Annotated in this window: 47 protein-coding genes and 3 tRNA genes; 18 read left to right on the top strand and 32 right to left on the bottom strand. The window is 59.0% G+C overall.

Going from position 1 to position 55,148, the window contains the following annotated elements; translation table 11 throughout:
* Nucleotides 1-222: 222 nt before the first annotated feature.
* Entirely contained in the window at nucleotides 223-927 is a 705-nt protein-coding gene (locus DU29_RS0122670) for a YebC/PmpR family DNA-binding transcriptional regulator (protein ID WP_028623761.1), read from the bottom strand.
* Nucleotides 928-1,156: 229 nt separating this feature from the next.
* On the opposite strand from DU29_RS0122670, the gene DU29_RS0122665 reads away from it, so the two are divergent.
* Complete coding sequence (locus DU29_RS0122665) at nucleotides 1,157-2,473, top strand: type VI secretion system Vgr family protein (protein WP_028623760.1); 1,317 nt, start codon at nucleotides 1,157-1,159, stop codon at nucleotides 2,471-2,473.
* Here the strand turns inward: DU29_RS0122665 and DU29_RS0122660 are convergent.
* Nucleotides 2,470-3,861, bottom strand: a complete 1,392-nt coding sequence (locus tag DU29_RS0122660) for an FAD-dependent oxidoreductase (RefSeq protein ID WP_028623759.1) — start codon at nucleotides 3,859-3,861, stop codon at nucleotides 2,470-2,472. The two genes, DU29_RS0122665 and DU29_RS0122660, sit on opposite strands and share 4 nt — an antisense overlap.
* A gap of 10 nt (nucleotides 3,862-3,871) precedes the next feature.
* Nucleotides 3,872-5,197, bottom strand: coding sequence for an MFS transporter (locus tag DU29_RS0122655; protein WP_028623758.1), 1,326 nt, complete (start codon nucleotides 5,195-5,197; stop codon nucleotides 3,872-3,874).
* Nucleotides 5,198-5,466: 269 nt separating this feature from the next.
* Between DU29_RS0122655 and DU29_RS0122650 the strand changes: the two genes are divergently transcribed.
* Nucleotides 5,467-6,339, top strand: a complete 873-nt coding sequence (locus DU29_RS0122650; protein ID WP_028623757.1) for a LysR family transcriptional regulator — start codon at nucleotides 5,467-5,469, stop codon at nucleotides 6,337-6,339.
* 147 nt (nucleotides 6,340-6,486) lie between these two features.
* Here the strand turns inward: DU29_RS0122650 and DU29_RS0122645 are convergent, their stop codons facing one another.
* Nucleotides 6,487-7,350, bottom strand: coding sequence for a LysR substrate-binding domain-containing protein (locus tag DU29_RS0122645; RefSeq protein WP_028623756.1), 864 nt, complete (start codon nucleotides 7,348-7,350; stop codon nucleotides 6,487-6,489).
* Nucleotides 7,351-7,459: 109 nt separating this feature from the next.
* Here DU29_RS0122645 and DU29_RS0122640 point away from each other — a divergent pair, with 109 nt between their 5' ends.
* Nucleotides 7,460-8,569 (top strand): 2-aminoethylphosphonate--pyruvate transaminase, encoded by a 1,110-nt coding sequence (locus tag DU29_RS0122640; protein WP_028623755.1) that lies wholly within the window; start codon nucleotides 7,460-7,462, stop codon nucleotides 8,567-8,569.
* 199 nt (nucleotides 8,570-8,768) lie between these two features.
* The gene (gene phnX, locus DU29_RS0122635; protein ID WP_028623754.1) at nucleotides 8,769-9,596 is read left to right on the top strand and encodes a phosphonoacetaldehyde hydrolase; all 828 of its coding nucleotides are present in this window, start codon (nucleotides 8,769-8,771) and stop codon (nucleotides 9,594-9,596) included.
* 143 nt (nucleotides 9,597-9,739) lie between these two features.
* On the opposite strand, the gene DU29_RS0122630 is transcribed toward phnX, so the two are convergent.
* Together DU29_RS0122630 and DU29_RS0122625 are read right to left on the bottom strand one after the other, a co-directional pair.
* Nucleotides 9,740-10,663, bottom strand: a complete 924-nt coding sequence (locus DU29_RS0122630) for a 1-aminocyclopropane-1-carboxylate deaminase/D-cysteine desulfhydrase (RefSeq protein WP_081832531.1) — start codon at nucleotides 10,661-10,663, stop codon at nucleotides 9,740-9,742.
* 189 nt (nucleotides 10,664-10,852) lie between these two features.
* Nucleotides 10,853-12,892, bottom strand: a complete 2,040-nt coding sequence (locus DU29_RS0122625; protein ID WP_028623752.1) for an NADPH-dependent 2,4-dienoyl-CoA reductase — start codon at nucleotides 12,890-12,892, stop codon at nucleotides 10,853-10,855.
* A gap of 211 nt (nucleotides 12,893-13,103) precedes the next feature.
* Here DU29_RS0122625 and DU29_RS0122620 point away from each other — a divergent pair, with 211 nt between their 5' ends.
* Nucleotides 13,104-14,234, top strand: coding sequence for a carbon-nitrogen hydrolase family protein (locus DU29_RS0122620; RefSeq protein ID WP_028623751.1), 1,131 nt, complete (start codon nucleotides 13,104-13,106; stop codon nucleotides 14,232-14,234).
* 2 nt (nucleotides 14,235-14,236) lie between these two features.
* Nucleotides 14,237-15,277, top strand: a complete 1,041-nt coding sequence (locus DU29_RS0122615; RefSeq protein WP_028623750.1) for an AraC family transcriptional regulator — start codon at nucleotides 14,237-14,239, stop codon at nucleotides 15,275-15,277.
* 3 nt (nucleotides 15,278-15,280) lie between these two features.
* Here the strand turns inward: DU29_RS0122615 and DU29_RS1000000133030 are convergent, their stop codons facing one another.
* The 11 genes from DU29_RS1000000133030 to DU29_RS0122555 all read right to left on the bottom strand — a co-directional run bounded on the left by DU29_RS1000000133030 (nucleotide 15,281) and on the right by DU29_RS0122555 (nucleotide 26,002).
* Nucleotides 15,281-15,424: a hypothetical protein gene (locus DU29_RS1000000133030; protein WP_177326980.1), complete on the bottom strand. Its 144-nt coding sequence runs from the start codon at nucleotides 15,422-15,424 to the stop codon at nucleotides 15,281-15,283.
* Between the two features lie 193 nt (nucleotides 15,425-15,617).
* Nucleotides 15,618-16,499, bottom strand: a complete 882-nt coding sequence (locus tag DU29_RS0122605) for a DUF2242 domain-containing protein (RefSeq protein ID WP_028623749.1) — start codon at nucleotides 16,497-16,499, stop codon at nucleotides 15,618-15,620.
* 227 nt (nucleotides 16,500-16,726) lie between these two features.
* Nucleotides 16,727-18,598, bottom strand: a complete 1,872-nt coding sequence (locus DU29_RS0122600) for a SurA N-terminal domain-containing protein (RefSeq protein WP_028623748.1) — start codon at nucleotides 18,596-18,598, stop codon at nucleotides 16,727-16,729.
* A gap of 234 nt (nucleotides 18,599-18,832) precedes the next feature.
* Nucleotides 18,833-19,105, bottom strand: a complete 273-nt coding sequence (locus tag DU29_RS0122590) for an HU family DNA-binding protein (RefSeq protein WP_002552737.1) — start codon at nucleotides 19,103-19,105, stop codon at nucleotides 18,833-18,835.
* Nucleotides 19,106-19,253: 148 nt separating this feature from the next.
* Complete coding sequence (gene lon, locus DU29_RS0122585) at nucleotides 19,254-21,650, bottom strand: endopeptidase La (RefSeq protein WP_028623747.1); 2,397 nt, start codon at nucleotides 21,648-21,650, stop codon at nucleotides 19,254-19,256.
* Between the two features lie 162 nt (nucleotides 21,651-21,812).
* Nucleotides 21,813-23,096 carry an ATP-dependent Clp protease ATP-binding subunit ClpX gene (gene clpX / locus DU29_RS0122580; RefSeq protein WP_007946893.1) on the bottom strand — a complete coding sequence of 428 codons (1,284 nt, stop codon included), beginning with the start codon at nucleotides 23,094-23,096 and terminating at the stop codon, nucleotides 21,813-21,815.
* Between the two features lie 112 nt (nucleotides 23,097-23,208).
* Nucleotides 23,209-23,844, bottom strand: coding sequence for an ATP-dependent Clp endopeptidase proteolytic subunit ClpP (gene clpP / locus DU29_RS0122575; protein WP_028623746.1), 636 nt, complete (start codon nucleotides 23,842-23,844; stop codon nucleotides 23,209-23,211).
* A gap of 93 nt (nucleotides 23,845-23,937) precedes the next feature.
* Nucleotides 23,938-25,248 (bottom strand): trigger factor, encoded by a 1,311-nt coding sequence (tig, locus tag DU29_RS0122570; RefSeq protein ID WP_028623745.1) that lies wholly within the window; start codon nucleotides 25,246-25,248, stop codon nucleotides 23,938-23,940.
* Nucleotides 25,249-25,669: 421 nt separating this feature from the next.
* A tRNA-Leu gene (locus DU29_RS0122565) sits at nucleotides 25,670-25,754 on the bottom strand.
* 55 nt (nucleotides 25,755-25,809) lie between these two features.
* A tRNA-His gene (locus tag DU29_RS0122560) sits at nucleotides 25,810-25,885 on the bottom strand.
* A 40-nt stretch (nucleotides 25,886-25,925) separates the two neighbouring features.
* A tRNA-Arg gene (locus tag DU29_RS0122555) sits at nucleotides 25,926-26,002 on the bottom strand.
* 279 nt (nucleotides 26,003-26,281) lie between these two features.
* Here DU29_RS0122555 and folD point away from each other — a divergent pair.
* Entirely contained in the window at nucleotides 26,282-27,136 is an 855-nt protein-coding gene (folD, locus tag DU29_RS0122550) for a bifunctional methylenetetrahydrofolate dehydrogenase/methenyltetrahydrofolate cyclohydrolase FolD (protein ID WP_028623744.1), read from the top strand.
* A 233-nt stretch (nucleotides 27,137-27,369) separates the two neighbouring features.
* Complete coding sequence (gene pbpG / locus DU29_RS0122545) at nucleotides 27,370-28,308, top strand: D-alanyl-D-alanine endopeptidase (protein WP_028623743.1); 939 nt, start codon at nucleotides 27,370-27,372, stop codon at nucleotides 28,306-28,308.
* 53 nt (nucleotides 28,309-28,361) lie between these two features.
* Here pbpG and DU29_RS1000000131755 read toward each other — a convergent pair whose 3' ends face one another.
* The 3 genes from DU29_RS1000000131755 to DU29_RS0122535 form a co-directional block, all read right to left on the bottom strand.
* Nucleotides 28,362-28,577: a hypothetical protein gene (locus DU29_RS1000000131755; RefSeq protein WP_081832530.1), complete on the bottom strand. Its 216-nt coding sequence runs from the start codon at nucleotides 28,575-28,577 to the stop codon at nucleotides 28,362-28,364.
* A gap of 17 nt (nucleotides 28,578-28,594) precedes the next feature.
* Nucleotides 28,595-28,801: a DUF6021 family protein gene (locus DU29_RS0122540; protein WP_028623742.1), complete on the bottom strand. Its 207-nt coding sequence runs from the start codon at nucleotides 28,799-28,801 to the stop codon at nucleotides 28,595-28,597.
* A 92-nt stretch (nucleotides 28,802-28,893) separates the two neighbouring features.
* The gene (locus DU29_RS0122535; protein WP_033050796.1) at nucleotides 28,894-29,553 is read right to left on the bottom strand and encodes a peptidase C39 family protein; all 660 of its coding nucleotides are present in this window, start codon (nucleotides 29,551-29,553) and stop codon (nucleotides 28,894-28,896) included.
* A gap of 219 nt (nucleotides 29,554-29,772) precedes the next feature.
* Here DU29_RS0122535 and DU29_RS1000000131750 point away from each other — a divergent pair, with 219 nt between their 5' ends.
* Nucleotides 29,773-29,943 (top strand): hypothetical protein, encoded by a 171-nt coding sequence (locus tag DU29_RS1000000131750; protein WP_177326979.1) that lies wholly within the window; start codon nucleotides 29,773-29,775, stop codon nucleotides 29,941-29,943.
* Nucleotides 29,944-30,019: 76 nt separating this feature from the next.
* On the opposite strand, the gene DU29_RS0122525 is transcribed toward DU29_RS1000000131750, so the two are convergent.
* Together DU29_RS0122525 and DU29_RS0122520 are read right to left on the bottom strand one after the other, a co-directional pair.
* Entirely contained in the window at nucleotides 30,020-30,769 is a 750-nt protein-coding gene (locus DU29_RS0122525; RefSeq protein ID WP_028623740.1) for a TerC family protein, read from the bottom strand.
* A 28-nt stretch (nucleotides 30,770-30,797) separates the two neighbouring features.
* Nucleotides 30,798-31,040 (bottom strand): hypothetical protein, encoded by a 243-nt coding sequence (locus DU29_RS0122520; protein WP_028623739.1) that lies wholly within the window; start codon nucleotides 31,038-31,040, stop codon nucleotides 30,798-30,800.
* 316 nt (nucleotides 31,041-31,356) lie between these two features.
* On the opposite strand from DU29_RS0122520, the gene nhaR reads away from it, so the two are divergent.
* A complete protein-coding gene (nhaR, locus tag DU29_RS0122515; protein WP_028623738.1) occupies nucleotides 31,357-32,256 on the top strand; it encodes a transcriptional activator NhaR in 900 nt (299 codons plus the stop codon).
* Between the two features lie 4 nt (nucleotides 32,257-32,260).
* Here the strand turns inward: nhaR and DU29_RS0122510 are convergent, their stop codons facing one another.
* Nucleotides 32,261-33,415 carry an MFS transporter gene (locus tag DU29_RS0122510; RefSeq protein WP_028623737.1) on the bottom strand — a complete coding sequence of 385 codons (1,155 nt, stop codon included), beginning with the start codon at nucleotides 33,413-33,415 and terminating at the stop codon, nucleotides 32,261-32,263.
* 276 nt (nucleotides 33,416-33,691) lie between these two features.
* Here DU29_RS0122510 and sstT point away from each other — a divergent pair, with 276 nt between their 5' ends.
* On the top strand, nucleotides 33,692-34,924 hold the full coding sequence (gene sstT, locus DU29_RS0122505; RefSeq protein WP_028623736.1) for a serine/threonine transporter SstT: 1,233 nt from the start codon (nucleotides 33,692-33,694) through the stop codon (nucleotides 34,922-34,924).
* A 128-nt stretch (nucleotides 34,925-35,052) separates the two neighbouring features.
* Here the strand turns inward: sstT and DU29_RS0122500 are convergent, their stop codons facing one another.
* On the bottom strand, nucleotides 35,053-35,562 hold the full coding sequence (locus DU29_RS0122500; protein WP_028623735.1) for a DUF1993 domain-containing protein: 510 nt from the start codon (nucleotides 35,560-35,562) through the stop codon (nucleotides 35,053-35,055).
* A gap of 138 nt (nucleotides 35,563-35,700) precedes the next feature.
* On the opposite strand from DU29_RS0122500, the gene DU29_RS0122495 reads away from it, so the two are divergent.
* Entirely contained in the window at nucleotides 35,701-36,348 is a 648-nt protein-coding gene (locus DU29_RS0122495; protein WP_028623734.1) for a YceH family protein, read from the top strand.
* 185 nt (nucleotides 36,349-36,533) lie between these two features.
* On the opposite strand, the gene DU29_RS0122490 is transcribed toward DU29_RS0122495, so the two are convergent.
* Together DU29_RS0122490 and DU29_RS0122485 are read right to left on the bottom strand one after the other, a co-directional pair.
* Nucleotides 36,534-37,052, bottom strand: a complete 519-nt coding sequence (locus DU29_RS0122490) for a cupin domain-containing protein (protein ID WP_028623733.1) — start codon at nucleotides 37,050-37,052, stop codon at nucleotides 36,534-36,536.
* A gap of 237 nt (nucleotides 37,053-37,289) precedes the next feature.
* On the bottom strand, nucleotides 37,290-38,108 hold the full coding sequence (locus DU29_RS0122485) for a shikimate 5-dehydrogenase (protein ID WP_028623732.1): 819 nt from the start codon (nucleotides 38,106-38,108) through the stop codon (nucleotides 37,290-37,292).
* A gap of 245 nt (nucleotides 38,109-38,353) precedes the next feature.
* Between DU29_RS0122485 and DU29_RS0122480 the strand changes: the two genes are divergently transcribed.
* Entirely contained in the window at nucleotides 38,354-38,758 is a 405-nt protein-coding gene (locus tag DU29_RS0122480) for a hypothetical protein (RefSeq protein ID WP_028623731.1), read from the top strand.
* Nucleotides 38,759-38,772: 14 nt separating this feature from the next.
* On the opposite strand, the gene DU29_RS0122475 is transcribed toward DU29_RS0122480, so the two are convergent.
* The 5 genes from DU29_RS0122475 to DU29_RS0122455 form a co-directional block, all read right to left on the bottom strand.
* On the bottom strand, nucleotides 38,773-41,991 hold the full coding sequence (locus DU29_RS0122475) for a transporter substrate-binding domain-containing protein (protein WP_033050799.1): 3,219 nt from the start codon (nucleotides 41,989-41,991) through the stop codon (nucleotides 38,773-38,775).
* Between the two features lie 3 nt (nucleotides 41,992-41,994).
* Nucleotides 41,995-42,618 (bottom strand): response regulator transcription factor, encoded by a 624-nt coding sequence (locus DU29_RS0122470; protein WP_033050795.1) that lies wholly within the window; start codon nucleotides 42,616-42,618, stop codon nucleotides 41,995-41,997.
* A 69-nt stretch (nucleotides 42,619-42,687) separates the two neighbouring features.
* The gene (locus tag DU29_RS0122465) at nucleotides 42,688-43,101 is read right to left on the bottom strand and encodes a response regulator (protein ID WP_028623728.1); all 414 of its coding nucleotides are present in this window, start codon (nucleotides 43,099-43,101) and stop codon (nucleotides 42,688-42,690) included.
* Between the two features lie 180 nt (nucleotides 43,102-43,281).
* Nucleotides 43,282-44,619 (bottom strand): lysine N(6)-hydroxylase/L-ornithine N(5)-oxygenase family protein, encoded by a 1,338-nt coding sequence (locus DU29_RS0122460; RefSeq protein ID WP_028623727.1) that lies wholly within the window; start codon nucleotides 44,617-44,619, stop codon nucleotides 43,282-43,284.
* Between the two features lie 147 nt (nucleotides 44,620-44,766).
* A complete protein-coding gene (locus DU29_RS0122455; RefSeq protein ID WP_028623726.1) occupies nucleotides 44,767-45,249 on the bottom strand; it encodes a sigma-70 family RNA polymerase sigma factor in 483 nt (160 codons plus the stop codon).
* A gap of 347 nt (nucleotides 45,250-45,596) precedes the next feature.
* Between DU29_RS0122455 and DU29_RS0122450 the strand changes: the two genes are divergently transcribed.
* The 3 genes from DU29_RS0122450 to DU29_RS0122440 are packed head-to-tail and all read left to right on the top strand — an operon-like array spanning nucleotide 45,597 to nucleotide 50,145.
* Nucleotides 45,597-46,769, top strand: coding sequence for an efflux RND transporter periplasmic adaptor subunit (locus tag DU29_RS0122450; protein ID WP_028623725.1), 1,173 nt, complete (start codon nucleotides 45,597-45,599; stop codon nucleotides 46,767-46,769).
* Complete coding sequence (locus DU29_RS0122445; RefSeq protein ID WP_028623724.1) at nucleotides 46,770-48,743, top strand: MacB family efflux pump subunit; 1,974 nt, start codon at nucleotides 46,770-46,772, stop codon at nucleotides 48,741-48,743.
* A gap of 7 nt (nucleotides 48,744-48,750) precedes the next feature.
* Nucleotides 48,751-50,145: an efflux transporter outer membrane subunit gene (locus DU29_RS0122440; RefSeq protein WP_028623723.1), complete on the top strand. Its 1,395-nt coding sequence runs from the start codon at nucleotides 48,751-48,753 to the stop codon at nucleotides 50,143-50,145.
* Between the two features lie 187 nt (nucleotides 50,146-50,332).
* On the opposite strand, the gene pvdP is transcribed toward DU29_RS0122440, so the two are convergent.
* Entirely contained in the window at nucleotides 50,333-51,961 is a 1,629-nt protein-coding gene (gene pvdP, locus DU29_RS0122435) for a pyoverdine maturation tyrosinase PvdP (protein WP_028623722.1), read from the bottom strand.
* Between the two features lie 250 nt (nucleotides 51,962-52,211).
* Here pvdP and pvdM point away from each other — a divergent pair, with 250 nt between their 5' ends.
* Entirely contained in the window at nucleotides 52,212-53,561 is a 1,350-nt protein-coding gene (gene pvdM / locus DU29_RS0122430) for a pyoverdine-tailoring dipeptidase-like protein PvdM (protein WP_028623721.1), read from the top strand.
* A 27-nt stretch (nucleotides 53,562-53,588) separates the two neighbouring features.
* Nucleotides 53,589-54,869 (top strand): pyoverdine-tailoring periplasmic protein PvdN, encoded by a 1,281-nt coding sequence (pvdN, locus tag DU29_RS0122425; protein WP_028623720.1) that lies wholly within the window; start codon nucleotides 53,589-53,591, stop codon nucleotides 54,867-54,869.
* Nucleotides 54,870-55,148: the final 279 nt, after the last annotated feature.

Below are 55,148 nucleotides of genomic sequence, written 5' to 3'. Positions count from 1 at the left end.
TGGCTTGTGTGACAAAGCATCTATGGCAAGGCTGGCTCGTGTGGCGAGGGGATTTATCCCCGTTCGGCTGCGAAGCAGTCGTCGCTTTTGGAGGGGACGGCTTCGCCGTCCAACGGGGATAAATCCCCTCGCCACAAAAACCCCACTCACCACAAAAGCCCAACTCGCAGCACAAGCCACCCTTGGGACAAAAGGCCCACCTCGCCACAGACTCAGTGAGACTCAGCCAGCCAGGCCAACAAACATATCCTGCACGTCATCATGATTATCGAGGCCTTCAAGAAACGCCTCGACTTCAGCCATTTGCTCGTCACTCAAGCCGCTGACCGGGTTCTTCGGCTTGTAACCGAGCTTCGCCGACAGCACGGTGAAACCCTGCTCAGGCAAGGCTTTCTGCACGGCGTCGAGGTCAGCCGCTTCGGTGATGAACAGGGTCGCGCCATCTTCAGCCGGTTCGAAATCCTGCGCGCCCGCTTCGATCGCCGCCATTTCCGGATCTGCATCCGGGCTGTCCGGCGACGCTTCGATCATGCCGACATGGTCGAAGTCCCAGGCCACCGAACCGGAAGCGCCGAGTTGGCCCTTGCGGAATGCGACGCGGATTTCGGCAACGGTGCGGTTGATGTTGTCGGTCACGCATTCAACGATCAGCGGCACCTGATGCGGTGCAAAACCTTCATAGGTAACGCGGTGATATTGCACGGTTTCGCCGAGCTGGCCCGAGCCTTTCTTGATCGCACGTTCAAGGGTTTCACGCGGCATCGAAGCCTTTTTGGCCTGCTCGACCACCAGACGCAGGTGGGCGTTGGTGGCGGTGTCGGCACCGTTGCGCGCGGCGATGGTGAGTTCCTTCACCAGCTTGCCGAAGATTTTGCCTTTGGCGTTGGATGCCGCTTCTTTGTGTTTAACCTTCCACTGTGCGCCCATTACTCACTCTCTTGTCTGTGGCGCCGAGACATCTATTGGCCGACGCTTTGCGCAAGTTTATACGGCCTAAAGTTGGCAATCGACCAAAAATTCGAGTCGCTCACCGGCATTCCTGATCGACTTATTCACTCGAGCGTGTAGGGCGATTCTGAAATGTGCGTTCAAGGTGCCCCAAAACGCCTACGGTTTCGTACCCTCAGCGTCCGTCCCCATGGCAGAAGCGTGTTCCATGCACAATGACAAGGAAAGTTCCTACAGCCTGACCCTGCTGGACGCTGAGCTGAGCCTGCAAGTCCTGCAGTTCAGCGGCCAGGAAAGGCTCAACCAGCCTTATCGATTCGAGATTGAAGTGACCGGCCAGGCCTCGGCCCTGGACCTGGAGTGCTTGCTGCATCAACCGGCGTATCTGCGGCTGGAAGGTGAATCGATCATCCATGGGATCGTACAAAGCGCCACGCGCGAACATCGCCATCAGCAACCGCACAGCTACAACCTGGTGCTAGTGCCGCACCTGCAACACCTGGACGGGATGCGCAACCGCCGGGTCTTTCATCAACTCGATGTGCCAGCGATTCTGCTTCAATTGCTGCAGGAAAACGCCCTGCCCGCCAGTAGCTACCGCTTTGAGTTACCGGCAGCGCGCTATCCGCACCGGCCGTTTTGCATTCAGTTCGATGAAAGTGATCTGGCGTTTCTGCAACGGCTCTGCGAAGAAGAAGGCATCCACTATCATTTCGAGCACCAGCGTGACGGGCATGTGCTGGTCTTTGCCGATGACAGCCTGAGTTTTCCTCAGGAACCGCTGCTGATAGCGTTTTGCGCCGACGCGCCGCACCCGGCAAAAATCCCCGTGATCAGCGAACTGTTCCAGCGCCACACCGCTGCCCCCATCATGGCCCACCGCGCCGCTGATTATCTTGATCGAGCGCAGTTGAGCAGACGGGTCCTTGAGCGCCTGCGCTGCGTGCATCGGCAGATCCACGGACAAAGCGAGCACAGCGAAATGCGCAGCGGCCGCATCGTGCAGATATCTGAGCATCCGATGGCGAATTTCAATGATCAGTGGCTGCTGACTGAAGTTCAGCACCATCGGGAACCGCCAGCGTTGTTTGCCGAGAACAGCATCGTGGACGCCAGAGCTTACAAAAACAGTTTCACCGCCATTCCCTGGTCCACTGAGTTCCGACCACCGTTGACCCGGCAACGGCCCGCCATCCCGGGCTATCAGCCCGCGCGGGTGCTGGGCCCCATCGGCCAGCCTGCCTGTGTGGATGAGCAAGGACGGATCGCCGTCAGATTGTGGCCCGTCGGCGCCTGCGATGGGGATGAATCCTGCGGCGTGTGGCTGCCCGTCGTCCTGGCCGCGCAGATGGATGAAATCGATCCCGCCAGACTGCCTGTCGGTGGTACCGAGGTGCTCGTCAGTTTCCTCGACAGCGACCCCGACCGCCCGGTGTTATGCGCCATGGCAAGCGCGCCGCCGCCCACTGTACGGCGGGCGGGCGGTGATGACCGTCTGTTGCTCGACTGGCTGATCAACCGCTAGCCTTTGTCGGCCTTGCCCGCCGCCGCCGCGAATTTTGCCAGACGCACGTCGAGATGCCGCGGTCGGCGCCCGTGGTCTTCGGCGCGCTCCTTGCGGCGGATGGCGTTGCGCACCATCAGCGAGCCGAGGTAACGAATCGGCTCCGGCGGGAACAGGCCCAACGGCCCGTTGACCAGCGGCGAGCGCGTCCAGTCATTGTCCAGCCCCTGCACCATCGAGGCGAGAATCTGCCCGCCCATGTGACACGGCCCGACGCCGCTGCCGGAATAACCAAACCCATAGAACACGTTACCGCTGGCACTCATCTGGCCGAAAAACGGCAGCCCCGTCACCGATCGATCCGAAGGCCCGTTCCAGGTTGCCTCAACCTTGGCATCGGCAAAGGCCGGAAAGAAATCGCCAAGGCTGTGCTTCAGTAATCCCGCATACGGCGATGGCTGATCGAACACTGGCAGCATTCGTCCGCCGTAAGCGAAAGTATTGCCGCCCTTGCCAAGCATGATCCGGCCGTCCGGAGTGTTGTGGTAGTAGTGCACGAAAATCCGTGAATCGAGCACCGTGACGCCGCTGGTCAAACCGATTTCGTTGAGCAGGTCCGGCCGCGGCTCGGTGATCAGCATGTCGCTGGAAACAACCGCAACGCTGCGTTCGAACTGCGGGAAGGCGCGGGCCATCCACGCGTTCATCGCCAGCACGACGCGATCGGCGCGGATGACGCCGTGCAACGTATGAATCGCCGCCGGTTTACCCTCTTCCAGCCCGGTCATCGCTGTGTGCTCATGAATCTTCACGCCCAGCTGCAAGGCCACGCGACGCAGGCCGCGCACCAGTTTGCCCGGCTGCACGCTCGCGGCGGCTGGCGAAAACCAGCCTTCCAGATGCTTGTCGGACCCGGCCATGCGTTGCACATCCGCCAGCGGCCGCTGGGTGAACGAGTTGATGCCGTTGCGCTCGAGTGCGGCGATCACGGCGTCGGTCGAGCCGCATTGCGCACGGTTGGTCGCCGTGTACAGCGTGCCGTCGAGACGGTAATCGGCGTCGACGCCATACTGCTCGCAGAACGCGCCGATCGCATGAATGCTGCGTTCGGACTCCTTGACCAGACGCACCGCTTCCTCCACACCAAACAACCTTTCCAGAGTGAAGTATTTCGCCGACCACGACAGCGCACATCCGCCGTTGCGCCCGCTGGCCCCGGCACCGCAGATGTCCGCTTCGATCAGCAGCACATCCAGCTCCGGGTTCTGCTCCTTGAGCATGATCGCCGTCCACAAGCCGGTGTAGCCACCGCCGACGATGCAGACATCGGCGCGGGTATCACCACGCAGCGGCTCGCAAGGCGCGCAGGCCTCGACCGCCAGCGCCTGTTCCAGCCAGAAAGGTCTCATGGGGCATTCCTTATGTACGCAGGGTTTTCACGCTCATCGGCCGATTGGGCACGAACGCGGTTTCGGTGAGCAGGCCGACCGGGCGGCTGTTCCAGTGCGGGATCAACACCAGGGCCGAAAACATCGCGCAGCCGGCGAAGACGATGAACACGGTGACCGTATCGAAATAGCCGGGCAGCAAGCCGCCAAGAATCGCCCCGACCGAGCCACAGCCATTGACGAATCCAGCTGACGTGGCGCCGGCCTTGGCGGTGCCGAAATCGATGGCGGCCGCGCCGCTGATCATCGAGTCCGGGCCGTACAGGGTCAGGCCCATGACGAACAACAAAGCGACCACCAACAAAACGCTGCCAGTCTGCAAAGCGGCCATGAACAACGCCAGGGTCACGGTCAACGCCAACAGGCTGAGTACGCAGGCCGGCATGCGTCGAGCGCCGAACAGTTTGTCCGACGCCAGACCCAGCAGGATCGGCCCGAGCAGACCGGCCAGTTCAAACGCAGTCGGAATAATCGCCGCGCCAACCTTGCCCACGCTGGGCATCTGCTCGAAGACAATCACCGGGCCCCACAACAGAATCGCGTAGCGTGCCGGTTTCAACAGAAAGTACGCCAGGCCGAGCACCAGCACCGTGCGGTTACGAAGGATTTCCCGCAGCGGTGCCAGCACACTGATCTTGCTTCGGGCGTAGGTTTCTTCAGCCGTCAGTTCGGGCTCCGGCTCGACCGCAGGCAAGCCGACATCCTCCGGATTGTTACGCTGAAAGATGAAAAACAGCACGGCCACCAATGCGACCACCGCCGCGCTGGAAATAAATGCCGCGTGCCAGGTACCGACAAGTGTGTACGCCCACCAACCGGCAAACGGCGACGCGACCAGACCACCAAACGCATAGCAGGAACTCAACAACCCGAGCACTCGCCCGCGCTGTTCGGCGGGGAAAAAACTGCCAAGGTTCTTGCACAGTCCCGACCATCCCGTGGACTGCGCCAGGCCCTGGATCAACATGCACGTGGCGAAAATCGGCAAGGTGGCGAAACTGCCCATGATCAGCGCAGCTATGGCGGAAATGATCAGTCCGCCCAGCACCACGACCCGCGGGCCAAAACGGTCGGCCAGCATGCCCCAGGTGAATTGTCCGATGGCGTAAGCGGCGAGGTAGATGGCGTCGAGGTTGGCCATGGCCATTTTGTCGAGGGTGAAATCGGGGTCTTCGGCGATCCCCAGTTTGGCCACGGAAAACGCTTTGCGAGTGAAGTAGAAAGCGGCGTAGGCGAGCCAGGTGATCGCGAAGATCTGCACGCGCCAACGCTTGATGGTGCCGATGTAATTGTTCATTGTGGTTCTGACCTCAGGGTGTGAGTGTGCCGGCAGAAATTGAGAAATAACGCCTGTGTTTTTTATTGTTGAGCACTGCGATACCGCTGCTTCCCTGAGGCGATACCGGTCAGATGAGTCCTGCTGTTGCACGCACAGGCTCATGGCCACCGCTGCTGTTCGACCGAGCAGTCAGCGGGGCTGAGGCCGATAAAAACAATTACTGATTAATAAGTGAAATCGATTTATCGTATTTCCAATATAAGCTCAGCTTGTTACTGGAGGTTTCGATGTCGGTTTCCCACGCCCAACTCAAAGCCTTCCACGCCGTGGCCGTACACGGAAGCTTTACCAAAGCCGCCGAGCGACTTTTTCTCACCCAGCCGGCCATTTCCGACCAAGTGCGCAAGCTCGAAGAACGCTTTGGCGTGCTGCTGTTCCATCGCAATAAACGCTCGGTGCGTCTGACGGATCTGGGTGAACGTTTGCTCAGCATTACGCAGCGGTTATTCGTCATCGAAGCCGAGGCGCAGGATCTGCTGCAGGATTCGCAAGCGTTGCAGACCGGCAGCCTGATTCTGGCGGTGGATGCGCCGGTGCACGTGTTGCCGCAGATTGCGCGGTTCTGCGAGCGCTACCCGGGAATCAGCGTGAAAATCGAGACTGGCAACACCGATGAATCGCTGTTTCGACTGTTCAACTATCAGGCGGATCTGGCGTTGTTGGGGCGTGATGTCAGCGATGAACGCTTGATCTCTTTGCCGCTGCGCAATGACCCGATGGTGGCGTTCGTTTCGCGCAATCATCCCTGGGCGGATCGTGAATCGATCTGCCTGGCCGACCTGGATGACACGCCGCTGGTATTGCGCGAAATCGGCTCGGTCACGCGGCAGACGCTGGAAGAGGAAATGGCCCGGGCCGGATTTCGCATTCGCCCGGCGATCCAGGTCGAAGGCCGGGAAGCGGCGCGTGAGGCGGTGGTGGTGGGAATTGGAGTTGGCGTGGTCTCCGCCGCCGAATTCGGCGCCGATTCGCGGGTCTGCGCGTTACCAATCACCGACTGCACCCGGCGCCTGACCGAGACATTGGTGTGCTTGCGCGAACAGAGTTCGCGGCGGGTGGTGGCCACTTTTTTGCAGATGGTGCGCGAGAGCCTGGTGTAAACAGGTTCGGCCCCTTCGTCGGATCGCCGCTCGGGGCAAGCCACGCTCCCACAGATTCTATGCTGGTCTTCGATGCTGAGTACGACGCAAAACCTGTGGCAGCGTGGCTTGCCCCGGGCGGCGATCCGACGAAGGCCGCACCTCGGTCTACCTATCTGGCGCCAACCCAAAAAACGCCTGAATCAAACGCAAATCCCGCCGCCGTTCCATACACCCCATCATGTGCCGATTGACCAACCCGTCCCCAATAATCGGCACCGCCACCACCCGCGGGTCATGGCTGACCTCCACCGATGACACCACACCCACACCCAGTTCTGCGGCGACCGCTTCAGTCACCGCTTCGCGGCTGTCCAGTTCCAGCAGCACCCGCGGACTGACGGTGGCCTGCGCACACGCCTCATCGAAAGTGCGCCGGGTGATCGAACTCGGTTCGCGCAACACCATGATCACCTGGTCCAGTTCCTTGAGCTGCACGCCCTTCGATTTCTGCGCCCAGGCATGACCGTGCGGCACCAGCGCGCAAATCCGCGATTCGCTCAGCGCCTGCAAATGCAGGCCCTTGCGCGGCTCGACTTCAGTCAGCACCGCCACATCGGCATGCTCTGACAGCAACGCCGCCAGGGTTTCCTGAGCATTGCCCAGGCGCAGATTGACGGTGATTCCCGGATAACGCGCGCGCAAACTTGCCAGCATCGGCATGACCATGTGCGGACCGTCCGCCGCCACTTCCAGCCGACCGGTCAGCAACTGTCGATTCGCTTCGAGCATCACCTGCGCCTCTTCCGCCAGGCCGAACATCGCCCGGGTGATCGCAGCCAATTTGGTGCCCTCCTCCGTCAGCTCGACCCGACGCGCGGTGCGCCGCAGCAAAGTGATCTGGTAATGCTCCTCCAGCGCCTTGATGTGGCCGGTGACCGCCGGCTGACTGATGAACAGCCGCGCAGCCGCACGGGTAAAGCTGCCTTCTCGCGCCACGGCGTCGAAGGCGCGCAACTGGAACAAGTTCATGAATAACCCTCACTGATGGCTGGCATAACAACAAACAATTTGATTGATAGCTCGGCAAATTGCAATTTAAGCCCCGTAGCTTCATCCCATCGATTGCGAGGACAAGAGAATGAGTACCGCCGAACCGATCCTGCTCACCCCTGGCCCGTTGACCACATCGGCACGCACCCGGCAGGCGATGATGGTTGACTGGGGTTCATGGGATGACCGCTTCAATCAACTCACCGCCAGCCTTTGCGAGCAACTGCTGACGATCATCAACGGCGCCGCGAGTCACCACTGCGTGCCTTTGCAGGGCAGCGGCACCTTCGCGGTGGAAGCGGCAATCGGCACGTTGGTACCGCGCGACGGCAAAGTGCTCGTCCTGATTAATGGCGCTTACGGCAAACGTCTGGCGAAAATCTGCGAAGTGCTCGGCCGTCCTTTCAGCACTTTTGAAACCGCTGAGGACGAACCGACCACCGCCGCCGACGTCGACCGTTTGCTGCACGCCGATACGAGCATCACTCACGTCGCACTGATCCACTGCGAAACCAGCACCGGCATTCTCAACCCGCTGGCGGAGATCGCCGAAGTCATCGCGCAACACGGCAAACGCTTGATCATTGACGCGATGAGCTCCTTCGGTGCACTGCCAGTGGATGCGCAGAAAGTGCCATTCGATGCGCTGATCGCCGCTTCGGGCAAATGCCTGGAAGGCGTGCCGGGGATGGGTTTTGTCTTCGCTCGCAAGGAATCGCTGGCCAACGCCGCCGGCAACTCGCACTCGCTGGCGATGGACCTTTACGACCAGCACACCTACATGATGAAAACCGGGCAATGGCGCTTCACACCGCCCACTCATGTAGTCGCGGCGTTGCACGAAGCGCTGCTGCAATACAACGAAGAAGGTGGCTTGCCGGCGCGTCATCAGCGCTACGCCGCCAACTGCAAAGTGCTGCTCGATGACATGGCCCAGCTGGGTATTCGCAGCTTTCTGCCGGCTGCGATCCAGGCACCGATTATCGTCACCTTCCACGCACCAAAAGATCCGCGTTACCAGTTCAAGGAATTCTACGAACGCGTCAAGGCCAAGGGTTTCATTCTTTACCCCGGCAAATTGACCCAGGTTGAAACATTCCGCGTCGGCTGCATTGGTCACGTCAACCAGAACGAAATGCACGCAGCTGTGGCGGCGGTCGCCGAAGTGCTGCGCGAGATGGAAGTGCTGGACATTTGATTCACCGCAATCTGTAGCAGCTGCCGAGCCTGCGAGGCTGCGTCCGGCTCACGCCGCGATCGCGGTGAAGCAGTCGCCATGTGTTTTTCTGAAACACCTGAAGTGGATGGCTTTACAGCTGCTTCGCTGCCAGACGCAGCCTTGCAGGCTCGACAGCTGCTACAGAGACCCCATTGATCGATAGAGGAATTTTTCATCCATGAACTACGCAAACCCAACCAGACTCCAGGCCGCAATCCTCGACTGGGCCGGCACCGTGGTCGATTTCGGTTCTTTCGCCCCGACGCAGATTTTCGTCGAAGCCTTCGCCGAATTCGATGTCCAGGTCTCCATCGAAGAAGCCCGTGGGCCGATGGGCATGGGCAAGTGGGATCACATCCGCACGCTGTGCGACCAGCCGCAAGTCGCCGAACGCTATCGCAAGGCATTCGGCCGCACGCCGACCGACGATGACGTGACCGCCATTTATCAGCGTTTCATGCCGCTGCAGATCGAGAAGATTGCCGAGCACTCGGCGCTGATTCCGGGTGCGCTCGACGCTATCGCCAGTCTACGGGAGCAAGGCATCAAGATAGGCTCCTGCTCGGGCTACCCGAAACAGGTGATGGATAAAGTGGTGGAACTGGCTGCCACCAACGGTTACGTCGCCGACCACGTGGTCGCTACTGACGAAGTGCCCAATGGCCGCCCGTGGCCGGCTCAGGCGCTGGCCAATGTGATTGCTTTGGGCATCGACGATGTGGCGGCTTGCGTAAAAATCGATGACACCGTGCCTGGCATTCTCGAAGGTCGCCGCGCCGGCATGTGGACGGTGGCGCTGATCTGCTCGGGCAACGCGCTGGGCCTGGATTACGAAGGGTATCGCGCGCTTGGCGGCGACGAACTGGCCAGCGAGCGCAAACGCATTCACGCGATGTTCGAAGGTTCGCGTCCGCACTACATGATCGACACCATCACCGATCTGCCAGAAGTGATCGCCGATATCAATCAGCGACTGGCTAAAGGTGAGATGCCGCAAAGCAGCTGATCGACCGCCCGTTCGTGGTCAATGCCAGCCCCCTGTGGCGAGGGGGCTTGCCCCCCGTTGGACTGCGCAGCAGTCCCAAAATCGATAAATACCAAGTGCCTCTGTCGCCAAGTTCCAGATTGTGACAAAGGGCAATACGCCTTTCAAATCCGGGCGGTGAAACCTCGACGGCCCTGCAATCCACCGGTGTGAACAAAGATCAGGCGCGTACCCTGTCTGAATTTCCCTGTTTCAACCTGCTGCCTCAGCGCGAAAAGCGCTTTGCCTGTATACAACGGCTCAAGCTCAACACCACTGACCCGTTCAGCCTGCTCAATGAATCCGAGCAACAGCGGATCGACTTTGCCAAAGCCACCACGGCTAGCCTCAAGCAACTCATAGGCCGGTGTGTGCAACCCCGCTTCTTGCACAATGGCATCGACACACTGCCTAACACCATGATCCCCCGGCACCGCCAGCGCCCCATAAACCGGATGATCCCCCGCCTCCGCCAGTACCAATCCCGCCAATGTAGTGCCGGTGCCGCAGGCCAGCCACCAGCCGTCGTAATCGCTCCAGCCAAGATCCTTCAGCTGCTCGCCGACCATCGCCTTCAATGGCATACAACCCCGCGCGCCAGGCAAACCGCCGCCACCTTCGGGCACGGGATGAAGGTCGGGATATTGCGCCAGCCATGGCGTCCAGAAACCCGCTTCATGCCGCGCGCGATAACCGCCATAACCCAACCAGTGCAGTTGCATCCCGAACGCCTGCAAGTCCTCCACGGTGGGCGTTATCTGTGCATGTCCACGCAGCAGACCCACGGTGGTAAAACCCAAGCGCTCGCCCGCCGCCGCCAGTGCATGAAGGTGATTGGAATGCGCGCCGCCCAGGCTGATTATGCCTTTCGCTCCGGCCAGATCAGCAGCCTTGAGATGTTCAATGAGCTTGAACCATTTGTTGCCGCTGATCAGCGGGTCAATCTGGTCCAGGCGCAGGATGGCCACTTCGATGCCTGATCGGGTGAGCCAATCGAGGTGAAGCGGTTGGAGGGGGGCTTTCGGTAGCCAACCGGAGGAGAAAGGCATCAGCTCGGCGCATTCTGCAAAGAGCGAATTCTAACAGCCAGCACACCTTGTAGCAGCCGAAGCCTGCGCGCTTTTTGTAGCAGCTGGCGCAGCCTGCGTCCGGTTCGAGCCTGACGCAGCACTCGCAATTCATGCACCGGGCGCGGGCCGACGCAGGCTGCGCCAGCTGCTACAAGGGTTTGCGTGATGTCAGAGTTCTGCAGCCAATCGCGAGCCCTGGTTGATCGCGCGCTTCGCATCCAGCTCCGCCGCGACATCCGCGCCGCCGATCAAATGCACGTTCTGCCCCGCCGCGACGAGCCCGTCATGCAGCTCGCGCAGCGGATCCTGACCGGCGCAGATCACAATGTTGTCCACTGGCAACACTTGCGGCTCGCCGGTTTCGCCGATGCGGATGTGCAGGCCTTCGTCGTCGATTTTCAGGTATTCGACGCTGTTGAGCATCTGCACTTGCTTGTTCTTCAGTCCGGTGCGGTGAATCCAGCCGGTGGTTTTGCCGAGGCCGTCGCCGACCTTGGATTTCTTGCGCTGCAACAGGAACACTTCCCGCGCCGGCGCATGCGGCTCGGCCTTGATCCCGGCGACACCGCCACGGGCTTCAAGGTGCGTATCGATGCCCCATTCCTTCCAGAACGCTTCACGGTCCAGGCTGGTGGCCACGCCCTGGTGAACCAGATATTCAGACACATCGAAACCAATCCCGCCGGCACCGATCACCGCAACCCGTTTGCCCACCGGCTTACGCTCGAGGATCACGTCGAGGTAGCTCAGCACCTTGGCATGTTCAACGCCCGGAATGGCCGGAGTCCTCGGCGCGATGCCGGTGGCCAGAATGATTTCGTCATATCCGCCGTCGATCAATTGCGCCACGTCGACGCGGGTGTTCAGGCACACCTCGACGTGGGTGGTCTGTAGCTTGCGGTTGAAGTAACGCAAGGTTTCGAAAAACTCTTCCTTACCCGGCACGCGCTTGGCGATATTGAACTGGCCGCCGATCTCACTGGCAGAATCGAACAGGGTCACCTGATGGCCACGCTCGGCCGCCACGGTCGCTGCGGACAAACCGGCAGGACCGGCGCCAACCACGGCGATTTTCTTGATCTGCTGCACCGGCAGGTAATTGAGCTCGGTCTCATGACACGCGCGCGGGTTGACCAGACAGGTGGTCAGCTTGCCGCCGAACGTATGATCGAGGCACGCCTGATTGCAACCGATGCAGGTATTGATCTCATCGGCCCGACCGGCAGCGGCCTTATTGACGAAATCAGCGTCGGCGAGGAACGGTCGCGCCATGGAAACCATGTCGGCATCGCCCTCGGCAAGAATCTGCTCGGCGACTTCCGGGGTATTGATGCGGTTGGTGGTGATCAGCGGAATGCTCACCGAACCACGCAACTTGGCCGTCACTTTACTGAACGCGGCACGCGGCACTTTGGTGGCAATGGTCGGGATGCGCGCTTCGTGCCAGCCGATGCCGGTGTTGATAATCGTCGCGCCAGCCTGCTCGATGGCTTTCGCCAGCGTGACGATTTCATCCCAGGTGCTGCCGCCTTCGACCAGATCGAGCATCGACAAGCGGAAGATGATGATGAAGTTCGGGCCTACCGCTTCGCGCACGCGGCGAACAATTTCCACCGGCAGGCGCATGCGGTTCTCGTAACTGCCGCCCCATCGGTCGGTGCGGTGGTTGGTGTGAGCCGCGAGAAACTGGTTAATGAAATAGCCTTCGGAGCCCATGATCTCGACGCCGTCGTACTCGGCTTTTTGCGCCAGGGCGGAGCACGTCACGAAATCACAGATTTGCTTCTCGATGCCTTCTTCGTCCAGCTCCTTGGGTTTGAACGGGTTGATCGGTGCCTGAATGGCGCTCGGCGCGACTTGTTTCGGGCTGTAGGCATAACGCCCGGCATGGAGGATCTGCATGCAGATCTTGCCGCCCGCCTCATGCACCGCGCGCGTCACGATCTGGTGCTTGAGCGCTTCTTCCTCGGTGGTCAGCTTGGCGGCGCCGGAGTACACGCCGCCCTCGTCGTTCGGGCCGATACCGCCCGTCACCATCAGGCCGACGCCGCCACGCGCGCGCTCGGCAAAATACTCGGCCATGCGCTCGAAACCACCCGGTTTTTCTTCAAGACCGGTGTGCATCGATCCCATAAGAGTGCGGTTGCGCAGGGTGGTAAAACCCAGGTCCAGCGGGGCCAACAGGTGCGGGTAATGAGCGGCGGCCATCGGTAACTCCACAACGAACAATCACGGAAGAAAATGTGGGCACTCTGCGGCACCCCTCTGTCATGTGTTACAGACTATGAGGACAACAGCGGCCACTCAATGACCGTAACTGACAACTTATTGATCCAAATGCGCAACGGCCCTTGGCAAGCGCCGGCGTGCGCCCTACCCTAGTCAGCGAATCCCGCACACGGCTGTCGACTGTTTTCCCATGCGCAAACTTTTGTACCTGACCTTTTCCATGGCATTGATTGCCGCCCTGACGACCTACGCAATGTGGGCCGCGGATCGTCCGGCGGGTCATTACCTGTCGGACCTGCGCATCGACCTCGCCGTCGACCAGGGCACGCCCGCCGATCGCGGCAACCTGCTGGGCATACAACCCGAACTGTTTCCTACTGATTATCAGAGCCCCGAGCGCCTGCATCGCAAACTCGCGGCTTATCTGCAGAAAGCTCAGCAGCAGGGTCTATTGAACGAAAAAACCATCGTGGTTCTGCCGGAACACATCGGCACCTGGCTGATGGTCAGCGGTGAGAAAGACGAGTTGTATCAGGCGGCAACCATCAAGGAAGCCATGAACTGGCTCGCCGTCAGCAACCCGTTGCAGTTCGCCCGCGCACTGATCAGTGCCGAGGGCGAAAATCGTCTGGATGATGCTTACCTGCGCATGAAGGCGAAACGCATGGCAAAGGATTACCAGGCGCTGTTCGGTGGCCTGGCAAAGGAATTCCGTGTGACCCTGGTCGCAGGCTCCATCGTCCTGCCCGAGCCTGGGGTCATCGACGGCAAACTGAAAACCGGTGGCGGTCCGTTGTACAACAGCAGCGTGGTGTTCAGTCGCGACGGGCTACCGATCGGCCAGCCGCAGCGTCAGATGCATCCGATATTTGCTGAACATGATGTCATCGAGGCCAATGGGGAGCACACGCTCAATGTCGTCGACACCCCGGCCGGGCGTCTCGGCGTAATGATCGGCAGCGACAGCTGGTACCCGGCCAACTACCGCAAACTCGATAGCCAGGGTGCGCAACTGGTTGCGGTCCCGGCGTTTGTTTCCGGGCGCGGCACCTGGGATAAACCGTGGCGTGGCTATAAAGGTTTGTCGACGCCGGGTTCCGTCAGCCTCAAGGCTGGCGAGCTCAGCGAGGGCCAGGCCTGGCATCGCCTGACATTGACCGCGCAGCCGCCCAGCAGTCAGGCGATTGCTGGCATGAGCGTGTTCTTGCGCGGCCAGTTCTGGGATCAGGCCAGCGCCGGCCAGAGCTTCCTCAGCAGCAACGGGCAGCACTTTGCGGACGGTAACAGTCGCGGCGCGCGCTTGTTGAATATCTGGCTGTAAGCATGAAACCGTTGCCGATGCGCCTCGGGGATCTGTCTGTGGGTTTCGTCCACAGCCTCGCCGACGCCATGCGCAGCCATGATATCGACCCGCAGCCCCTGCTCGAACAATATGGCCTGGACCCGGCACGCCTCAGCGAAGCCGGAGCCCGCCTGTCCATCCCGCGCTACATGCGCTTGGGTCATGGCGCCATTCAGCTCACTGCGGACCCGGCACTGGGATTGCGCATGGGTCGGTTGAGCCGCTTGAGCCAGGCCGGCCTTGCCGGCGTCACCGCCGCGCAGGCGCCAACCGTGAGGGAAGCGGCCCGTTGCCTGATTCGCTTCGAAGCGTTGTATGGGTCCAATTACCGCGGACAATCGAGCTTCCACGAGGACACCCAGGGTGCATGGCTGCGGTTCTATTCCATCAGCCCCTACAACACTTACAACCGCTTCGTGGTGGATTCGATCATCGCAGGATGGTTGCAGCAATTGTCCAGCGTCAGCGCTACTGCACTGCAGGCTGAACGCGTCGATATCGAATTCGAACAGCCAAGTTACGTGGACGCGTATGCAGCGCTTGGCACCTGTCCGATTCAGTTCGACGCCGAACACAATCAACTGCGCCTGAGCCTGGCGAGCCTTGCTTTGCGAAATCCGCTGCACTGCCCCAGTACCTGGCGTCACCTGCTGCAACTGTGTGAGCGGGAACTGGAGCAAATGACACGAACCCGCAGCTTGCGTGAACGTATCACACAGCTCTTGGGGCCTTTACTCAATGGTGGCCGGGAGCCCGACCTGGAAGAAGTGGCGGCACGTCTGAAGCTGCCCACCTGGACCTTGCGCCGCAAACTCGCAGAAGAAGGCACGCAATTTCGTGCGATTCTCAACGACACTCGTCGCGACCTGGCCATGACGTACATTCGCGACACCGAACTGGCATTCGGCGAAATCGCGTACCTGCTGGGCTTTGCATCTGCCGAAGCCTTCCAGCGCGCTTTCAAACGCTGGAGCGGACAGACGCCCGGCGAATTTCGCCGTAGCCATCGTCAAACTGCCTGAATTCTAGAGCTCGGTAGCGTCTTCAGCAGGCTCCAGCGGGTCCAGTTCAAATGCCTGGAACTCAAGCAGCTCTTCTTGATACTCGTCCATATCCAATCCCCCACGCTCAGAAAAAATGCCTGAATTAATGACCTGTTGATCGAGCATAAAGTGCCCGCGTGAAAGAAAAATGACGCAGGCATGCCAGCTCGCGGCTACTTGATAAAACGTAGCAGGCGGTCAGGGATTTATCACAGGATTTTTTCGCTGCGGCAGAAGAACTTCTGCCGGGCTTGACGCGGATCAACGGGGCAAGCCGTGCCGGGTTCGTCAGGGGCCGATCCCGGCATATGGCAACCGTTTACTGAGGCATCGTCGAGATCGGTTCTGACGGCGGCGGCAGGTCGGATTGCGGTGGCGGCGTGATGGTTTCCGACGACGGGGCAGGCTCATACGATTCGTTAGGCGTAATCGGCACTGTTTCTGCTGGCGGCGCAAAAGGCTCGGAGGCCGATGGCGTCGGGGCAGGCTCAGGCTGTGTGACCGGCGCGGTCACTGGTTCGACCACAGGTGCTGGCGCGGGCGCGGGCTCGGGGATAGCCGCAGGAGCAGGCGTCGGTGCGGGCGCGGGCGCCAGCGCAGCTGGGGCAGCCTGGACTTCCGGCATGCCGAGGTCGGTTTTAGGCTTCTCGGTGATGTGCGCAGCTTTTTTTGTTTCTGGTGGCAGGAACTGCTCGACCAAGGCAAAAAAGCGCTCGTAGAATTTTGCGGAGGACACGGTTTCGCTGGCGACCTTGACCATCGAGTCATCGGAGGAGCCAATCGGCATCGACACCGAGCCCAACACACCCACGCCAAGGCTGGCCGAGTTGTTGGTCTTCTTCAGCGCATAGCGGTCCTGCAAGGCGTTGGCAAACACGGTGGCGTGATGTCCTTCGCTGCCATCATCGGCGCAGACCACGTTGAAGCTGATCTCCATGTGTGTTTCGCCGGTTTGCTGGAAGCTTTTATGACCGCTCACCAGTTTCGAATCGCTGGCGGTAATGATGTAGCCCTGACTGAGCAGCGCCCGACGAACGGCTTCGCAGGTTTGCGCATCGGTTACCGGGTAATTGCGCGAGAAGGTACCAGAGTCATCGAAGTTCTCATGCTCGTAAATCTCGGCTTTCTTCGACGAGCAACCGGCCGCAGCGGCCAGCACCAACGCCAGCCCGACAACCCGCATGGGAATTGATTTAAACATTGAACATCCTGAGGAAAACGGTTCGGGGCGTATTGTGCAACATATCAATGCTTAGCGTCGCACCCATTAGCGTCTTGAAACAGTTACCGGGTTACTGACTGCAATTTCCCGAAAAAAGTTGCCGGCGACTCTCCAGGCCGATTGACGTTCCGGGATTTTCCCGCGCGCATAAAAAAACCCCGGCGTTCAGACCGGGGTTTTTGTGCAACAGGCAGATCAATCAAACATCAGAAACGTTCGATCTTCGCCTCAGCTTCCAGCTGCTTGCGGAAGGCCGCAAAGTCTTGCTGGCCAATGCGCGAAGCGAGGAAGCGACGGTATTGCGCCTTCTCTTCTTCTGACGGCGCTGCGGCTTCGTTCACGCTGTTGAGGCGCACGATCACGAGGCTGCCATCGGCAAGCGTCACGCTGCTGAATGTCGGCTTGTCTTGCGCCGCCGGTTTCGGCATGCGGAACAGTGCTTGCAGCACAGCCGGATCAACGCCTTCCTGAGCACGCGTCGCGCCAGCTGTCACTTTCCAGCTCTGGCCATCGATGGCCTTGTCCAGCGGGGTTTTGCCCTCGCGCAGGCTGGCGATCAACTCGTCGGCCTTGGTCTTGGCGGCAGCACTGGCGTGCTCCTTGGCCAATTGACTGCGAATCGCGGCAGACACGTTTTCCAACGGCAGTTGCGCAGGCTTGAGGTGCTCTTTGGCGCGCAAGACGATCACGGTTTCCGGATCGAGCTCGAGCGCAGTGCTGTTCGCCCCTTCATCCAGCACTTCCGGGCTGAACGCGGCAGTTACCACCGCACGGTTCGCTGTCACGCCTTCGCCACCTTCACGGCCGAAAGGCTTGGAGGTGTGCACGGTCAGCTTGAGGTCCTGCGCCGGTTGAGCCAGGTCAGACGCTTCGAACGAAGAGTCTTCCAACTGCTTGGTCGCCTCGACGAAATGCTGCTCGACTTGCTGGGTTTTCAGCTCGCGGGTCAGCTTGTCCTTCAGGCTGGCCAACGTCGGCACTTCAGGCGCTTCCACGCCCAACAGCTTGATCAAGTGGAAGCCGAAATCGGTGCGAACCGGGGCAGACACCTGATCCTTGGTCAAACCGTACAGCGCGGTTTCGAACGCTGGATCGTAAACACCCGGACCGGCATAACCGAGATCACCGCCGTTGGTAGCCGAACCCGGATCCTGGGAGAACTCCTTGGCCAATGCCTCGAATTTCTCGCCCTTCTCCAGACGCGCCTGCACTTCTTCGATCTTCGCCTTGGCTTGCGCCTCGGTAACCTTGTCGTTCACTTCGATCAGAATGTGCGCGGCCCGGCGTTGCTCGGAGAGGTTCGCGATTTCTTTCTGATACGCGGCTTGCAGGTCTTCGTCCTTGACCGCTACCTGATCAAAGAAGGAAGACTTCTTCAGCTCGATGTAGTCGACGATTACCTGATCCGGCGTCATGAATTCCTTTGCGTGTTCGTCGTAGTAGGCCTTGACCTCTTCGTCGGTCACGTTGACCGCCGCCGGGTCAGCCTTGACGTTCAGGGAGGCGAAATCGCGCGTCTGTTTTTCCAGACGGGCAAAAGCGAGAACCTGTGCGTCGGTGACAAAACCGCTGCCAGCCAGACCCGCGCGCAACTGACCGATGAGCATTTCCTGAGTCAGCATCTGACGGAACTGCATACGGCTATAACCCAGCTGACGAATCACCTGGTCAAACCGCTCGGCGCTAAACTTGCCGTCCACCTGGAATTCCGGCGTCTGCAGGATCACTTGATCCAGCGCGGCTTCGGAGAATGCGAATTTCGATTCTTCTGCGCCCTGAAGCAGCAGTTTGCGGTCGATCAAGCCCTTGAGAGCCGAGTCGCGTAACATTTTCTCATCAAGCAGAGAAGCATCGAAATCTTTGCCCAGCTGCTGCATGAGTTGGCGGCGTTGCATGTCAACCGCTTGGCTCAGCTCGCCCTGAGTGATTTCGTCACCATTGACTTCAGCCGCGTTCTGGCTGTTGGTCGTGGCCTGAAAAATGGCCTCTACACCGGTGAAAGCCATCAGTACAACGATGATCCCGATGATGGTTTTGGCAATCCAGCCTTGTGAATTGTCCCTGATATTCTGCAGCATGCGTCCCCCAGAAACGGTTGAACTTCAAAATTAGGCAACCGTGGAGCGTGGGTAGAATCCGGATAGAAGAAAGGCGCATCCGAGGATGCGCCTTCTCGTAACTGGCGGAGCGGACCAAGGGTTCGAACGTGCGACCCCCGGTGTCTCGGACCGGCGACTCGCCGACTGAACTACCGCTCCGCTGCCAGGTCAGGTATGACCCCGACCCGGATAGGCAAAAAACCTGAATCTGACTTAGTTGACAGCTTCTTTCAGTGCTTTACCGGCTTTGAAGCCTGGTTTTTTAGCAGCTGCGATTTCCAGAGTCTTACCGGTCTGTGGGTTGCGACCGATGCGAGCTGGACGATCAGTCACGGAGAAAGTACCGAAACCGACCAGAACAACGGAATCACCGGCCTTCAGAGCACCAGTAACGGATTCGATTACAGCGTCCAGCGCACGGCCAGCAGCAGCTTTCGGGATATCAGCGGATGCAGCGATAGCATCAATCAGTTCCGACTTGTTCACTCTAAGTCCCCTTATATCTATTTTGAGTATGATTCTAAGTTTTTTGGTGAAAGCAAAAACGAGTGCTGAATGGCCTACAGACACTTAAGAGCCGCTTTATAACAAGGGCTCCAAAAAGCTGTCAACAAGCCCCTCAGGCAAATGCGTATTAATGCGTGCTAATTCTTTCCTTAGAGTCAGACTCGCGTTTTTCATCCTTTGCGACGATCTCCGGGGCCACATCAGGAAGGGGCTCCGGCGCGTATTGCAGCGCAATTTGCAGGACCTCGTCAATCCATTTAACCGGTTTGATCTGAAGATCCTGCTTGATGTTGTCAGGAATTTCCTTCAAATCGCGCACGTTCTCCTCAGGAATGATCACAGTCTTGATGCCACCACGGTGAGCCGCGAGCAGTTTCTCTTTCAGACCGCCAATGGCCAGGACCTGACCACGCAGAGTGATTTCGCCGGTCATGGCGACATCAGCGCGCACCGGAATGCCGGTAAGGGCCGATACCAGCGCCGTGCACATGCCCACGCCGGCGCTAGGGCCGTCCTTCGGGGTAGCCCCTTCCGGCATATGGATGTGCGTGTCGCGCTTCTCGTGGAAGTCCAGAGGGATGCCCAGGCTTTTCGCCCGGCTGCGCACAACGGTGAGTGCGGCGGTAATGGACTCGACCATCACGTCGCCCAGCGAGCCAGTCTTGATCAACTGACCTTTGCCCGGCACAACTGCCGCCTCGATGGTCAGTAATTCGCCGCCGACTTGAGTCCATGCCAAGCCAGTTACCTGACCAATCTGGTCCTGCGATTCAGCCAGGCCATAACGGAATTTACGCACGCCGAGGAAGTGTTCCAGCATGTCCGCAGTGACTTTCACCGAGAAGCGTTTTTCCAGCGCATGCTCTTTGACGGCCTTGCGGCAGACCTTGGCAATCTGGCGCTCAAGCCCGCGCACACCGGCCTCGCGAGTGTAGTAACGGATGATGTCGCGGATCGCCTCAGCGTCGAATTCCAGCTCGCCCTTCTTCAGGCCGTTGGCGGTAATCTGCTTTGGCGAAAGGTATTTGACGGCGATGTTGATCTTCTCGTCTTCGGTGTAACCCGGCAGACGAATCACTTCCATCCTGTCCAGCAGTGCCGGCGGGATGTTCATCGAGTTCGAGGTGCAGAGAAACATCACATCGGACAGATCGTAGTCGACTTCCAGGTAGTGATCGTTGAAGTTGTGATTCTGCTCGGGGTCGAGCACTTCCAGCAACGCTGACGCCGGATCGCCACGCATGTCGCTGCCCATTTTGTCGATTTCATCGAGCAGGAACAGCGGGTTGCGAACGCCCACTTTGGTCATCTTTTGAATCAATCTTCCTGGCATCGAACCGATATAAGTCCGGCGATGGCCACGAATTTCCGCTTCATCGCGCACACCGCCCAAGGCCATGCGCACGAATTTACGGTTGGTGGCATGAGCAATCGATTCCGCCAGCGAGGTTTTACCCACGCCTGGAGGACCAACCAGGCACAACACCGGACCACGAATTTTCTTCACACGCTTTTGCACGGCGAGGTATTCGAGGATCCGTTCTTTGACTTCTTCCAGACCGTAATGGTCGGCATCGAGAATGTCTTCGGCACGGGCGAGGTCCAGACGCACTTTACTCTGGGCTTTCCACGGCACCTGCACCAGCCAGTCGATGTACGACCGCACCACCGTCGCTTCTGCGGACATTGGCGACATTTGCTTGAGCTTGTTCAGCTCGCCCTGGGCTTTGGCCAGAGCGTCCTTGGGCAGACCGGCGGCATCGATGCGCTTTTTCAGCTCTTCGATTTCGTTATGGCCTTCGTCGCTGTCACCGAGCTCTTTCTGAATGGCCTTCATCTGCTCATTCAGGTAGTACTCGCGCTGGCTGCGCTCCATTTGTTTTTTGACACGACCGCGAATTCGTTTTTCGACTTGCAACAAATCGATCTCGCCATCCAGCAACGCCAGGACATGCTCGACGCGGGCGGACAAATCAATGATTTCGAGGATTTCCTGCTTCTGTTCGATTTTCAACGCCATGTGCGCGGCCATGGTGTCAACCAAACGGCCCGGCTCGTCGATGCTGTTGAGCGACGACAGAACTTCAGCCGGAACTTTCTTGCCAAGCTGCACATATTGTTCAAACTGCGACAGCAGGCTGCGCACGAACACTTCCGACTCGCGCTCCGGCGCGTCGACTTCATCGATCAGGGAAACTTCTGCGCGGCAGTGGCCGTCCACTTCGCTGAAGCGCTCGACGGCGCCCCGCTGCTCACCTTCGACCAGCACCTTGACCGTGCCGTCTGGCAATTTGAGCAGTTGCAGGACAGTGGCAATCGTACCCACGCGATAAAGCGCGTCTTCACCGGGATCGTCGTCGGCCGGGTTTCTCTGAGCAATCAGCAATATCTGCTTATCGCCCGTCATCGCTGCCTCGAGGGCTTCGATGGATTTCTCGCGCCCCACGAACAGCGGGATAACCATGTGCGGATAAACCACGACGTCGCGCAATGGCAGGAGAGGCAATTCGATGGTTGTCTTCATGATTTCGCCTCTACGGCGGCCATAAGGCCGTAAACAGATGGGAGTAAACTTGAAACCAAGATGGGGGCTGCTCTCAAAAAAAACAAGCTCAAAGCGGGCGCAAAAACTGCTTTAAAAGCAAAGGGGCCCGAAGGCCCCTTCTTTATTCCAGCTGCATGACGCTTAAGCGTCTGGTGCAGCCTTGGCAGCCGGCTCACTGTTTTCATAGATATACAGTGGCTTGGACTTGCCTTCTATAACGCTTTCATCGATCACCACTTTACTCACCTCGGACTGCGAGGGAATTTCGTACATGGTGTCGAGCAATACACCTTCGAGAATCGAGCGCAGTCCACGGGCACCGGTTTTACGTTCCAGGGCACGCTTGGCGACCGATTTGAGTGCGTCGGCCCGGAATTCCAGGTCTACGCCTTCCATCTCGAACAGCTTGGCATACTGTTTGGTCAGAGCATTTTTCGGCTCGGTCAGGATCTGCATCAATGCAGCCTCGTCCAGCTCGTCCAACGTCGCAAGTACTGGCAGACGGCCAACGAACTCCGGGATCAAACCGAACTTGACCAAATCGTCAGGCTCGACTTCACGCAGTGATTCGCCAACTTTCTTGCCTTCTTCCTTGCTGCGCACTTCTGCGTTGAAACCGATGCCGCCTTTGGTGGAACGGTTTTGGATAACCTTTTCCAGACCAGAGAATGCACCGCCGCAAATGAACAGGATGTTACGGGTGTCGACCTGCAGGAATTCCTGCTGCGGATGCTTGCGGCCACCTTGCGGCGGAACGGAAGCGACCGTGCCTTCGATCAACTTGAGCAAAGCCTGCTGCACGCCTTCACCGGAAACGTCCCGGGTAATCGAAGGGTTGTCAGACTTGCGCGAAATCTTGTCGATTTCATCGATGTAGACAATGCCCATCTGGGCCTTTTCCACGTCGTAATCGCACTTCTGCAACAGCTTCTGAATGATGTTCTCGACATCTTCACCTACATAACCGGCCTCAGTGAGGGTGGTTGCGTCGGCGATGGTGAAAGGAACATTCAGCAAGCGAGCCAACGTCTCGGCCAGCAGGGTTTTACCCGAGCCGGTAGGGCCGATCAGCAAGATGTTGCTTTTGCCGAGCTCGACGTCGTCATTCTTTTTGTCACGCTGGTTCAGGCGCTTGTAGTGGTTGTAGACCGCTACGGCGAGAACTTTTTTTGCACGCTCCTGACCAATCACATATTGATCAAGGATGCCGCTGATTTCTTTAGGCGAAGGCAATTTATGCGCGCTGCTCTCGGCCTGGGCTTCCTGCACCTCCTCACGGATGATGTCATTGCACAGGTCGACGCACTCGTCGCAGATAAACACCGAGGGGCCGGCAATCAACTTACGCACTTCATGCTGGCTTTTGCCACAGAAGGAGCAATAGAGCAGCTTGCCGTTGTCCTCGCCGTTGCGGGTGTCAGTCATTCGTTCGATCCAAATCCGATAGGCTTGCAACACAAGATGAAGGCTCTTGCGGGCTTTTTCAAGCCCGCCGGTGATCAGACCAGCCGACCAAGCCTATTTTGAGCTGTGTATTTTAAGCTGGGCGCTGGGTGATCACTTCATCGATCAGGCCGTACTCACGCGCGGCTTCTGCACTCATAAAGTTATCGCGGTTGGTATCACGCTCGATTTCTTCAAGCGTGTGCCCGCTGTGTTTGGCCATCAGCGTGTTGAGCCGCTCACGAATGAAGAGGATTTCCTTGGCATGGATTTCGATATCCGAAGCCTGGCCCTGGAAACCGCCCAGTGGCTGGTGAATCATCACGCGAGAGTTAGGCAGGCAGTAACGCTTGCCCGTGGCACCGGCGGTCAGGAGAAACGCGCCCATGCTGCACGCTTGACCAATACAGGTGGTCGAGACGTTGGGTTTGATGAACTGCATGGTGTCATAGATCGACATGCCTGCCGTCACCGAACCGCCCGGGGAGTTGATATAGAGATGGATGTCCTTGTCCGGGTTTTCCGCTTCAAGGAACAGCAATTGCGCACAGATCAGGTTGGCCATGTAGTCCTCTACCGGACCAACCAGAAAGATCACCCGCTCCTTGAGTAGACGGGAGTAGATGTCATAGGCGCGCTCGCCACGAGCAGACTGCTCGACAACCATCGGGACCAGGCCGCCAGCGGCCTGGATATCAGAGTTCTGCTGAATATACGAATTACGGAACATGCTCTGCAGTCACTCCCAAATAGTTATGTCTTGAATACACATAAGCCAGCTCGAAGGCTGGCTTATGGTGTGTGCTTCTTACCGCAAAAACGATCAGTCGGCTTGTGGAGCTTCTACCGGCTTGACTGCTTCTTCGTAAGAGACCGATTTGTCGGTCACGCTAGCTTTCTGCAGAACAGTATCCACAACTTGTTCTTCCAGCACAACCGAACGAACCTCGTTCAACTGTTGGTCATTTTTGTAGTACCAGGACACAACCTGCTCTGGTTCCTGGTAGGCCGAAGCCATTTCCTGAATCATTTCGCGAACGCGGGCGTCGTCCGGCTTCAGGTCGAATTGCTTGACCACTTCAGCCACGATCAGACCGAGTACAACGCGACGCTTGGCTTGTTCTTCGAACAGCTCGGCCGGCAGTTGATCAGGTTTGATGTTGCCACCGAACTGCTGAACAGCCTGCACGCGCAGACGGTCAACTTCGTTGGACAGCAGCGCCTTAGGCACTTCGATCGGGTTGGTGGCCAGCAGACCGTCCATTACCTGATTCTTGACCTTGGATTTGATCGCCTGACGCAGCTCACGCTCCATGTTCTTGCGCACTTCGGCGCGGAAACCTTCCAGACCGGTTTCCTTGATACCGAACTGGGCGAAGAACTCTTCGTTCAGCTCAGGCAGTTTTGGCTCGGAAACAGTGTTCACGGTCACGGTGAACTCGGCAGTTTTACCTGCCAGGTCGAGGTTCTGATAGTCCTCTGGGAAGGTCAGGTTCAAAACACGCTCTTCGCCGGCTTTAGCGCCAACCAGACCGTCTTCGAAGCCCGGGATCATGCGGCCGGAACCCAGCACCAGCTGAGTACCCTTGGCGGAACCACCAGCGAACACTTCACCGTCTACCTTGCCAACGAAATCGATGTTCAGTTGGTCTTCGTTCTGGGCAGCGCGATCAGTCTCTTCAAAACGGGTGTTCTGCTTGCGCAGCACGTCCAGCATCTTGTCCAGATCGGCATCCGCTACGTCAGCGCTCAGGCGCTCAACGGCAATACCTTCGAAACCAGCAACGGTGAACTCAGGGAACACTTCGAAAACTGCAACGTATTCCAGGTCTTTGCCAGCTTCCAGGGACTTCGGCTCGATGGAAGGAGCGCCAGCCGGGTTCAGCTTCTGCTCGACAACCGCTTCGTAGAACGAAGACTGGATCACATCGCCGACAGCTTCCTGACGCGCATCAGCACCGAAACGACGCTTGATTTCGCTCATTGGCACTTTGCCTGGACGGAAGCCAGCAATCTTGGCCTTTTGGGCAGTCTGCTGCAGACGCTTGTTGACCTGAGTCTCGATGCGCTCAGCCGGCACGGTGATGCTCATGCGGCGCTCAAGAGCAGAAGTATTTTCAACAGAAACTTGCATGGATATTCCTCGTTGCACAGACGTTAGCCGGCCGTTTCCGACCCCAGAATCAAGGGCATGCATTCTAGTGGGTCAAACTCAAGAAGTCACCCTACTGAAAACGGGTAAAAACGCAGCAGGCAATTTATAGGCGGGGACAAACGGTTGTGCCTCGCCCTGTTAGCAAATACAGCCTTCAAGCCAGGGCTCTGCATCCATCCTTCTATATACAGAAGACTTCGGCAATCTCTCCCTGACAGCCGACCCCGCGAGGGGACCGACGGACAAATCGGCATCATCGAGAAACACATCTGCGACTCACCGATCCATCTTTTCGACCCAAAATCTGCGGTCGCTTTGGAAATTCCGACTTATAAAACAAAAACGGCGCAGCCCTTTTCAGGTGCTGCGCCGTTCTCTGCTATTAAATAGCTGTTTGTAATGGTGCGGACGGAGAGACTCGAACTCTCACACCTTGCGGCGCTGGAACCTAAATCCAGTGTGTCTACCAATTCCACCACATCCGCATCAAGCTTTTAAAGCAAAGGCGCCAGACTGTTAATCTGGCGCCTTTTCTAAATATGGGGTGGACGAAGGGGATCGAACCCTCGACAACGGGAGTCACAATCCCGTGCTCTACCAACTGAGCTACGCCCACCATAATGCCGTGTTGCCTTACTTGTGCCAAAGCTGCCTAATGGCGCACCCGGCAGGACTCGAACCTGCGACCATCCGCTTAGAAGGCGGATGCTCTATCCAGCTGAGCTACGGGCGCCTTGTTAATCTGTATTCTTGGACGATTACAAACTAAGTGCTTTCAGTCTAACCGAATTAAACCTCAACTCTGCTCGACCTTCTTAACCAGTGCTAGGCTGTGCCCGACAAGTGCGACGAATGTTATAGGCGGCCCTGAGGGTCGTCAACTCTTTTTTAAAAAAAATTCATTTAATTAAAGGGGTTAGAGGAATTTGCAGACCAAGCGCCTTTGCCCTCATCGCATGGCATGCGAGAATGCGTTCTCTTTTTTCCCCCTCTCGATGGTTAATCACGCGCAATGACTGCACAACTAATCGACGGCAAATCGATCGCCGCCAGCCTGCGCCAGCAGATCGCCAAACGCGTCACCGAGCGTCGTCAGCAAGGCCTGCGCACTCCCGGTCTCGCGGTGATCCTGGTCGGCAGCGATCCTGCCTCTCAGGTTTATGTCTCGCACAAGCGTAAAGACTGTGAAGAGGTCGGCTTCCTGTCGCAAGCCTACGACCTGCCTTCCGAAACCACTCAGCAAGCGCTGACCGATCTGATCGATCGACTCAATGATGACCCGGCAATCGACGGCATCCTGCTTCAACTGCCTCTGCCCGAGCATCTCGATGCGTCCAGATTGCTCGAGCGCATTCGCCCGGACAAGGACGTCGACGGTTTCCACCCTTATAACGTCGGCCGGCTGGCCCAGCGTATTCCGCTGCTGCGCCCATGCACGCCGAAAGGCATCATGACCTTGCTGGAAAGCACCGGCGCCGATCTCTACGGGATGGATGCAGTGGTCGTTGGCGCCTCTAACATTGTCGGCCGGCCGATGGCGATGGAATTGCTGCTCGCAGGCTGCACCGTCACGGTCACGCATCGCTTCACCAAAGATCTTGCCGGCCACGTCGGCCGCGCCGATCTGGTAGTGGTAGCGGCCGGTAAACCAGGCCTGGTCAAAGGTGAGTGGATCAAGGAAGGCGCGATCGTGATCGACGTGGGCATCAACCGTCAGGACGATGGCAAGCTGGTCGGCGATGTGATTTACGAAACCGCCCTGCCCCGCGCCGGCTGGATCACGCCGGTACCTGGGGGCGTTGGCCCGATGACCCGCGCCTGCCTGCTGGAAAACACCTTGTATGCGGCAGAAACGTTGCACGCCTGATCCGGCCATGACGTTCACCGTCGTTTAAAACAACCCGCCGATGGCGGGTTTTTTATTGACCGGGAAAACGTTCTGCCACGTGGCGGATTTACCTGTAAATCAGTAGCTTTCAACGGCATTTAGATGAACATTGAACAACCATCGACAGTTATTCAGCCATACTCCAGAATGTGGCGCTTTTGAGAAATAGTCCGTTACAAAACGGCTTATCAACACTTTATGAGTCTGCCAGCGTGAAAATTCGTCTTTCCATCCTGAGTCTGTTTTTCGCATTTACAGGGACGTTCATCACGCCAACGGTCGATGCCGCCGAAACCACCTCGGCGCCTCGAGACAGCAAGCAATTGAAGATCGCTTCCGGCAGCGCATTGCTCCTGGATCTGCAAACCAACAAAGTCATTTATGCCAGCAACCCTGATGTTGTCGTGCCGATCGCCTCGGTGAGCAAGCTGATGACCGGATTGATCGTAGTGGAAGCTCGTCAGAACATGAGCGAGTACTTGTCCATCAACATCAGCGACACGCCGGAAATGAAAGGGGTGTTTTCTCGGGTCAAGCTCAAGAGCGAACTACCGCGCCGGGAAATGCTGCTGATCGCACTGATGTCTTCGGAAAACCGTGCCGCTGCCAGCCTCGCACACCACTACCCGGGCGGTTATGTCGCGTTTATTGCAGCCATGAACGCCAAGGCCAAAGCGCTCGGCATGACCAGCACACATTTTGTAGAGCCCACCGGGCTTTCCCCACGTAACGTTTCCACCGCGCGGGACTTGAGCAAGTTGTTGGTCGCCGCTCACAAATATCCATTGCTGACCGAACTGAGCACGACTAAAGAGAAAACCGTTTCTTTCCGAAAACCCAACTACACGCTGGGTTTTCGTAACACCGATCATTTGGTGAATAAGCCGAATTGGGATATTTCGCTGACCAAAACCGGTTTTACCAATGCAGCGGGGCATTGCCTGGTATTGGTCACAAAGATGGGTAACCGTCCTGTTGCGATGGTCATTCTCGATGCCTTCGGCAAATACACACATTTTGCCGATGCCAGTCGAATTCGCAGTTGGGTTGAGACCGGGAAGAGCGCGGATGTGCCTTCGGTAGCCTTGCAGTACAAATCTGACAAGAACCTCAAGCAACGCCCGAGGGGTGTAGCGGAATCGGCCAAGTAATTCGTTGCCGCAAACAAAAGCCCCGACTATTCGGGGCTTTGTCTTATCCAGCGTCAATCGTTGGGTAGCGGCATTTGATCATCATCCGGAATACCGTCCCCGGCACTTGGATCCCGCGTACCGATCGGACGCTCTGTTGGCGTCACTACAGGCCTGACCAATGGGTCCCGCAGTGGACTTTCCGGATCCATAACCGGATCAAGCTCATCGCCGGGCGTTGTAGGGACACTCTCCGGACGCTTGTCATCAAAACTCGAATCGATAGACATACGCACCTCACGCAAGCTCAGGGTTTCAAATCGCCCAGCGGATCATAAGGCTTCGCCGGTGCCTTAGAATTGTCTTCGGGCTTTTTATCCAGAGGGGCTATCGCAGGCCCGACGGGATCCACCGCAGGATCTGACACGTCGGGGGAATCCGGGTCGAAACCCAATTCATCGTCTGTTGCATTCTCCGACGAATGCGGACCCTTGGGAGTTTTGGAATCTGCCATGTACACCTCCTGGAAATCTGACCCGGAACATCCGCGTCTGAATGCTTAGAGAGGCACCTCGCCAGGCAGTGCCCTGTAAATGACGAGCGGGCTTATTGCGGTGTCAGGGCTTTTTTTGCCCGTGCGGCCGCGGACTCCTGCCCTGCCCGAGCCAGATCGCTCGCCGCGTTGAGCCAGCGCTGCTGATCTACATTCGCCGGAATCTGCTCCGGTTTCTGGATCAGCACGGCCCAGCCGCCAGCGGCCTTGAAGGCTGATTCAAACCCATCAAAACCCATTAATTCTTTGCGGTTCATTCCGGCGCGCAGCAGCACCGTCTGCTTCTGACGGTCATACCCGGCCAGAATCGCGTAACGTGGTTCCGACCAGAATGATGAGCCTTCAGTGTACCGCACCATCACCGGATGTCCGGCGGCAACCTGGGTCAATAGCGCGGACAGCTGGCTGTCGAGGGGATACACAACCATCCCGTATTCACGCGCCAGGTTTTGCATGTTCTGCTGCAACTGCGCCTCGGCACCGGGGAGGCGCAGCGGCTTTTCCAGCAAACCGGGGGTAATCACGATGCCTCTCTGGGACAAAAGACTGGCCAGCACCTGTGGGCCGCTCTGGTAGTCCTGCCCTCGGTAAAACGTGCCGCTGAGCTCCACCCGCTCCGGCAGACGCTTCACTTCTGGCGCGACACTCCCCGCGCATCCCGCGAGGCAGCCAACTACCAATGCCACAATTGCAATTCGCGTAAATACCATCATCACCCTCTGGTCAAGCGCCAGAAGTAAGGCTCCCGGCTTGAGCGTCGATCATAGGATGCCTCGCTGCAACGGTATAGCTTTTACCGGCAGTTCCATGAATTCGTTAGAGCGAAGCAGTTGGTACCGCGTGACCTTTGGTCAATAGCCTGAAACACGCCAGCGACTAGACTGTCACTTGAGAAGCGCGTTCGCCCGATGCAGGGCGGAGAGGAGGCATTGATGAGCCTGACGATGACCATTGTGATGTTGATTGCCGGCTGGCTGGCGGTCGCCACCGCCATGTTGTGGGGCGTGCTGCGGATCACCCGCCGGCACCATCACCACCCTGCTGAGTCGACACCTGCGGTTGAATCCGACAAACCGGATGCGGGGCACGCGACCGCGCACTGACGGCCCTGTTCAACACCCAAACAAAAACGGCCGCCTGGACTCTCTCGAGCTCAGGCGGCCGTTGTTTTATCGCCGGTTACGCTTTAGCGGCAACGCGCTTTTGCTTGGCCCGTCGCGACATCATGTTCAAGCCTTCGATCGTCGCCGAGAACGCCATGGCGGCGTAGACGTAGCCTTTCGGAACATGAGCGCCGAAACCTTCGGCAATCAGCGTCATGCCGATCATGATCAGGAAGCCCAGCGCCAGCATCACGACGGTCGGGTTGTCGTTGATGAACTTGGCCAGCGGATCAGCTGCCAACAACATCACCAGCACCGACACCACCACCGCAATGATCATAATCGGCAAATGCTCGGTCATGCCGACGGCGGTGATGATGCTGTCGATGGAGAACACCAGGTCGAGCATCAGGATCTGGCCGATTGCAGCGGCAAAACCGAGGGTGACGGTCGAGGTGGCCGACTTCGGATCTTCCGGCGCCGGGTCCATGCTGTGGTGGATTTCAGTGGTGGCTTTCCACAACAGGAACAGGCCGCCGGCGATCAGGATCATGTCTTTCCAGGAGAACGCGTGGCCGAGAATCTCGATCACAGGAGCCGTCAACTGGACAATGAACGCGATGGTGCTCAGCAGTGCCAGGCGCAGAATCAGCGCCATGCCGATACCGATGCGCCGTGCTTTTTGCCGATGCTGCTCAGGCAGCTTGTTGGTCAGGATCGAAATAAAGATCAGGTTATCGATGCCCAGCACGATTTCCATCACCACCAGTGTGGCCAGGGCGACCCAGGCAGTAGGGCTAACAGCTAGTTCTAAAAGGTATTCCATGGGTCAGTCCTGACTCGTTTAAGACGGTTTAGATTTCCTGGGACGAAGATTCGCGCTCGCGCTTTTCTTCGGCAGATGGTTCTTTTTTGCTGATCAGGCCGCCTGTCGCTTCACTGATCGCCTGTTCCGCCGCTTTGTGCGTGTCGTCAATGGCCTGCTTGGCGGTTTCAGCCGCCGCGCCCATGAGTTGCTGAGCGCTTTTTTCAGCTTGCTCGCACCCTGCCAGAACCATTAAAGACGTAATGAGCAACGCGGTGGTTTTAAACTTCATGAACCTTCCTCGATAGAACGAAACGCGCCGAAACGATGGCCCGTTGATAGCGACGCATTCTAGGGAGGTGAACAGTTCAGGAAAATTCGTATTTTTACCCGGTATACTTCGGTTTTAACGAACCCAGCCCTGATGGCGCCCTCTCCTCCTGTAGGAGCTGTCGAGTGAAACGAGGCTGCGATCTTTTGACGTTGGTCTTTAAACAAGATCAAGGGATCGCAGCCTCGTTTCACTCGACAGCTCCTACAGGGATCAGAACAGCGGCCAGCGCAGCGGGCATGACGGGGGTCCTGACACGGGCCATGACGGAGGACATATGCTGAATTACCGACAGCTGCATTATTTTTGGGTGGTGGCCAAGACCGGCAGTATCGTACGCGCCTGCGAACAGTTGAACCTGACGCCGCAAACCATCAGCGGGCAGATTTCCTTGCTCGAGCAAACCTATGGCGTGGAGTTGTTTCAGCGCGTCGGCCGGCAACTGGAACTCACTGAAGCCGGGCGTCAGGCCCTGCCCTACGCCGAGCAGATGTTTCAGTTGGGGGGCGAACTGGAATTGATGCTGCGAGCGCAGCCGAACGAACAGCAGATTCTGTTTCGCGTGGGCGTCGCAGACGTGGTGCCCAAATCGATTGTGTATCGCCTGATCGCGCCGACCATGGAATTGAGCGAACCGATGCGCATCACCTGCCGCGAAGACAAGCTCGAACGCTTGCTCGCCGACCTGGCGATTCAGCGCCTCGACCTGGTCATCTCCGACAGCCCGATGCCTACCCATCTGGACATCAAAGGGTACAGCCAGAAACTCGGCGAATGCGGCATCAGTTTTTTCGCCACCGCAGCCTTGGCGGCGCAATACGGCCAGGATTTCCCGCAAAGCCTGCACGGCGCGCCCCTATTGATTCCGGGGCCGGAAACCGTGGTGCGCAGTCGTTTGCAGCGCTGGTTTGCCGAACAGCAAATTCAACCGCGCATTGTCGGCGAGTTCGATGACAGCGCGTTGATGCAGGCATTCGGGCAATCCGGTAGCGGGATTTTCATTGGTCCGAGCGTGATTGCCGACGAGGTGAAACGCCAGTACGGCGTTGAGCTGATCGGCCAGACCGACGCGGTAACCGAGTCGTTTTACGCCATTTCCGTGGAGCGCAAGGTCAAGCACCCTGGCATTGTCGCCATCACCGAGGGTGCCCGACGCGAGCTGTTTACCAGTATTTGACGGCTCAGGCGCAGACTTCGCGCGGTTTGAACGTCATCAGCGCCATCGCCAGCAAAATCGAGAGCAGGATAAAACCGGCCGCCGCAAAACCCAGACCTTGCAGGCCCACGCTGTCGATCACCCGACCGCCGACCATAGCGCCCACGCCAATGCCGAGGTTGGCCCCGGCGATGTTCAACGATGCTGCAAAGGCCGGCGCTTCGGGCGCTGCTTTCATCAAGCGGACGTGACTGACCAGGAACAACGCGGCCTGGGTCACGCCCCAGATGCCCATCGCCGCCGCCAGCCCCAGCGGCGAATGGATGTTTGGCACCAACGCAACCATGCCGGCAATCATAAACGCGCAGAAGGTCATCGACGCGATCAACGGATGACGGTCCACCGCGCGGCCACCCAAGGAGTTGCCGATCAGCCCGACCGCGCCGAACCCCATCAGGCACCAGCCGACGACCGTGCCGTTGAAGCCGGCCAGGCGCTCGAGAATGTCCGCCAGGTAGGTGTAAACGGTGAACATGCCGCTGAACACCAGTACCGACAACAGCACATGGCCGATCATCAAGGGGCTGCGCAAAATCCTGAACTGCGAACGGAAGCTCACCTGATGTTGATGCAGGTCGGTTTTTGGCAGGTAGATAAACAGCAGCAACGCTTTGGCGAACGCGATGACGGCGAGAATGCCGAAGGCGCTGCGCCAGCCGAGCGCATCGGAAATCAGCGTGCCAACCGGAATGCCGAACACAGTGGCGCAGACGATGCCGAAACCGATCTTGGCAATGGCGCGACCTGCGTAATCGGGGCCAACGATGTCCACCGCTGTTTCACTGGCCAACGCCCAGAACACCGGCAGCCCCAGCGCTGGAACCAGGCGAGCGAACGCCATCACCCAGATGTTCGGTGCAAACGCTGCAAGCGTGTTGGCCAAACCAAACATGATCAGCACAGAGATAAACAGCTTGCGGCGTTCGAATCGGGCGAAGTAGGCCGTCAGAAAAGGCCCGAAAGCGGCGACGGTGAAAGCAAACAGGGTCACCAGCAAACCCGCTTGGGGAATGCTCACCGCCAGGTCTCGGGCGATGGCCGGCAACAGGCCGACGATGATGAACTCTGTGGTCAGCACGGTAAAACCGGCGGCGGACAACAGAAGAATGGGCAACAGCATGCAGAACTCCAAAAAAACGACAACACCAGCGACAGCCCGAAGGCCCACTGGCGGAACATGAAAAAGGATGCGCAATCTTAACAGAGTGTTTCCGCGCGCGGTTGCACGAACCTGCCGATCACGTTGAACACACGGGCGACAGTTCGTCACAGGTCTGAAGGAAAAAGACGACGCTGTGATAAAGTCCGCGGCCTGCCATACCCACACTATTCGCCAGCGTTGGCCTGACATCAGTCACGCCACCCGCGCACCTAATAAAATCAGAGATGCCGTTTTATGACTGCCCCATCCCCTTCGCTTCTGCACCGCTTGAAACGCTTGAGCCTGGTGACGCAAATCGTCATCGGCCTGATCGCCGGTATCGTCCTCGCACTGCTCGCGCCCGAGGTGGCCAAGTCCACTGCGTTTATCGGCAAAGTCTTCGTTTCGGCGCTGAAAGCGGTCGCGCCGATTCTGGTTTTTGTGCTGGTCATGGCTTCGATCGCCAACCATAAGCACGGTCAGGAAACTCACATTCGGCCGATTTTGTTCCTTTATCTGCTGGGCACTTTCGCGGCGGCAGTGGTGGCCGTGGTTGCCAGCATGATGTTCCCCTCGAATCTGGTACTTGCCACCCATGACGTCGCGGTGACCGCACCGGGCGGCATCAGTGAAGTGTTGCAGAGTTTGTTGCTGAGCGTCGTGGACAACCCGGTCAGCGCGCTGATGAATGCCAACTTCATCGGCATCCTGGCGTGGGCGATCGGCATGGGCATTGCGATTCGGCATGCCGGCGAAACCACACGTGAAGTGCTTGGCGACTTGTCCAACGGCGTCACACTGATCGTGCGCCTGGTGATCCGTTTCGCGCCGCTGGGGATCTTCGGCCTGGTGGCCTCGACCCTCGCGACCTCCGGTTTCGGCGCGCTGCTCGGCTACGCGCATCTGCTGGCCGTCCTGCTCGGTTGCATGGTGTTCGTGGCGCTGGTGATGAACCCTTTGATCGTGTTCTGGAAACTGCGTCGCAACCCGTACCCGCTGGTACTGACCTGCCTGCGCGAAAGTGGCATCACCGCGTTTTTCACCCGCAGCTCGGCGGCAAATATTCCGGTCAACCTGGAATTGAGCAAGCGCCTGGGCCTGCATGAGGATACGTACTCGGTGTCGATCCCGCTGGGCGCCACGATCAACATGGCCGGTGCGGCGATCACCATCACTGTGCTGACACTGGCCGCCGTGCATACGCTGGGCATTGCCGTGGACATTCCGACCGCGATCCTGCTGAGCGTCGTCGCCGCAATCTGCGCCTGTGGCGCGTCGGGCGTGGCGGGCGGTTCGTTGTTGCTGATCCCACTGGCCTGCAGTCTGTTCGGCATTCCGAGCGAGATCGCTATGCAAGTGGTTGCGGTCGGTTTCATCATCGGTGTGCTGCAGGATTCGGCCGAGACCGCGCTGAACTCGTCCACTGACGTGCTGTTTACGGCGGCGGCGTGCCTGGGTGAAGAAGAGAAAGCTGCGCGAGTGGCGTGACGCTCGAGAGATCGCAGCCTCGTTTCACTCGACAGCTGCTACAGGGACAGCGGCCGACGATCTTTTAGATCATCAAAAGAAAGCCCGCCAAGGCGTGAACCTTGGCGGGCTTTTTTGTGGCCGGGTGTTTAGAACGCGCCCATGTAATCGCGCTTGCCCACTTCCACACCGTTATGACGCAGCAGCGCGTAGGTGGTGGTGACGTGGAAGAAGAATTGCGGCAGGCCGTAGCTCAGCAGGTACGCCTGACCGGTGAAGCGCTTTTCTTTCGGCGTGCCTGGGCGAGTGACGATCTCGATGCCTTCCTGGCCGTTGATCTGCTCCGGCTTAATCTCGCCGATGTAGGCCAACACCTTGCTGATCAGCGCCTGCAGTTCGGCGAAAGTAGTTTCGGTGTCGTCGTACTTCGGCACTTCCAGCTCGGCCAGACGCGAGGACACACCCTTGGCGAAATCAACGGCGATCTGCACCTGACGCACCAACGGGAACATGTCCGGGTACAGGCGGGCTTGCAGGAAAGCATTCGGGTCGATGTTTTTCGCCGTGGCGTGGGCTTCGGCCTTGTTCAGCACATCGCTCAGGGCGTTGAGCATTTGCTTGAAAACCGGAACGGAGGCGTCGTACAGGGAAATGGTCATGGCAGTCTCGTGTTGTGACAGGAGGTAAACGTGGGCCGATTATAGCCATGCTCGACGCTCCTGCGGCTTGTCTTTTATCCAGCAAGGATTAGGCTAGGCGGCTTCGACTGCATGCATCAACGGCATAGGGAAAGCGCGATGAGCACTGAGCAAGAAACCACCTTCGAAGAGCCCCGGCTCAACAGCACCGAAATCCGCATTCTCGGTTCGTTGATCGAGAAACAGGCCACCAGCCCGGAAACCTATCCGCTGACCCTTAATGCCTTGGTGACCGCCTGCAATCAGAAAACCAGTCGCGAGCCAGTGATGAACCTGACCCAGGGCCAGGTTGGGCAGAGCCTGTGCGCCCTCGAAGGACGCGGCTTCACCAAGCTGGTGATGGGCAGCCGCGCCGACCGCTGGGAGCACAAGGTCGACAAGGCGCTGGAGCTGGTGCCTGCGCAAGTGATTCTGAGCGGGTTGCTGTTCTTGCGCGGTCCGCAAACGGTCAACGAATTGCTGACCCGCAGCGGTCGCATGCATGAGTTCGAAGACGCCGAACAGGTGGTGCACCAGCTGGAACGTCTTATCGCTCGCGGGTTGGCGCTGTTGATCCCGCGTCAGTCCGGACAACGCGAAGATCGCTACATGCATGCGCTGGGGGATCCGGCGGATATCGAAGCAATCCTCGCCGCCCGGCACAATCCAGCGGAGCGCAGTGGCGTTAGCGGGGTTTCAGTAGAGCGTATTGAAGAGCTCGAAGCGCGTATTGCAGCGCTGGAAGAACGCCTGTCTCAGCTGGAGTAACCATCCGCGGTTGCTGTAGCAGCTGCCGAGACTGCGAGGCTGCGTCCGAGTGCGCAGCAGTCGTAGTTCGGCTGACGCAGGCTACCTGATGGACTGAGGCGCTGATTTTTCACGACTTCTGCGCAGCCGGACGCAGCCTCGCAGGCTCGGCAGCTGCTACAGGAATCGATGTGGCTGCCGTGCCGCTACTCGCCGTCCCAATAGTCCACGCCGTCGGCTGGGCGGGCGATGGCGACGAAGCCTGTGGCGTTGCCGTCGGCGTCGATCTTGAAATCGTCCATCACCGCGTACTTGCCGGAGTCGGGGTACTCACAAATTTCCGGCGACTGCTGCGTGCTGACTGCCAGATAACGCAATTCGCCGGCGCTGGTGTTGATGATCTGATGCGCCGCCTCTTGACCGCCGGGCGGGCAAGCGATCACGTCACCTGCGCGGATCGCAAATCGCTCGGCGCCGAGGCGAATGTGCCCTTCCCCGGCCACCACGTAAAACATTTCCTCGTTGACCCGATGGCTGTGGAACGGACTGCCGCGCATGCCCGGTTCCAGCACGTACAGCCGATAACCCAGCTTCTGCGCTCCGAGCTGCTGGCCTACGCGTGCCAGTCGCTGTTGATAGCGAGCGGCGGTTTCACCGTCGGGGGCCAAAGCTTCAGGAAGTGGCTCCAGTTCGACTTGATCCAGATTGAGAATGGGCGGATGCATGGGGAAAGCCTCGATCAGGATTGTTTGGAACGCAAGTTTTCGCTTACGGTGCAGCAGCATAGCTTGCTCGCGATAGCGGTGAATCAGCACCTGCAGTGCTGGATGCACCGGCGCGTCGCGAGCAGGCTCGCTCCCACATGGGATTGTCGTTGGGCGCGAGAACTGCGGCGGATTCTCTCCAGCCTGAGAGCGAGCCTGCTCGCTAAGAGGTCATCCCCGCCACCACCCGCTCAAGGTTCACGCCCGAGCGAATGCCACCGCTTTCTGAAACTGCTCATCCGTCGGGCGCACGCCGGTATACAGGACGAACTGCTCCAGCGCCTGGATCGCAATGACTTCCAACCCCGTAATAACCCGCTTGTCTGCGGCACGCCCCTGCACGATCAGCGGTGTTTCCGAGGGAATGGCCACTACATCGAATACCGTTTCTGCGGCGGCAATGGTCTCGGCATCGAAGGCCAATTGATCTGCCTCAGGTCCGCCGCTCATGCCGATCGGCGTGACGTTGATCAACATCTGCGGACGGCGCGCGCCCAATTCCGCTTGCCATTCATAGCCAAGCGATTGCGCCAGCGCACGACCGGCCTGCTCGTTTCGGGCCACAATCAATCCATTGCTGTAACCGCCATCACGCAAGGCGCTGGCCACGGCCTTGGCCATACCGCCACTGCCGCGCAGGGCAAACGTCGATGCCTTCGGCACCTTATGCGTGTCCAGCAATTGTGCAATGGCGATGTAATCGGTGTTATAGGCTTTGAGGTGACCATCAGTGTTGACGATGGTGTTGATTGATTGAATAGCCGCCGCCGACGCGTCCAGTTCATCGACCAGAGCAATGCTGGCTTCCTTGAATGGCATCGACACGCCGCAGCCGCGAATACCCAGTGCGCGAATGCCACCGACGGCACCCGACAGGTCCTGACTGCTAAAAGCCTTGTAGTAAAAATTCAGACCCAACTGTTCATAAAGATGATTATGAAAGCGCAGACCAAAATTCCCGGGACGCCCCGATAGGGACATGCACAGCTGGGTGTCTTTGTTGGGGTTCATCTGCATGTGAAGCTCCTTCAAATAGCACGATCCGATGGACGGGATTAGCCAGTCCACCGCGTTCAGATCGATCATATCGGCGTACGCCTGCGGGCTCCGCTCGACGGTAAAGAGACCGGTACAGACCTTACACAAAATTTACCCGGCGGCCGTGCTGAATTTTTTAAAAACGCTGTCTTAGAGGTATCCCCGCGACGATCCCTGGGTCTATCGCAGACGCAAGCGCCGGGGCGAAGAATCGAGGAATTATCATGATCCGTAACATTCCCACAGTGGCCTTGCTGATTGGTGCACTGGCTGTCGCCGGGCAGGCAGAGGCTGGCGGCGGTCACGGCTGGCAAGGGCCGGCCGTGTTCGGTGCGATCGTCGGCTCGGCGATTGTCGGTTCGGCCATCATTAACAGCAACCGGCCGGTGTATGTGCAACAACCGGTTTACGTGCAGCAGCCGGTTTATGCTCAGCCGCAGCCGGTCTATGTGCAACAGCCGCCGCCGGTTTATTACCAGCCTGCACCGGTTTATGTGCAGCAACCGGTCTACTACGGGCCGCCGCCGGTTTATTACGGACCACCACGTGGGTATTACGGGCCACCACGCGGGTATTACGGGCCGCCCCGTGGTTATTACGGTCCGCCGCGTGGGCATGGGCGCTGGTAAGCGCGCCAAGTGGCTCAGATACTTGCGAGGCGCTGATCCAGACGAGTCATGGCCTGCTGCAACTGATCGACGGCGGCATCAATCGACGCGGTCTCACGCTCGCCGCAGGCCTGTTCCAGTGCTTCGCAACAGTGGATCAGGCCCGCCGCCCGGACCATCAACGCACCACCCTTGATGCGGTGAGCCAAGGCGCGCAACTGCGGTTGATTGCCGCTGGCATGCGCCATGAGCAGTGCTTGTCGGTCACTGCGGTTAGTCACGGCCAGGTCGCTCAACAACTGATTGATCAGCTCACGATCCTCACCGACGTAGCGCTCCAGCCCGCTCAGATCGATTTCGGCAAAAGCCAACGCGTCCACGCTTGCTTCACTTGCGAAGTGATCGGCCAACCAGGCACTGAGGTCCGCCAGGCGAATCGGCTTGAACAGGCAATCGTCCATGCCAGCCTCCAGGCAGCGGGTCTTTTCCTCGGGCCGGGCATTGGCAGTGAAGCCCAGAATCGGTGTGGGCGGCAGGCCCTGCGCGCGTTCTTCATCTCGAATTGTGCCCGCCAACTCATAACCGCTGAGCACGGGCATGTTGCAGTCAGTAATGACCACGTCGAATTCATATTCGCGCCACTTTTCCAACCCTTGCTGGCCATCGTCGGCGTCCATCACGCTGTGCCCCAGATAACTCAGTTGCCGCGACAGCAACAGCCGATTGGCCGGGTAATCATCAACCACCAGGATCGTCAACCGTCGCGATGGCACTTCGGGCGATGCAACCCGCTCGCTCGGCGGCAGTGCTTGCAGGGTGGGCAGATCCAGGCTGAGTTCGATGCGCGTGCCTTGCCCCAGAACGCTGTCGAGCTGCAACGTGCCACCCATCATTTCGCACAGCGTGCGGCTGATCACCAGCCCCAGACCGGAGCCGTGTCGGGCTGAGTCAGGATTATTCCCGGCCTGCACAAACGAGCTGAACAAACGCTGCTGATCAAATGTGCTGATGCCGATACCGGTATCTTCGATCCACACTCGAATCTGCAGATGCCCCGGCACAGTGGATTCGGTATGCAGCGTCAAGCTCACTTCACCTGAATGAGTGAATTTGATGGCGTTGCTCAGCAGATTGGAAAGCACCTGCTTGAATCGCGTGGGATCGACCAGCACTGCCTGGTCGCTGCGCTCGTCCAGCTCGACACGCCAGTCGAGTTCCTTCTGACGCGCCAGACCTTCGAACACCCGGCATACCGATTCGGTCAGTGAGCGCAGATTGGCTCGCTCCGGAGCCAGCGACAGGTGCCCGGATTCGATCCGCGCGATATCCAGAATATCGCCGATCAACCCCAGAAGTTGTTGGCCGGCATTGGCGGCCACCTCGATCGCCGGACGGTCAACAAGCCCCTCGTCGGCGCGTTTCAAGGCCAATTCGAGCATCCCCAGCAAGGCATTCATTGGCGTACGGATTTCATGGCTCATGGTCGCCAGAAACGTGGTTTTAGCCCGGTTGGCGTCGTCGGCCGCGTCCTTGGCGTCCTGCAGCTGGCTGAGCAACTGCTGGCGCAGACGAATCTGCCGGCGCTGCCATGCGATCCACACCAGCGCCAGCAACAACAACGTGCCGGCAGCGGCGAACGCCTGAAAAATATCCTCGCGATGCCGCAGCCAGAAACTCTGCTCCACCATCTGATCGTTGCGCCAAAACAGCGTGAGCGCATCGATTTCTTCCGGGGCGATGCTCAGCAGCGCCTTGTCTAGAATCGCGTGCAGCTCGACAGCTTCGCGACTGGTGGCCAGCGTGGCGCGGGCCGGATCGGTCCCGACAGTGCTGGTGACCTGCAGCTTGTCCCGGTATAGCCGGGAAATCATATAGCGTGCGCCGATCAATGAGTTGATGCCGCCATCCGCCTCGCCCGAGGCAACCATTGCCATGACGTCCCCGGTCAGTGGCGCGTCGACCAGTCTGATCGCCGGGAAGTGCTGACGAATGAATTCGCCGACACTGTTGCCCTGGGTGATGGCGAGCGTTTTGCCAGCCATGTCGTCGAGCGTCGCCGGATTATGAGGGCCGATGCGCGTGACCAGCACGCTGGGGCTGGTAAGAAATGGCCGGGTGAAACGCAACTGGGTTTCACGCTCAATGCTGGGGCTGATGCCCGCTACCAGATCGACTTGGCCGGTGCTGATCCAGTCGAGCATTTCGGCCACTGATTTTGTTGGCCGTATATCAAAGTGCAGCCCGGTGCGCAGGCTGATCTTCGCCAGAACATCGGCGGCGATACCGAGCAGCTTGCCTTCGCTGTCGAAGAACGAGATCGGCATGAGGTTAGGGTTAATGGCCACGCGCAAGCGTGCGTGCCGGTCCAGCCATCTTTGCTCGGCGATGCTGAACTTCATCGTCTTCGTTGCCGCAATGGAAGCCCCGCTTGCCCCCCAGCGACGCAGGATATTCAAGCGCTCGTTGGTCGGCACCGATGCCAGTGCCTTGTTGACGATTCGCTGCAGCTGGCGGTTGCCGTCCCTCATCGCGAAGGCGAAACCGCCCGGTTCAATGTGTGAAAAATCGGCTAGTTGTACGTTATTCAGGTAGTTCTTGCTGATCAGATAATGGGTGCTGATTGCATCGCCCAGATACACTTCTGTTTGAGCGAAAGCCACCGCCCCCACCGCTTCCAGCGTCGAGGGAAAGAGCTTGACGATCGCCTCGGGATAAAAAGCCTGAACCTGCTTTGCCGGCAAGTAGTGATACAGCATGGCCAACCGTTGCTCCGCGAGGTCAGGTTGCAGGGCCTGCGGCATATCGGTCCGCGTCACCAGCACGGGTTGATCTTCGGCGTAGACCGTGGACATGCACAACTGAGGGTCCTCGACCTCGTACCGATTGGCCGTACCGAGCAGGTCCGCGGTGCCCAGCTTGATCGCTCGCACCGCGTCATCACGGCTGGCATAGCGATGAACGATGACCTCGACCTGCAATATCTGCCTGAGCAAATCGGCATAATCCGCCGTCAGGCCTTCATAGTCTGTGCCCGTTGTGGTGATATCGAAAGGTGGGTAGTCCGGCGCCGAGATTGCCAGCACCAACCGGCCCTTTTCCCGCAGCCAGCGCGTGTCCGCTTCCGTAAACCTGACGTCATGCCCGTCGACGTTGGAACGACCCAGCAGCGTCAGGGTGCGTATTTCGGCGCAGACGCTCGGTGCCCACAGCAGGCCGGTGAATACAAGTGCCAAGAGATACTTCACTGAAGTCATCATTCAGATTACGTGATTGCGCTTGGCGATATCCCTCAGGAATACGCCGGATTTCACGTGGAGTTTTTCGATCAAGCGGACTTTGTAGGTGCTGATGGTCTTGTGGCTGAGGTTCAGGCGTTTGCCGATGTCCTTGTTGCTCATGCCTTGAGAGAGGCACTGAAAAATAGTCAGCTCACGGTCCGAGAGTCTTTCGATCATTTGTGCTTCGGTTCTCTGCAGCGCGTTCAGCGCTACCGAACTCGAGGGCAACTTGACGAAGTAGCTATAGCCGGCCATGACCGCCCCCATTGCCTTTTGCAAATGATCTAAATTATTGGTTTTGGATACGTACGCTTCCGCCCCGGCGCGCATGCAGCGGTCCTGGTAATGCAGCGGTTCCTGGGAGGTGAATACCAGCACACGGCACTTCATCCCGCTCGCTCTTATCCGGGCCAGCACGTCCAGGCCATCAAGACCGGGCATGACCAGATCGAGCACCACCAGATCAGGTTTGTGTTCGCGAATTTTCGGCAGCACTTCGCTACCGGTACTCGCTTCGTGGATGTGCAGAAAACCTGCCTTCCTCAGCAGCATAGCGACGGCGGCACGCACCACCGGATGATCGTCTACGACCAGCGCTTCCATGAAAACTCCTGTCAGGCCAAGCAGAACGCAGCGCTGTGCGGTGACTCTTGCATGGAAATTTAAAAGCGACTACCTGACAGAAATGACAGTGCCGATAAACGGTAGGGATGGATCGAGCGCGGACATGAGTGTTTCGATGGTGCGCAGATCCGGTAACGCCAAGCGGGTTGTCACGACTTTGTCCTGCGCGCCTGCAGGGATCGACGACAAATGCTCGCGCTCGCCGTCATAGATAAAGGCATGACGAACCTGAGCGTTATGCAGGAAAAAACCGGGCAGGTCCATGGACGCGGGGGTCATGGAGCCATTGACCAGCACCAGGTCAAAAGGCTCGCTGGCGTACTCCACCAGGGTGAGAAGTTCGTCGAGCCCGCGCACTGGAGCAATGCGGTAGTAACCCAACTGATTGAACAATCGCTCGATGCGCATTCGATGAAAGTGCTGTTCATCGGCGATCAGGATACGGAACGTTTTAGTCTGCAAGCGGCCCCCGGAAGTCATCGGATCGTGAGGGCGCCAAGGCTACGGAAGTGTTTGCGGGCTTTATGTAGGACTATTCCTAAATTTCACGACACTTGTTCTACTACATCTCGTAGGAAGGCATTAAGAGAATTTGCTGGCAGATGATCGTTCCCACGTGCGTGGGAACGATGCTTTACGGACTTAGCTGGCCGCTGCGAGCAACACGTCCGTTACCGAACGACTGTGCGGGCGGGACTTGCCATGCTCATACAGCGAGCCGGCAATTTCATCAGCGCGAATCGGCAGGATCGACAGCAAGGTGTCGCTCAACCCGTGGCTCGCCTGACAGAAACCCTGCATGTAGATGCCCGCCCTGCAGCGCTCGTCAGTGATCAGTTTGTAATGGCGGTCGACGTCGAAGGCGCCCAGATATTCTTCCAGCGGCGCCAATAGCTGACGGTGCATTTGCCGTTCGTAACCGGTGGCCAGGACGACAGCGTCGTAATGGCGAACCGTCACTTCAGCGGTGGCGTTGTTGCGCACCGCCAGTTCGATGCCGCGCGCGGTGGCCGTGGCTTTTTCGATGGTGGTCAGGGTGCGGAAGGCATGGCGAGCAATGCCCGAAACTTTCTGCCGATAGAAGATCCCGTAGATGCGTTCGATCAGGTCAATGTCCACCACCGAATAGTTGGTGTTGTGGTACTCGTTGACCAGTCGCTCGCGCTCGCTGCTGTGCTGCTGGAACACCAGGTCGGTGAATTCCGGCGAGAACACTTCGTTGACGAACGGGCTGTCATCCGCTGGCTTCAGCGCCGAGCCACGCAGGATCATGTCGACCTGCACCGACGGGAAGCTGTCATTCAAATCAATGAAAGCTTCCGCAGCGCTCTGCCCGCCGCCGATGATCGCAACGCTCATCGGCTGATTGTTGACGCAGGGCTGTTTGGCCATTTGCGCCAGGTACTGCGAATGGTGGAACACCCGACCGTCATCTTTCAGCGCCTTGAACGCTTCGGGAATGCGTGGCGTGCCACCGGCGCTGACCACCACTGAACGGGTGGTGCGCACATGTTGCTGGCCTTGTGTATCACGGGAAATCACGCGCAACGCTTCGACCTGCTGGTTGTGCAGCACTGGCTCGATAGTCAGCACTTCTTCGCCATAGCGACTCTGCCCGGCAAATTGCCCGGCGACCCAGCGCAGGTAGTCGTTGTACTCCATGCGACACGGATAGAAGGTGCCCAGGTTGATGAAGTCGACCAGACGACCGTGATGCTTGAGGTAGTTGACGAACGAGTAAGGGCTGGTCGGATTGCGCAGGGTCACCAGGTCTTTGAGAAAGGAAATCTGCAATTCGCTCTGAGTGACCAGCGTGTTGCCATGCCAGCGATAGTCCGCCTGCTTGTCGAGAAACAGCACATCCAGTTCGCCCTGACTCGGCCCGCGTTCTTGCAGAGCGATGGCCAGCGCCAGGTTAGAAGGGCCGAAACCGACGCCGACCAGGTCGTGAACGATGGGCGATGCAATTGCCTGTGTCATTTCCAGTGTCCTCTGGATGAACCCCACAACAGTGGGGCGTATGCCTAAGTGACCTGAGCAGCGCTGCGCCGCCTTCCAAGTCGTCTGTTGAATAGGAACGAGGACAATGAAATAAAATTTAACACTACTTTCCGGAAGCAGACCTGATCAATGCGCGTCCCACTGCTGCATGCGCACACGACAATGTTTCATGGCATTGACGATGTGCTTTTCCACCAGCGTGCGGGAAATGCCCAGATGTTCGGCAATTTCCAGATGCGACAGGCCATCGATCTTGCGCAGCAAAAAACTTTCCCGGCACAGACGAGGCAGTTCGCTCAGGGCACGCTGAAGCATCTCAAGGCGCTGGCCGTGATCGAGACTGTGATGCGGCGAGGGGGTGAAATAGCGCTCTTCGCTGTCGAGCACTTCCAGCGATTCAACTTGCCGCAAGGCATTGCGCCGATGGTCGTCGATCACCAGATTGAGCGCGGTGCGATAAAGGAAAGCCCGCGGCTGCTCGATCGGCGTTTCACTGGAGCGCTCCAGAATTCGCAGATAAGCGTCATGCACCACATCTTCAGCGACCTGCCGGTTGCCTAGCTTGGCGTTGAGGAAACACACCAGCTCGCGGTAGTAGTTTTCCAACATGACTGCGGGGTCCTTTGGGCCGGATCTGCACCCTGGAATGAATGGCGGCACGATGATGGCAGCACAAGCACGTAATTTATAGTAATTCTCATATAGATTTAAAGCACTGCGTGTTCCGCGCTGTAAATAACAGCGCGGATGCAGGCTTCGACCTGTTGAACTCCAGGGTGACACTGACCGAAACAGAGGTTTGCAGGCGTTCGGCATTGACTACGGTGTTTCGCCATGTGTCGGAGGTTAAATTCCCCGGTGCTTTCCTCGTTTAAAGGACAGCTTCCCGTCCCTGCCTTCGCGGCAGCATTCAGCACATTGAACGACGGGCCGATTTTAATTGGCCGGAACCATGCATGAAACGTCCCCGACAGACCCGACGCGCCCTGCTTGCAGCACTTTGTCTGATCCCCGTCATCGCCATTGCAGCCTGGCAAGTCATCCCGCCCGGCCGAGACAAATTCGCCACGGTTGCCGTCAGCCGCGGCGACATCGAAAGCAGCGTCACGGCCCTCGGTACCCTGCAACCTCGACGCTACGTGGACGTAGGCGCACAGGCATCCGGGCAGATTCAGAAGATCCATGTGGAAGTGGGCGACGTCATCACGGAAGGCCAATTGCTGGTAGAGATCGATCCGTCCACGCAACAGGCCAAACTCGACGCCGGACGGTTCTCGATCGAGAACCTCAAAGCGCAACTCGAGGAACAACGGGCACAACACGAACTGGCGCGGCAGAAGTTCCAGCGTCAGCAGCACCTCAAGGCTGGCGGTGCGACGCGCGAAGAGGACGTGCAAACCGCCCAGGCGGAGCTGCGCGCCACCCAGGCACGTATCGACATGTTCCAGGCGCAGATCCGCCAGGCGCAAGCCAGCCTGCGCAGTGATCAGGCCGAACTCGGCTATACGCGCATTTATGCACCGATGTCCGGCACCGTGGTTGCACTTGATGCGCGAGAAGGCCAGACCTTGAACGCGCAACAGCAAACACCGCTGATTCTGCGCATTGCCAAATTGTCGCCGATGACCGTCTGGGCCGAGGTCTCGGAAGCCGATATTGGTCACGTCAAGCCGGGCATGACGGCGTGGTTCACCACGCTCAGCGGCGGCAAACGGCGCTGGAGCAGCAGCGTGCGGCAGATTCTGCCGGTGCCGCCGGAACCGTTGGACCAGACCAGCCAGGGCGGCGGAAGCCCGGCGAGCTCAAGCAAAAGCGGAAGTGCGCGTGTGGTTCTGTATACCGTGTTGCTCGATGTCGACAACGCCGACAACGCTTTGATGGCGGAAATGACCACTCAGGTGTTCTTCGTTTCCAACCAGGCGAAAGACGTACTCACCGCCCCCGTCGCCGCTCTTCAAAACGGTGCGCAACCACATATCCAGACCGCCCGGGTCATCGCCGAAAACGGCCGCGTCGAGCAACGCGATGTGCGCACCGGCATCAGCGATCGACTGCGGGTGCAGATCCTCGACGGCTTGCAGGAAGGCGATCACCTGTTGATCGGTCCGGCCGACGGGAGTGGTGGCTGAATGCAGACGCCTCTGATCGACCTGCAGGACATTCGCAAATCCTACGGCGGCGGCGACGTCCCGCACGTTCACGTATTACGCGGCATCGACCTGGCGATTCATGCCGGTGAGTTCGTCGCGATTGTCGGCGCCTCCGGTTCCGGCAAGTCGACGCTGATGAACATCCTCGGCTGCCTCGATCGCCCGACCTCGGGTGAATACCGTTTTGCCGGGGAAAACGTTGCCGCACTCGACAGCGATCAACTGGCATGGCTGCGCCGCGAAGCCTTTGGTTTTGTGTTCCAGGGCTACCACCTGATCCCGTCCGGCTCGGCCCAGGAAAATGTCGAGATGCCGGCGATCTACGCGGGTCTGCCCGCCGCCGAGCGCCACGCCCGCGCCGCCGCCCTGCTCGACCGCCTCGGCCTGGGCTCGCGCACCGGCAACCGTCCGCATCAACTCTCTGGCGGGCAACAGCAACGCGTCTCCATCGCCCGCGCCTTGATGAACGGCGGGCACATCATCCTTGCCGACGAACCCACTGGCGCCCTCGACAGCCACAGCGGCGCCGAGGTCATGACACTGCTGGACGAGCTGGCGAGCCAGGGCCACGTGGTGATCCTCATCACCCACGACCGTGAAGTGGCGGCGCGGGCCAAACGCATCATCGAAATCCGTGACGGGCTGATCATCAGCGACAGCGCGCACCACAATCCGGACGTACAAACCAGTGCCAACCCCGGCGCGCTGCAAGCGGTCGACCTGCGCAAGCGCCTGACCGAAGGCGCCGAAGCCACGGGCGCGTGGAAAGGCGAATTGGTGGACGCCGTGCACGCCGCCTGGCGGGTGATGTGGATCAACAGGTTTCGCACGGCGCTGACGTTGCTCGGCATCATCATCGGCGTCGCGTCGGTGGTGGTGATGCTGGCCGTGGGTGAAGGCAGCAAGCGTCAGGTCATGGCGCAAATGGGCGCCTTCGGTTCCAACATCATTTACCTCAGCGGCTCGGCCCCGAACCCGCGAACGCCACTGGGAATCATCACCCTCGATGACGTCGCGGCCGTGGGCAGCCTGCCGCAGGTGACGCGCATCATGCCGGTCAACGGCCAGGAAGCCGGGGTGCGTTTCGGCAATCTCGACCATCTCAGCTACGTTGGCGGTAATGACACAAACTTCCCGGCGATCTTCAATTGGCCGGTGGTCGAAGGCAGTTATTTCACCCAGGACGATGAACGCAACGCCGCCGCTGTAGCGGTAATCGGTCACAAAGTGCGGACCAAACTGCTCAAGGACGTGGCCAATCCGATCGGCCAGTACATCCTGATCGAAAACGTGCCGTTCCAGGTGGTCGGAGTGCTGGCGGAAAAAGGCGCCAGCTCCGGCGACAGTGACAGCGACGACCGCATCGCCATTCCGTATTCCGCCGCCAGCGTTCGCTTGTTCGGCACCCACGACCCGGAATACGTGGCCATCGCGGCCGCTGATGCACGCAAGGTCAAAGAGACGGAAGCCGCCATCGAGCAGCTGATGCTGCGGCTGCACAACGGCAAGAAGGATTTCGAACTGACCAACAACGCTGCGATGATCCAGGCCGAAGCGCGCACGCAAAATACGCTGTCGCTGATGCTCGGTTCGATCGCCGCGATCTCGCTGTTGGTAGGCGGCATCGGCGTGATGAACATCATGCTCATGACCGTGCGCGAACGCACTCGCGAGATCGGTATCCGCATGGCCACCGGCGCCCGTCAGCGTGACATCCTGCGCCAGTTCCTCACCGAGGCGCTGATGCTATCCGTGGTCGGCGGGCTCGCCGGCATTGCCTTGGCATTGATCGTCGGCGGCGTGCTGATTCTGAGTGAAGTGGCGGTCGCGTTTTCTTTGATAGCGGTAGTCGGGGCGTTCGGCTGTGCCTTGATCACCGGTGTTGTCTTCGGCTTCATGCCGGCTCGCAAAGCTGCCCGGCTCGACCCGGTCACGGCCCTTACCAGTGAATGATCGATTGATGAAACCGCGCCTGAGTCTGTTGAGTCTTTGCCTGCTGGTCGGCGGGTGCAGCACGCCCGCCCAGCGCCCGGACAGCGGCATCGTCCCGCCCACCGCCTGGCAGTCGCCGCATACGCAGAGCGCCACTCGCAGTAACCTGCAGTGGTGGCGGCAATTCAACAGCAGCGAACTTGAAAGCCTGATCGAGCAAGCGCAGGTTGGCAGTCATGACCTCGCCGCTGCAGTGGCGCGGGTGCGTCAAGGGCGGGCCGACACCGTAATCGCCGGCGGCTCGCGGTTGCCCGAAGTCAATGCCGCCCTCAACGCCAACCGGCAAAAACTGCTGCGTGGCAACGGTTACAGCCAGCTCGATGCCGACAGTGACAACAAGGCCGTTGATTACTTCAACGCCAGCCTCAGCGCCAGTTACGAGATTGACTTTTGGGGCGGTCAACGGGCGTCCCGTGACAGTGCGCGATTCGCTTTGCAGGCCAGCGAATTCGATCAGGCGACAGTGGAATTGACGCTGCTCAGCGGAGTAGCTGATACCTATGCGCAGACGTTGTCGCTGCGTGAACAAAGTCGCATCGCCGAGCTAAACCTGGCTAATGCGCAGAACGTATTGAAACTGGTGCAGACGCGCTTTGACTCAGGCTCTGCAACGGCGCTGGAGTTGGCGCAGCAAAAGAGCCTGGTGGCGGCGCAACAACGGCAATTGCCGACGGTGCAGCAGCAGGCGCAGGACGCCTTGATCAGTCTGGCTGCCCTCCTCGGCCGGCCGGTTCAGCAACTGGCGGTGGGTCAAGAGCGTTTTGATCAACTGTCATGGCCGACCATCGCAACTGGCGTGCCCAGCGAACTGCTCACTCGGCGTCCGGACATCGCCCGGGCGGAGGCGCAACTGTCCGCCGCACAAGCCGACGTTGCCGTCGCCCGTGCTGCGATGCTGCCGAAGGTGACCTTGAGCGCAGAACTCGGCTCGGGGGCAGATCGGGCGGCGGACATTTTGCGCAGCCCTTTCTATAACCTCACTGCCGGTTTGCTTGCGCCGATTTTCAACAACGGTCGCTTGAGCGCCGAGCGCGATAAGTCGAAGGCCCGCCAGGAAGAACTGCTGGAGACGTATCGCGGGGCGATTATCAACGGCTTTGCCGACGTGGAAAAAGCCCTCAACAGCATCCGCGGGCTGGATGAACAGCGCCAATGGCAAAGCGAAGAGCTCACCCAGGCGCAAACCGCATTCACACTTGCGCAAAGCCGTTACCAGGCGGGTGCCGAAGATTTGCTGACCGTACTGGAAACCCAGCGCACGCTGTATGCCGCGCAAGATTTGAATGTGCGGCTGCGGTTGTCCAGGCTGCAGGCGAGCATTGCGCTGTACAAGGCGTTGGGCGGCGGGTGGCAGGTGTTGTGATTATCAGCGCCTGCGAATTCGCTATCGCGAGCAGGCTCGCTCCCACAGTTGACTGCGTTTATCTAAACAACCCGGTCGACTGTGGGAGCGGGCTTGCTCGCTCCTACAGTTGACCGCGTTTATCCAGACGACCCGGTCGATTGTGGGAGCGGGTTGCTCGCGAAGAACGCTAACTCGGTTGACCGGTTTAACTGGTAATCGGCTTGCTCTTCAGATGACGCGCATACCAAGGTCGTTGCGGCACTTTCCTGAACAAATCGGTCAGTTTCTTCTCGTCTTCACCAAAGGTGATGCGCAACGCCAGTTTCATGGTTTCCGGGTCCATCTCAACCGACTTGTCGGCCTGCAACCCCGGCGTGGTACTGCAACCGTGCGTGTCTGGCCCCAGCCAAGGGTCTGCGATCTCGACCCAGCGTCCCGGCGCAAACCAGGCCACGCCATTGACTTCGAGCCGACTGACCTCGCCCGGATGAAAACGCTCATGGGCGCGGAACCAGTCCTCGAGACGGTCGTCGATCCAGCCGTGAAAATGCCAGAACACCGGGTTTACATGGGATGAAAACGGGTCGCCAAGGAAGTCGTTTTCCGCCGCGAACCAGCGCGCGGAAAAGTCTGCGGTGTCGCGGGCAAACGGCACCGGCTGGCCGTTGGACGGGTCCCGTGGCACCGACGCCCAGCGCATGTGCAGCCAGTCATGCAACCCCAGCTCGACCTCCGAACCGAACTGCCCCAAGGTCAACTTGGCCAGGTAACGCGGGTCACGGTAGCGCGATTCCCACACCTGAAAATTGCTGTGGTAAGTCTCGGCAGTCTTGATGTCGCTAACCCATTGCGAGTACTCGGCATCGTCGTCGGCCAGCCAGGTCGGTGGCAGCGCGGTGCCGTCGTGGTTATCGCAGTAGTTGGCGAAACCGATGCGATCCCGGGCCAGTTCCGGCTGTGGTAACGGAAAGTGCTGCCATGACGGTAAATCCTGCATCGAACGCGCCGTGCCCAGCATGTGCCGGTGCATGAAGAAAAAGTCTACGCCCGAGCCATTGCGATCCTTGCGCGCCCCCCTGGCATCACGTTCCTTGTCTCTTGGGCCTGGCTGCCAGCCAATGCCTCGCAAGGCGTTGCGCTTGTCTTCGGAGAGGCTGTGCCATTTGTCGCGCGAGGCATGCCAGAGCTGGTGAAACAGCCGATGTTCGGCGGACACCAGCCAGGCCAGCAGTGGCGCGTTGAGACCGGTCCGCTCGCGAGCTTCGGGAAAAACCCGTTTGACCGCAATGAAGCGGTTGTCCTGCGCAGTCATTATCAGTGGGCGATCGAGGTTCAACACCCGACCACTGAGCGTGCCGCTGCCGGCATTGCCGAACCCGGCCCAGACTTCGTCCAGGGTCATGCTGAATTCGTAATCCGGTGAGCCATTTGCGGTACTGGCATTGACCAACCGCCAGCTCAATTCAGACGGATCGGCTTGCGCCAGATCGCCCAGCACCCGATAGCGTGGCTCTTCATCCGAACGCAAGCGCTGAGCGGTGTCGAGAAACCCGACCAGGCCGCGGCCTTTATGGCCGACATCGAGAAACACTTCCAGCCCGTCCCGAGGCAGGCCTTCAATACCGGCGTCACGTCCTTCGAAACGAATCTGCCAGACACCGCGTAATGCGTTCGCCAACTGCTGGCCGGCGATACCCGCCACATCGAATGAAGCTTCGCCGGGGGTGATCGCCGGATCCGGTTTCGTCCATTCGCGATGCCCATAAAATGCCGCAGGCACGGCGGCGCCGGTCAGCGCCAGGCCTGCCATGAACCATCGTCGAGAAATCCTCATCGCCCTACCTGTGTCAGCCATGGAGCAGGCTTTGTCCAAGCTAGAACGTTTGTTGCCTGTGAAAATTTAAAAGCATCGCGAGCAGGCTCGCTCCCACAAGGAGTGGGTGAACACCGAAGATCCCCTGTGGGAGCGAGCCTGCTCGCGATGGCGTCATCAGCCCACTAAATTTTCAAACGGGCCAATCGTTCCTCCCAGATAGCAAAGGCCCCTGCGCCCGCAGCGGGGCGCGAACCTGACTGAGATGGCAATGACAAAACCCCGTTCGAAAAAGGCTTTCTACATTGCCCTGCCCTTGGCGCTGGCCATCGTTGGCGGGGCAGGCTTTGCGGCCTGGGACAATTGGTTCAACGCTAACCCCGGCTACCCGGTCGCCGTGATGAAACAGGCGGATGAGCTGCAAGAGCGCATGCTCTCTTTCGACAGCCACATCACCGTGCCGATGGATTTTGGCACGGCCGGCAATGAAGCCGACAAGGACGGCAGCGGGCAATTTGACCTGGTCAAGACCGGGCGCGGTCGGCTGTCCGGCGCGGCCCTGACGATCTTTGGCTGGCCGGAAATCTGGAATGGCGCCAACGCCCCGCACCGCCCCACTGCCGGTTTCGTCGACGAAGCCCGTTTCGAGCAGGAAACCCGCTACAAAATCATCAGCACCATGGTTCGTGACTTCCCCAATCAGGTCGCCATCGCCTACACCCCGGACGATTTCCGCCGCCTGCACGGCGAAGGCAAATTCGCGATTTTCATCAGCATGCTCAATGCCTATCCGCTGGGCGACGATATCAATGCTCTGGACAAATGGGCCGCTCGCGGCATGCGCATGTTCGGCTTCAGTTACGTGGGCAACAATGCCTGGGCGGATTCTTCACGACCGCTGCCGTTCTTCAATGATTCGCGCGACGCCCTGGGTGGGCTGTCGGAGATTGGCAAACAAGCGGTGCGACGTTTGAACGATCTGGGCGTGATCATCGATGTGTCGCAGATGTCGACCAAGGCGCTGGAACAAGTTGCCCGGCTGAGCCGCACGCCGATGGTCGCCTCGCATTCAGCACCGCGTGCGCTGGTGGACATTCCGCGCAACCTCAGTGATCAGGAAATGCGACTGATCAAAAACAGCGGCGGCGTGGTGCAGATTGTCGGTTTCCCGACGTACATCAAGCCGCTGAGCCAAACCACGCGAGACAAACTCAACGCCCTGCGCGCGCGCTTCGACCTGCAACCGCTGCAGGGTCTGGAGATGGCGTTGATGCCGGGTGATCCGATCATCACCGTCTGGTCTGAACAGCGCTTCGGCGAATACGCCAGCCAGCTTTACGCGATTGTCGACGAAGAGCCGAAAGCCACGCTCAAGGACTACGGTGACGCGATCGACTACGCGGTGAAGAAAATCGGTATCGACCACGTCGGCATCAGCTCCGACTTCAATGACGGCGGCGGTCTGAATGGCTGGAAGGATGTCAGCGAAGCACGCAACGTGACCGCCGAGCTGATCAGCCGTGGCTACAGCGAGTCCGATATCGCCAAGCTCTGGGGCGGTAACTTCCTGCGGGTCTGGGACCAGGTGCAGGCGTCGTCCAGACCGCTGGCGAAAAACTGATTGCTCTTTGCAGAAGCGAACCGACTCATGACCAATCGTCGATCTTTCCTCAAGCAGGCCGGTATTCTAGCGGCTGGCCTGCCCCTGAGTTCTGCCGTGAACTTGCCGGCGCTGGCTGCCAATTCACAGCCGCTGCCCCAAGACAAATGGGCGCAATTGCGCCTGTTGTTCGACCAGGACCCGGACTACCTTCACTTTGCCAACTTTCTGCTCACGTCCCACCCCCGGCCGGTGCGTGAGGCCATTGAACGCCACCGCGCCAACCTCGATCGCAACCCGGGCCTGGCGATGGACTGGGACCTGGGCGAAAGCGAAAAACGCGAGCAAGCGGTTCGCGTCTGGGCCGGTCGTTACCTCAAGGCCAGGCCCGAACAAATTGCCCTGACCGGCAGCACCACCGAAGGCCTGTCGCTGATCTACGGCGGTATTCATGTGCGCCCGGATCAGGAAATCCTCACCAGCGAGCACGAACACTACGCAACCAACTACGCCTTGGGCTATCGCCAGCAAAAGGACGGGGTCAAGGTGCGCAAGCTCAAGCTGTTCGAGAACAGCCACAACGTGTCGGCCGATGAGGTGGTGGGTTCGATTGCCCAAGGTATCCGCGCCGAAACCCGTGTACTGGGCATGACTTGGGTGCAGTCCGGCAGCGGCGTGAAACTGCCGATCGGAGAGATCGGCAAGCTGGTTGAGGAGCACAATCGCCATCGCGAGGAAAAGGACCGCATCCTCTATGTGGTCGATGGCGTGCACGGTTTTGGTGTCGAAGACCTCGACTTCCCCGACATGCATTGCGATTTCTTCATCGCAGGTACTCACAAATGGATGTTCGGCCCGCGTGGCACCGGCATCATCTGCGCCCGTTCCGCCGAGCTCAAGGACGTTACGCCGACGATTCCGACCTTCTCCGAAGCGACCACGTTCTCGACCATCATGACCCCCGGCGGTTATCACAGTTTCGAGCACCGCTGGGCCTTGGACGAAGCGTTCAAGCTGCACCTGGAACTGGGCAAGGCCGAGGTGCAGGCGCGCATCCACGCACTTAATACTTATGCGAAAAACCGCCTGCTGGAAGACCCTCGGGTCGAACTGGTCACGCCAAAGAGCCCGGACCTGTCCGCCGGTTTCACTTTCTTCCGGATCAAAGACCACGACTGCGAAAAAATCGTCGCTCAGTTGATGCAAAACCGCGTGATCTGCGACTCGGTGGACCGCGACGTCGGCCCGGTGATCCGCATAGCGCCCGGGTTGCTCAATACAGAAAACACAATCGACCGGTTCATTGCCGTGCTGAGCCAGATCGCCTGACCTTGCGGCACGGAAGTTTTTGTAGTTTGAGAGCTTCTGCAGCAAAGGAGCTTTTGTGGCTTGAGGGCTTCTGTGGCAAAGGGGCTTTTGTGGCTTGAGGACTTCTCTGGCAAAGGGGCTTTTGTGGCTTGAGGACTTCTCTGGCAAAGGGGCTTTTGTGGCGAGGGGGTTTACCCCCGTTCGGCTGCGAAGCAGTCGCAAGACCTGCTGGCACAATGTATCTGAAGAAATGCTGGGCCGGCTGCGCCACCCAACGGGGGTAAACCCCCTCGCCACAGA

Origin of the sequence: Pseudomonas sp. Ant30-3, from assembly GCF_000690905.1 — a bacterium.
Taxonomy (GTDB): Bacteria; Pseudomonadota; Gammaproteobacteria; order Pseudomonadales; family Pseudomonadaceae; genus Aquipseudomonas.
This window is presented reverse-complemented; position numbering and strand designations above follow the sequence as displayed.

Excerpts from the sequence above, each read along its gene's own strand:
- DU29_RS0122535 (WP_033050796.1), bottom strand. The coding sequence starts at position 29,553 with ATGATGGTATTTACGCGAATTGCAATTGTGGCATTGGTAGTTGGCTGC.
- DU29_RS1000000131750 (WP_177326979.1), top strand. The coding sequence starts at position 29,773 with ATGAGCCTGACGATGACCATTGTGATGTTGATTGCCGGCTGGCTGGCG.
- DU29_RS0122660 (WP_028623759.1), bottom strand. The coding sequence starts at position 3,861 with ATGAGACCTTTCTGGCTGGAACAGGCGCTGGCGGTCGAGGCCTGCGCG.
- clpX (WP_007946893.1), bottom strand. The coding sequence starts at position 23,096 with ATGACTGACACCCGCAACGGCGAGGACAACGGCAAGCTGCTCTATTGC.
- DU29_RS0122460 (WP_028623727.1), bottom strand. The coding sequence starts at position 44,619 with ATGACACAGGCAATTGCATCGCCCATCGTTCACGACCTGGTCGGCGTC.
- DU29_RS0122630 (WP_081832531.1), bottom strand. The coding sequence starts at position 10,663 with ATGCCTTTCTCCTCCGGTTGGCTACCGAAAGCCCCCCTCCAACCGCTT.
- DU29_RS1000000131755 (WP_081832530.1), bottom strand. The coding sequence starts at position 28,577 with ATGTCTATCGATTCGAGTTTTGATGACAAGCGTCCGGAGAGTGTCCCT.
- DU29_RS0122525 (WP_028623740.1), bottom strand. The coding sequence starts at position 30,769 with ATGGAATACCTTTTAGAACTAGCTGTTAGCCCTACTGCCTGGGTCGCC.
- DU29_RS1000000133030 (WP_177326980.1), bottom strand. The coding sequence starts at position 15,424 with ATGCTCGATCAACAGGTCATTAATTCAGGCATTTTTTCTGAGCGTGGG.
- nhaR (WP_028623738.1), top strand. The coding sequence starts at position 31,357 with ATGCTGAATTACCGACAGCTGCATTATTTTTGGGTGGTGGCCAAGACC.
- DU29_RS0122510 (WP_028623737.1), bottom strand. The coding sequence starts at position 33,415 with ATGCTGTTGCCCATTCTTCTGTTGTCCGCCGCCGGTTTTACCGTGCTG.
- pvdP (WP_028623722.1), bottom strand. The coding sequence starts at position 51,961 with ATGAGGATTTCTCGACGATGGTTCATGGCAGGCCTGGCGCTGACCGGC.
- DU29_RS0122445 (WP_028623724.1), top strand. The coding sequence starts at position 46,770 with ATGCAGACGCCTCTGATCGACCTGCAGGACATTCGCAAATCCTACGGC.
- DU29_RS0122645 (WP_028623756.1), bottom strand. The coding sequence starts at position 7,350 with ATGAACTTGTTCCAGTTGCGCGCCTTCGACGCCGTGGCGCGAGAAGGC.
- DU29_RS0122665 (WP_028623760.1), top strand. The coding sequence starts at position 1,157 with ATGCACAATGACAAGGAAAGTTCCTACAGCCTGACCCTGCTGGACGCT.
- DU29_RS0122455 (WP_028623726.1), bottom strand. The coding sequence starts at position 45,249 with ATGTTGGAAAACTACTACCGCGAGCTGGTGTGTTTCCTCAACGCCAAG.
- DU29_RS0122475 (WP_033050799.1), bottom strand. The coding sequence starts at position 41,991 with ATGACTTCAGTGAAGTATCTCTTGGCACTTGTATTCACCGGCCTGCTG.
- DU29_RS0122620 (WP_028623751.1), top strand. The coding sequence starts at position 13,104 with ATGCGCAAACTTTTGTACCTGACCTTTTCCATGGCATTGATTGCCGCC.
- phnX (WP_028623754.1), top strand. The coding sequence starts at position 8,769 with ATGAACTACGCAAACCCAACCAGACTCCAGGCCGCAATCCTCGACTGG.
- pvdN (WP_028623720.1), top strand. The coding sequence starts at position 53,589 with ATGACCAATCGTCGATCTTTCCTCAAGCAGGCCGGTATTCTAGCGGCT.
- DU29_RS0122450 (WP_028623725.1), top strand. The coding sequence starts at position 45,597 with ATGAAACGTCCCCGACAGACCCGACGCGCCCTGCTTGCAGCACTTTGT.
- lon (WP_028623747.1), bottom strand. The coding sequence starts at position 21,650 with ATGAAGACAACCATCGAATTGCCTCTCCTGCCATTGCGCGACGTCGTG.
- sstT (WP_028623736.1), top strand. The coding sequence starts at position 33,692 with ATGACTGCCCCATCCCCTTCGCTTCTGCACCGCTTGAAACGCTTGAGC.
- DU29_RS0122520 (WP_028623739.1), bottom strand. The coding sequence starts at position 31,040 with ATGAAGTTTAAAACCACCGCGTTGCTCATTACGTCTTTAATGGTTCTG.
- DU29_RS0122440 (WP_028623723.1), top strand. The coding sequence starts at position 48,751 with ATGAAACCGCGCCTGAGTCTGTTGAGTCTTTGCCTGCTGGTCGGCGGG.
- DU29_RS0122605 (WP_028623749.1), bottom strand. The coding sequence starts at position 16,499 with ATGTTTAAATCAATTCCCATGCGGGTTGTCGGGCTGGCGTTGGTGCTG.
- folD (WP_028623744.1), top strand. The coding sequence starts at position 26,282 with ATGACTGCACAACTAATCGACGGCAAATCGATCGCCGCCAGCCTGCGC.
- DU29_RS0122640 (WP_028623755.1), top strand. The coding sequence starts at position 7,460 with ATGAGTACCGCCGAACCGATCCTGCTCACCCCTGGCCCGTTGACCACA.
- DU29_RS0122655 (WP_028623758.1), bottom strand. The coding sequence starts at position 5,197 with ATGAACAATTACATCGGCACCATCAAGCGTTGGCGCGTGCAGATCTTC.
- DU29_RS0122650 (WP_028623757.1), top strand. The coding sequence starts at position 5,467 with ATGTCGGTTTCCCACGCCCAACTCAAAGCCTTCCACGCCGTGGCCGTA.
- DU29_RS0122540 (WP_028623742.1), bottom strand. The coding sequence starts at position 28,801 with ATGGCAGATTCCAAAACTCCCAAGGGTCCGCATTCGTCGGAGAATGCA.
- DU29_RS0122490 (WP_028623733.1), bottom strand. The coding sequence starts at position 37,052 with ATGCATCCGCCCATTCTCAATCTGGATCAAGTCGAACTGGAGCCACTT.
- DU29_RS0122625 (WP_028623752.1), bottom strand. The coding sequence starts at position 12,892 with ATGGCCGCCGCTCATTACCCGCACCTGTTGGCCCCGCTGGACCTGGGT.
- tig (WP_028623745.1), bottom strand. The coding sequence starts at position 25,248 with ATGCAAGTTTCTGTTGAAAATACTTCTGCTCTTGAGCGCCGCATGAGC.
- clpP (WP_028623746.1), bottom strand. The coding sequence starts at position 23,844 with ATGTTCCGTAATTCGTATATTCAGCAGAACTCTGATATCCAGGCCGCT.
- DU29_RS0122470 (WP_033050795.1), bottom strand. The coding sequence starts at position 42,618 with ATGGAAGCGCTGGTCGTAGACGATCATCCGGTGGTGCGTGCCGCCGTC.
- DU29_RS0122670 (WP_028623761.1), bottom strand. The coding sequence starts at position 927 with ATGGGCGCACAGTGGAAGGTTAAACACAAAGAAGCGGCATCCAACGCC.
- DU29_RS0122600 (WP_028623748.1), bottom strand. The coding sequence starts at position 18,598 with ATGCTGCAGAATATCAGGGACAATTCACAAGGCTGGATTGCCAAAACC.
- DU29_RS0122480 (WP_028623731.1), top strand. The coding sequence starts at position 38,354 with ATGATCCGTAACATTCCCACAGTGGCCTTGCTGATTGGTGCACTGGCT.
- DU29_RS0122615 (WP_028623750.1), top strand. The coding sequence starts at position 14,237 with ATGAAACCGTTGCCGATGCGCCTCGGGGATCTGTCTGTGGGTTTCGTC.
- DU29_RS0122495 (WP_028623734.1), top strand. The coding sequence starts at position 35,701 with ATGAGCACTGAGCAAGAAACCACCTTCGAAGAGCCCCGGCTCAACAGC.
- DU29_RS0122485 (WP_028623732.1), bottom strand. The coding sequence starts at position 38,108 with ATGCAGATGAACCCCAACAAAGACACCCAGCTGTGCATGTCCCTATCG.
- pvdM (WP_028623721.1), top strand. The coding sequence starts at position 52,212 with ATGACAAAACCCCGTTCGAAAAAGGCTTTCTACATTGCCCTGCCCTTG.
- DU29_RS0122500 (WP_028623735.1), bottom strand. The coding sequence starts at position 35,562 with ATGACCATTTCCCTGTACGACGCCTCCGTTCCGGTTTTCAAGCAAATG.